The sequence below is a fragment of the Lacrimispora sp. genome (genome assembly GCF_036758025.1).
GTDB lineage: Bacteria > Bacillota > Clostridia > Lachnospirales > Lachnospiraceae > Lacrimispora.
In genome coordinates this window covers 1-57,671 of the sequence record NZ_DAIOXM010000022.1, presented here as the reverse complement: position 1 = coordinate 57,671, position 57,671 = coordinate 1, and the positions used below count along the sequence as shown (strand labels likewise).

Sequence of the window (57,671 nt, the reverse complement as noted above, 5' to 3'; positions counted from 1 at the left end):
CAAGGGCCGTACCTGAGATAAGGATTGCCTTTGCCTGTACGAGATAGGCTTCCTCAATATCCTCCGGTGATAAAGACAGGTCTGCAATGCCGTTGCGGTACATCAGTATGCTGCTTTTCTCATGACTTAAAATTTCCGTAAAAGTAAGCCCCAGACTCTCCCCGTTTTCACATGTCCTGATATGGGATGTGTCGATTCCCTCTTTCCTGAAATAATCCACTGCAAATTCTCCGAAACGGTCATCAGACACCCTTGCAAAAAACCCGCATTGTTTTCCCAGCCTGGAAAGTCCCACTGCAATGTTGGCCGGAGAACCTCCCACGTATTTCCTGTAGGTCTCACTTTCGGCAAGAGTTTTGTAATAATCCAGGGGATTGAAGTCAATGGCGATCCTTCCAAGCAAGATCAAATCATATTTTTTGTCTTGATCAAAATTTATATATCTCATGAAAATGCCTCCAATAATTCCTCATAGGTGGAAGCAGCCTGCAGTTTTGCCATTGTAGCCTCATTTCCAAGCTTGCCCGCCAGCTCCGCAATCAATCGCAGATGGTCTTTTGCTGCCTCGCTGTCAGAGGGCACTGCAAACAGGAAGAACAAGTCCACAGGCTCCTCGTCATAAGACTCCCATTCCACCATCCTTTCTGTTCTCCCCACTGCAATCCCTACCTTATCCACAAAGTCCGACTTTCCATGGGGAATTGCAACATGGCCTCCGATCCCTGTGATTCCTTCTTCTTCCCGTAAATATACATCCTTGATGTAGCCTTCCAGGTCTTCCACGTATCCCGCCTTTTTCAGAAGGCCCGCCAGATGGCGGATCACCTCATCCTTATTGCATGCCTTCATGTTTAAATCAATAACATTTTTATCCAGAATCTCTTTTACTGCCATCTTGTTTCTCCCCTTACTTGATAAAATATTGATAGACCTCCAGAGCTGATTCCATGTGCTTCATTGCCTCCATGTTGTCATCATCCTCTGTCAGCAGCAGAAAATCTTTATAAAACTGCTTGGTCCTTTTTATCTCAAATTTTGATGTCATTTTTACTGCAAGCAGGAATACGGTATCCACCATATCCTCATGCCACTTGACCGGCTTATCTAAAATAGCCACTACAATTCTGGATTCATTCACCTCCATCATCATATTACCATGGGGAATGGCAATCCCTCTTCCTATGCTTGTGGTCGTGGCCCTTTCCCTGTCAAAAACGCTTTTCAGATAATTTGGGGTCACATCTCCCTTTTCTTCCAGTCTCTTCACCATCATGGTGATCAGCTGGTCTTTATCCCGGACCTGAGGCCTGACCAGGATCAAATCCACTTCAAACAACTGGTGGCACAGGCTGCTGAACCGGAAATCCGGCCTGTTCCTCAGCCTGGAAACCTGGACTGCTTTCCGGCGTATCACATCAATTTCCTTTTCGCTTATGCGGTCTTCCACTGTAACCATCCTGGCATCTTCCAGATCCAGGCCGGCCCCGTTAATAATGATATCTGTTTCCGGATAAAGGGACAGCTTAAAATCATGGCGGCTGACCACCTGAATATCCGTGATCTCAGGTATACTGTATTTGATCATCTCAACAGAAAGCTGGCAGGCTGCCATGCCCCTCTGGCTGATCAGCAAAGCCGTAAGGGGCTTCCCCTTCTTTCTGCGGATCATAGCAGCCTGGATGTAAAGTGCGATCCCGGCTAATTCATCTTCCGTCACCTGTACGTCGTAATATTCCTCAAATAAGCTGCTGGTGGACCAGGCCGCCAGAAAGGTCTGCTTATACTCGCTCTTCACATACTTGCTGATGCTGTCTCCTGTGACAGTGGAATATTTCATGCGGAATATGGCCGACCTCATATGGATCAGCAGCCCTTCATACAGCAGCCGGTCTTCAGAAAGATCGGTATCCAGCACAGAATCAATGGTTTCTATCACAAGTTTTACAAAGTCCTTTAAGTTCCTGTCATACTGCATGGCATAATCTTCATGATTGATATCGGTAAAGCTTTTCAGTTTTTTGGCAGAAAGCAGCAGCATTGCCAGAAGGATGGTATCGTCTTCCGATAAATCAACCTGGTATTCCCTGCCGATCCTCTGGTAAATGGATTCGGCAAAGGAATATTCATTGTAGCGCTGTATATCTTCCTCCTGCATATTGCCGGAAAGAAGCTCATGGGCCAGGCTTTTGCGGGCAACGGACAGGCATGTCATGATCCAGACCATTTTAAAGGAATTGTCTGCAAGCTCGATCCTCCAGGCATTTTCCGCTTCCACGATGATGCGCCGGATACGGGCCGCATCCACTCCCGGCGCATAAGTGCCAAACAGGGCTTCCATAACTTCCGGCAGCATTTCCAGCATATAATCCTTAATTGCAATCCGGAAGCTGTACTCTTTGCCTTCCAGGCATATTCCTTTGTTCCTTACGGCTTTTATTCTGATATTCCGTTCCTCAAACCACCCTGATATATTTTTCAGCAGGTTGCTGACGGTAGGAGGGCTTAAGTAAAGACTGTCCGCAAGCTGCTGCAGAGTCGCCACATCCTTTGGCTTCATCTTGAGAAGCTTGCCCATAAGCTGTTTATTCCGGTTATCCAGATCCCCGGCAGGGTCTTCCCTCTGTTCCAGACGGCCTTCCAGAATCTTTTTCTGCCGGTCTCCTATCTCCAGCCAGATCCCTTTCCCCTGCCGCTTTTCTATTTTTCCGATTTCCTCTGCCTCCAGCCATTCATCAAGCTGCTTGATCCGGGTCCTCACAGTTTTCTCAGATAGTCCCACATTATCAGCAAGCTGCAGCATGGTATAAATTTCCCCGCTTATCAGGCACTGCAATATTTTGTTGTTATATAATGCGTTCTTATCATCCTTCAAGTGAACACTCCTATCCTTTAAGAATTATTCATTTCCTACCTGTTTTGTTTCTCCGTAAATATATCTGCCGCTGGAACCGATCACTTTCATGTAATCCTTTACAAACTGTTTGATTCCTGCTTCTGCTGCCATACAAAGATGCATATAATCGGTTTCAGGATTCTTATCCAGCTCTTTTAACATGGCCTGTTTGCCTGCTTCAAAGGCATCAGTGCACACATTGATCTTGTTGATTCCTCCTGCCACAGCCTTTTTTAAATTCTCTTCTCCTGAGCCGGAGCCTCCGTGAAGCACCAAAGGTATGTTTAAAGTCTCCTTTAACTGGTGGAGACGATCAAAATCCAGCTTGGGTATCTTGCCCTTGGGATAAGCTCCGTGGGCCGTACCAATTGCAACAGCCAGGGCATCGATGCCTGTCTTTTCCACAAACTCCATGGCCAGGTCAGGATCCGTATACAAATCCGTATGGGCATCCTCTTCCTGGGCAGCCTGACCCACATGTCCAAGCTCTCCTTCCACAGAGCAGCCCTTGCCGTGAGCCAGGGCAGTGATGATGGCCGTGCGCTTTATGTTTTCCTCATATGGCAGGGAAGAGCCGTCATACATGACATTTGTAAATCCCCGGTTGATGCAGTCTGTAATTATGTAGAAATCAGAACCATGGTCAAGGTTTAAAGCAACCGGTACATGGACTCTTTCTGCAAGCTCCCTTATTACCGGAATCATTTCTTCCGCATGAGCATGATTTTTCATCTGCCCCGGTCCAAACTGTATGATGATGGGGGAATGCTCTTCCTCTGCCGCCATAATTCCTGCTCTGGCCATTTCAATATTAATGCTGTTCATGGCCATAACACCGTAATAATTTCTATTTGCATCATCAAGGATTGCTTTCATTGATACTAACATGTTTTCATTGTCCTTTCTATCATTTACAGCTTTACTGGATTTTAATATCCAGATCCAGATCAAATTCTTCCTCTTCTTTTTCCACCTGTTCATCCAAAGGACGCTTAATGACTGCATAGATAACTCCAGTCACCGCAGAACCGATTACCAGGGCAATTAAGAACCAGATGGGCCTTGTCATCATGGGAACAACGAAAATACCTCCATGACCTGCTACGGATTCACACCCCATGCCTACTGCAATGGCACCGGCCACAGCGGAACCGATCATGCTGCTGGGGATAAATCTTGCAGGATCTGCTGCCGCAAAGGGAAGAACGCCTTCCGTAATAAAGCAAAGTCCCATAGGAAGAGCTGTTTTTGCTGTTTCCACTTCCACCTTTGAAAATTTGTCTCTCTTTAATAAGGTTGCAATAAATATTCCTACAGGAGGAGTCATGCCTCCGATGATTTTTGCCGCCATGGGGCCGTTGATTCCATCGGCTCCCAAAGCATTGGCTGCCATGGATGCCGTTTTGTTGATGGGACCTCCCATATCAAATCCCATGCAGGCACCGATCACACCTCCGATTACTGCTTTTGCTCCTCCGTTTAAGGAAATAATCCACTGCTGGAACACATCCATAATAAAAGCAAGAGGGATTGAGAACACGCAAAGGAAAATCATACCACATACCAGAGTTGATATGACGGGAATAAACATAACCGGCATCAGTCCTACGCCCCACTTGGGAAGTTTCCAGGTCTTCATCCAGTTTACAAAGGAGCCGATGATGAATGCCATCAGAAGTCCCCCAAGGAATCCGGCCTTGGATTGGGACGAACAGTAACCGATTACAATACCCGGCACAATACCCGGACGCCCGGCAATGGAGTAGGCCACTCCGGCTGTCATCACTGCCACTCCAAAATCCATTGCTATAGAACCTAACTTGTTCACACCCCACCAAAAACCGATCCAGGAAAATGGATTTAAATTAGAAAATGGTGTTGCCCCTGCCTCTATGGCACTGCCGATATTATATCCGCCAAACCCCTTGGCCAGTGCACTAAGGATACCTCCGCATACAATAATCGGAATCATATAAGAAATTCCTGTCATAACATGTTTTTTAATATCAAACTTTTGTTTTGCCATTGTATTCCCCTCTTTTTCATAGTCTTTTTATACTGTTTCTGCTACTTTCCCATCTTTTCCTGTATCTTTGAGATCACTCCCTTGGGAGATTTCATTACCATGCTGATAGGAATTTCCACTACCGGCTTTCCTGTAAAACGCTCTTTGTTCACCCGTATGTCTGCAGAAATCACAATCACATCCGCCCCCCGGATTTCCTCAGGCGTGAACTCATTTTCCACGCCAATGGACCCCTGCGTTTCAACTTTAATATCATGCCCCAGTTCTTTTGCAGCATTCTCCAGCTTCTCCTTGGCAATGTAGGTATGTGCAATTCCCGCCGTACATGCCGTGATGGCTAAAATCTTCATATCTTTCCTCCTTGCTTATTTGTTGTTATATTGATTTTACCACCTTAAGCAGATCGGCGGTAAATGAAAAGCGGCATTATATTACGGTAAATTTTTGTTTGTTTCAGAAATGCATCATACAAAAAAAGGCTGCGCATTCATGCGACAGCCTTATACAGCTTATAATTACTATATTTATAAAAACCTCTGGGTAACCGCTGACTGCAATCCTATGACGGCGGTACTGTCTTCATACAAAGAATGAACATAGCCTCTCTCTTTTACAGGTCACAAAAATGCCTTCCTATTGGTATAACATATGGAGACTTTGATACCGTATCTGAAATAATACGTGATTTCATGCCGAAAACTTCCATAATCAGCTTTTCGGTAACAATATCTCCGGGTGCTCCCTGAGCGATCAGTTTTCCATTCTTCATTGCATACAAATGATCTGCGTAGCGGGCCGCAAGATTAATATCGTGCAATACCATTACAATTGTGGTTTGTTTGCGCTGATTTAAATCAGCCATTAAATCAAGAATTTCGATCTGATAATTGATATCCAGAAAGGTTGTGGGTTCATCAAGGAATAAAATATCGGACTGTTGCGCCAATGCGGTAGCGATCCATGCTCTTTGTCTTTGTCCGCCTGACAGTTCATTCATTCCACGATTGGCAAGTTCAATAATATCCATGATTTCCATTGCTTCTGTCACTGCTTCTAAGTCCTGCTTCGTCTGCCCCTGCAAAAACTTCTGATGGGGGTATCTTCCGCGTGCCACCAGGTCACTTACCGTAACCCCCTCCGGGACAACCGGATCTTGAGGTAACAGGCCGCAAATCCTGGCAAGCTCCTTGGGATTCATGGATCGGACTGGTTCTCCATCCAGGGTTACCTGCCCTGACTTTGGTGTAATAATTCTGGTCATAGCCTTGAGTAAGGTAGACTTGCCACAGGCATTAGCACCTATAATAACACTGATTTTACCGTTTGGTATTTCAAGGCTCACATCATGTATTACCGTTTTTTCATCATAACCTACAACCAGATTGTCTACTTTTAAAATATGTTCAGATTTCATTAAAATTCTCCATGTCGATTCATACGTATTAGCAAATAGATTAAATAAGGAGCGCCCAGCAATCCTGTAATTATGCCTACCGGAAATCGAATTGCAAATGCCTGCTGCCCGATCATATCTGCTGCCAGAACTAGAACGACTCCAAATAACCCTGCTATAACAGGTGAGGAGTTACCATATCCTGTAATGCGCTTTGCAATTGGCCCGGACAGAAAGGATACAAATGCAATCGGCCCGGTGGTTGCAGTCGCTACAGCTACAAGAATTACAGATGCAATCAGAAGAACTCCTCTTGCCTGGTTCGTATTTACCCCCATAGTGATTGCCGATTCCTCTCCAAGCTCCAATATCTTTAAGGATTTTGAATAAAATAAAATGAATGGTACACATATCACCATAGCCGCCAATAATAAATAAATTGATGTCATTTGTACCCCATTCAAACTTCCGCTCATCCATCGTAATGCACCTGCAATATCATTCTCATTTCCAATAAGAAGGAAATAACTGATTGCCGAATTCATTAAAGCTTGAAATCCAATTCCTACTAATATCAGACGCCCTGTAGAGTACTTTTTTAATTTGGATAAGAGATAAATCAAAATTGCTGTTATGGCTGCTGCCAGAATAGAGCCTCCAAAAACAATGCTTCCTCCGGCATGAAGAATTAATATGCAAAATACTGCACCAGCACTGGAAGCCGATGTAATTCCAATAATATTTGGATTAGCCAGTGGATTTCTCAGCATAGTCTGAAAAACGCTTCCTGCCAGCCCAAAGGAAAACCCAGTGGCTATTCCGGCAATCATCCTTGGCAATCTCAATGTGAGAATGGTAAAAGTCGCATTTTCAATATCTTTTCCGGTAAGAACCTGCACTACGGTTCCCAATGAATAAAAAGTATTGCCAACAGTCATCATAAGTCCGCAGAGAATAACCGCCAGCAGTAAGAGAATAATTTCTACAATCAAATATCTTTTTTTTCTTTTTTTCTGCCCCTCTTCAATAAAAGCAATATTTTGTACATGATTCCTCATAGCTTCGCCCTCATTGCTGTATAAATTAAAACCGGGGCACCTACAAATGCTGTCACTACTCCGACCTCCAATTCTCCCGGATAACTTAACAGACGGCCAATCACATCTGAAATTGTCAGAATCACTGCACCTGTCAGGGCTGATAATGGAATGGTGTAACGTAAATCTGCACCGACAAACAGGCGGATCAGGTGTGGTGCCAGAAGGCCAATAAATCCTATTGGCCCGGCAAGTGCCGTAGCACTTCCGCACAAAATAACACCTGTCAGTGCAGCACAGATACGTACAATCCCAGTACGCACACCTAAACTTGTGGCAGCCTCATCCCCCAGAGCCATTGCATTTAAAGCCGGTGCCAGGGCCATTGCCATAGCAATTCCAATCAGCATAAACGGTGCCAGCAAAGATACATAGCTCCATGTTCCTGCGCCAATACTTCCCACCTGCCAAAAACGATATTCGTTTATCACATAAGAGCGTGGAATCATAACAGCACTAATCAAAGAGATCAGAGCAGCACTGGTTGCTGCTCCTGCCAGAACAAGCTTCATGGGCGTGGCTCCGCCTTTTCCCATAGAACCAATTCCATAAACCAATACAGAGGTGACCATGGAACCAACCAACGCAAGTATAATATATTCACCAGGAGACGATATATTAAGAAAAGCAATCCCGCATACTACAAAAACGGAAGCCCCTGTATTCACACCTAAAATCGATGGATCAGCAATGGGATTTCTTGTGACAGCCTGCATAAGTACACCGGATACCCCCAGTCCTGCTCCACAGAGTAAGCCGAAAAATGTCCTTGGAATTCTCTTTCTTATGACATTTACCCCATATTCTGAAATCCGGGGATGAAATAATGCATCTATTATTTCGTTTAATGTAACCTGTCTGGATCCCAAAACAAAGGACATTACAACAGTTGCAATTAACAAAACCACAATAACAAATAAAGTTATTAAAAAATGTTTAGGCAGAAACAGTGCTTGCTTTCCGCAACTGTTTCTACCATCTTTTTTATTATTTTTAGCTTTCATTTCTACTGAATATTCCCAATTCCTTCTGCAAGTTTCTCCACATACTCATCAATTGTATAATCAAAAGCAAGTGGTGTAACAGTGAGTGCTGCTGATAATGGTGTGCCGTTTTCAATACTGATGATCGCATTGTTCTTCAAAGCAGGGATTTCTTGAAGTACCTCATCTGCCGCTGCTGCTGCATAGGCTGATTCAGAGCTATAACCAATAAGAAAGTCTGCATCATACAGTAAATCTGCATTTTCTGCACTGAGAGAAAGTGAATAACTCCCCTCCTTAATGTACTGGCTTACACCTTCCGGATATGTGAAACCAAATTTGTAAAGGAATTGACAACGGGTATCCTCAGGTGAATATGCATGAAGACTGGAAAGATCCGCTTCGTTAAAGGTAACCCATACAAATTTCTTCCCTTCAAATTCAGGGTGTTCTGCTATCTTCTCTGTAATTGTATCCTGCATATCTGAAATTAAAGCTTTGCCCTCTTCTTCCAGCCCAAGTGCTTTTGCAGTAATGCTTATCCATTCCTCTGTACTGATGGTCCATGCTGTTTTCGGATATGCTACTACTGGTGCGATTTTGCTCAGCATATCATATTCTTCCTGGGTCATTCCTGAATAAGGTGCAAGAATAATATCCGGATTGCTGTCAGAAACTGCTTCATAATCAATGCCATCGGTGTCATGGAATACATTTGGCTCTGTTACGCCAAGTTCTTTTAACTTTTTCTGCGTCCAAGGCAGCATGCCGCTCTCATCCTCAACACCATAATTTGCTGCTGAAAATCCAACAGGTACTACACCAAGAGCCAGTACAACATCCTGATTACCAAATGCTACTGTAACCACTCTTTCCGGCTGTTTCTCAATCACTGTTTCTCCAAATGCATGTTCAATGGTTACGGGATATGCAGCAGATGTGCTCTCCGCTGCTTCACTTACAGATGTTTCTGTCTCTGGTTCACTCGTTACGCTTGTATTCCCTTCCTGGGTTGTCTTTGCATTTCCGCATCCAGTTAAAGCAACCATCATTGCCAGAACTGTTACCATACGAATCATTTTATTTTTCATGGCTCCTCCTAATAATATTCCTTTTTTACTTTTTAGTTAGACGAAACTAATTGAGGCAATTATACTTATCCTTGTTTGTCTTGTCAACATATTTTTATTAATTAAAATATTTTTAGTTGATAGGATTGAAATTTTCATGAAGCTTTGTTATACTTATTTCACTATAATAAACCTTTACAGAGGAGAAGTAATATGGCAACTATGAAAGACGTGGCCGCCAGAGCAGGAGTGTCCGTCTCCACCGTAAGCTTTGTTTTAAATGGCATCTCCAAACAGCATAAAGTAGCGGATACTACTGCAAAAAGAGTATTAAGAGCAGCCAAAGAATTAGGGTATCATATTAATAACCCTCTTGAGTTATCCCCAGATTCTTCTGTCAGGCCAAAAGTGATTGGAATCTTTTTTCCTCAAGAGAATAACGCAATCGATTTGGGAATAATAACCGAGAATATTTATCAATACACTACTCTGCAGAATTTGGCCTGTAATATTATGATTATCCCCTATCAGCTGGAGCAGCTTAATGTGGTAATTAAAAATATTGATTGGAAAACCGTAGATGCAGCGATTATTGTTATTTCCCAATTAAAAGAATCGCTGAAATTAGATGAGTTTTCAGATGAGCTTCCTCTCGTTTTTTATAACTATTCTGATCCCAGATATAATAGTGTATCCTGCAGCTCCACAGAAGCCAGCAAACTGCTTTGTGATATCATCCATACAAAGGAATATAAGGATATTGCAGTCATCAGAAGTGAAAGTTCACCAAGAATCTGCGATTCTTATTTTACACAATTCCTTGAACTATGTGAGCAGTCCGGCATTCCTGTTTCCACTAAAAACTATATTTCTGTAGAAAATTCTTTTTATGGCGGTGCCATTGCTGCAAGAAAGCTTTTAAATTTCAGCAGCCGTCCTTCTCTGATTTTATCTGCAAATACAGTATTGGCACAAGGTGCCATCCCAGTATTTGCAAGAAACAAATTTTTCATTCCTTACAACACAGAGCTTGCTTCCTTTGGACTGGATCAAGATTTATCCTATCTTCAAAATCATATTCCGTCTTTGACTATGGTTGTTATTCCTTCCATGGAGATGTTTAAAATCGCCACAGACCTGGCTTTTGAATTAATAGATAATCCAGAAAAAAAACCAGTTCACCGAATTTGTCAATGTAAACTGATTATTAATGAAAGTTTATCAATTTAAGATTATTTAGATCAATATGTAAATACTTAAAATCCAAACCTTTAAAAGAAAGTCCAGAGATCTCTCACTTTCCTGTTGAAAAAGGTTTGGATTTTATTTATTTCCCATTGTTCTGTTTTACTTTATAACACCATTCCTCCAACCAGCATGACAGCAGGTATGGTAAGCAGTGATAAAATTGTGGTCACTGCCATTAATTCCGAGGCATACCGGCTGTTTTTATTATACTGAAGGGCAAACATGCTGCTGGTAGCTGCACAGGGACAGGCGGCGGCAATTAAAACCGTAATAGCAATGGCCCGGTCCACCTTCACCGCCATGAGAAGCAGCAGGGTAATAAACGGAACAGCCAGAAGCTTTGCAGCGCTGATCATGTAGGTTCTGGGACTCTTTAAACAGGAAAGCAGATTGCTCTCTGCCAAATTCATTCCTGAAATCAGCATTGCCACGGGGGTGTTCATATCTCCTATCATAGACACAGGATTTCCCACCACCTCCGGCAGATGAAAACCTGTCACAAAAAAAAGAATCCCCGCTCCGATTGAAACTGTGGAGGGATTGATAAAATACTTCATGGTGGAAATAAGATTTCCAGTCCTTCCCCTCATGAGAGTAATTCCATGGGACCAGACCAGAATGTTGAATACTGTAATATAGGCAGTCATAAAGAACACGCCTTCTGCTCCCAGAACTCCGCTGATCAGCGGAATTCCCACAAAACCGCAGTTGGAATAAACCACGGACATCCGTTCCACTGCCATATCCGGATTTCCCTTAGACCGGATTAAGAAACCGGAAAGGATAATGACCAGAAAAAAGCTGATTGCTGACAAGCCTGCAGTCATCATCAAACTGATTAACAATGTATTGTTGAATTCAATCTGATAAGATGTGATGATCATACAGGGGGTAATCACATTGAGCAGGATGGAAGACAGCCTTTTGCTGGTTTCCCCGTCAGCCATTCCTTTTTTCAGGATAAGGGCCCCGATTGCCATGATCAGAAACATTTCCATTATTTTATTAACTGTAATATACGCTAGGCTCATTTTTTATGCTTGCACGATGTCCGGCAAATCTCCTCTATCATTTTAATATGGCTGCCAATGGCTTATCTTGGGAAAAAACCGGAATTGGAAACCGGTTCCCCTTCCGCATATAAATGAGACGTATCTCCGGCTCCCTTACACCGGAAGTAAGCCTCTCCCGGTATCCGCTCCTCTGTCTCCAGGGTGGTCACTGAGGAAGGTGCCAGAAAAAATCCCTGCCACAAAAGCGGGGCCGGAATTCCAAGTAAATGAGACAGCATAACACAGATAACGCCAAAGTGACAGAACAGAACAACGGTATCGCCGCTTCCCGGATCTGCCCGGTACATCCTGCCTTCCCTGTGATAGCCGTGTTTTTTCAGAATTTCGTCAAGACCAGCAGCTACATTATCATATTCGGACTTTACAGGTCCTGTTTTCATCTTTTCATTTTCAAACCATAAATCTCTGTGGTAAAGCTCCTCCTGTTTTGTCCAGTATCCGGGCATAAAATCCCAGGGTATACTCTTAGGTTCACCGGCCCTGTCTTCCACCGGAGCATGGAACTCCCGAAGCCACGGCAGTATCTCCGCTTCAGCGCCCAGAGCTTTCAAGGCTGCCTTTGCAGTATCTTTCGCTCTGCCAAGAGGAGAGCAGTAACATGCAGAAACAGGAAGCTTTCCGATCCGTTTGGAAAGCAGGTCAGCTTCTCTAAAACCTTTCTCTGTAAGAGAATCGATGGAATAATCCGGTTCTCCATGTCTTATCAAAATTAATTTCATATGTATCCTCGCTTTTTCCCTGGTTATAATCTTTTCTTAATAATAGCATTTCTGATAAGTAAAGACAACAACACCTTAAAGGGATTGAAAGAATCCTGGACCTGATCAATCATCAGGTCCAGGATTCTTTCCCCACCTCCGGCCCGCTTTCAATGCCGGAGGAAATTAATATTATGATTTACCAGTAAAGCTGCCAGTCCTTGGAAAGCCTGGTCAATGCCTCCAGGTAGTAATAATCGCCCCAGGTATTGCACTCATCCACACCTCTGTTGGCACAGGGATTGTGTTCTGAAGCATGGGCATAGGTACCGTGAAGGAGAAGGCCGTTGGACTGTTCCGGTGACTGTACAGCGCACTCCTTAGCAGCAGCCAGCAAAAGCCGCTTCGCCATGTCTGTGTAATATTCTGCATCTTCTTTTTCCATATACTTGCTCATTTCCAGCATTCCGCATACGGCTGCAACAGAAGCAGAGGAATCTCTGGACTGATCACTGCCGTCGTCAAAGTCAAAGTCCCAGTAAGGAATTAAGTCTGAGGGCAGATGTGTCAGGAAATAATCCGTCACCTTTTTAAATATATCAATGTATTCCGGGTTCTTTACATAACGGTATGCCATGGCACATCCGTAAATTCCCCACGCCTGGCCTCTTGCCCAGGCAGATCCGTCCCGGTGTCCCTGATGGGTCACTCCCCGTACCGGTTCTCCTGTCTGAGGATCAAAAAAGTAGGTGTGATAGGTGGAATGATCTTCCCGTATCACATAATTCATGGCTGTCTTAATATGTGCCTCAGCCTTTTGGGCATAGTCGGAATTTCCTGTCACTTCTGCCGCCCAAAACAAAAGAGGCATGTTTAAGAGACAATCAATAATTAAACGGTAATTATCCGGTGCTCCCAGCTCACCCCATGCCTGGAAAAACTGTCCCTTTTCCTGGAACCGGGCCATTAAATTATCTGCTGCCAGCAAAGCTGCTTTTTTTGCAGTTTCATTGCCGGTCAGCTTATAAGCTGCCACACAGGAGGGGGTATATAAAAATCCCATGTCGTGATGGTTCACATCCACCTTGTCCACAATTCTCTTTAAAAAGCTGTCTACCTGAACCTCTCCTGCCTTTTTAAAGGCTTCCTTTCCCGTAGCTTCATAGGAAAGCCAGATTTCACCCGTCCAAAATCCTGTTGTCCATTCCACATTTTCCGTCTGGGGATAAAAGTTATTCTGGCTGTTGGAATCGGGGAAATACTCTGTAAAATCCTTTAAATTATGCTCTACCAGGCCTACTGCCAGGTCTAAATATTCCTTCACTTCTTTGCCGCTTATCTTTGGATATGTTAAAAGCTGTTCTACTGTTCTCATATTATTACCTCCTGTATGCCGGAATTGGCCGGTTCTTTACACTCTATTTCTACTTTGCATCTTCCTGATATTCTGTCACATAGCTGTTTCAGCCAGTTAAACCATCAGGCGGCCTTCCAGCCCTTCATAATCAACAGTTATAGTCCGTCCCTCCTTCATCACCAATGTAACCGGCCCATAACCTCCATATTGCTGCTTATCTGTAAATTCAATATTTTCAATAGGGAATAACTCCTCATCGCTCCATGAACTGTCATCGGACTTGCTCAGTACAGCGGAAATCATGACATAAGGTTCATATCCATACGTCTTTTCCCTTCTCAGACTTCCATAAGCCAAAAGGCTGCGGTCTGCATCAGGATTTACGCCGGACCGTTCTTTTATCCCGATTTCTTCCCATGCAGTATAAATTACAAACGCCTGCTGAAGATCTTTTTGTTTCATGATAACGGCCTTTGCATTATGGCAGGCTCTCTCTTCTATGACTGTCTCTATCCCATTCCGCTCTTTTGGAAAGCCGTATGCTCCCATGGTCAGGGTAAAGGGCGGCTCCGGTATCCGCATCTTGTCCACCCGGATATGTCCGTTTGCCACGGAAAAATCAGCCAGATCAATGGAAGCCCTGCCCTGGAAATTATACTGGAAATCAAAGTATTGCTTCCGGTATAAGACTCCGTTCTTTACTCCGCCGTACATGATGATGTTGGGAACCTGGGCGTTTTTCTCTTCATGATACAAAAGGCTGTACTGCATAGCTTCTGCCCCCTGGTAATCAAAATCTTCCCATGGAAAATGACTGTTAAATGCAAGGCGGATATAATACCGGATATACTCATCATCCGGCTTAAAAAGTCCCTTTGCAGTCCGAAACTCGCAGGCTCCGCTGCCTCCCTGATGTGCGGATACAATTCCCGGACCATCCATAACGGTTTCTTTAAATTCATCTTCCTTCAACCGGTCCCAGTCCCCGTTTTCTTCCACATCAGTCCAGAAGGGATGATCCTCCGGATAGGTCAGAATCAGAAACGGGTTGGCAATCCAGAAGGGACTTGAACTGCAGCTATAGTCCTGAAGCATGGGAAGGAACTGTCCGTAAAAACCAAGTGTGGGAACCCCGTTTTCAAATACATCTTCTCTGGTGATGAACTGCAAAAGGGCTCCGGAATTAATCCGTCTGGCAAGTCCCGGGCTGACCCGGGTTTCCCTTAACAGGAAAGCAGAGGCAAAAGGAGAAGAGGCTGCATTACGGTAAAGGCCGCTTCTGGCCCACAAGGTCACCTGTGCCTCCTTATCAAACATGGAAGAAAAGACATCTGCCATTTCATTGGCATACTGCTCAATCTTATTTGCAATCCAGGGTTCTCCCTCATATCCGTACCACACATTCCAGATGGGGCCGTATACGTGGAATGCCCATGGAGTATAGTAATCAAACCGATGTCCGTCCCGGTACCAGCCGTCCCCTGTATAATAGGAAATGATGACCTGGGCATGATCTCTCATCAGTTCTTTGTCGATTTCATAGCCTTCTTTATGCAAAAATCCCAGAATCAGCATATTAAACAAACGCCAGTTATGGGGAGTTGTCTTCCCGCAGCCAAATTCCAATAAGTATGCGGCAATAAGGTCCTTTTCTTCCTTCGTATAGGTATCCCATATAGCTTCTCTGCACTGGTCCAATCCAATGACCAGAGAGGCGCATTCACAGGTGTGCTGAAATGCCTTCTCACCGGGCTTGGCTATGGCAAGAAGCTCTTTTAAGTTTAATAAATAATTGGGATTGCCTGGGGTCATTGCCTGCAGAATATGCTGTTTATAATACTCTCCCACCGAAAAACCTCTGATTACTGATTCCGGGCGGTTGTGGAGGAGGGGCGCTGCAATGAGAAAGCTCCTGGCAAGTCCTTCAAATCTTTCTGCGCTGGCTTTCGTAGGAGAACTGCCTGCGTTTGGGTAGCTTACATGAAATTCCGTCCTGGGGCTTAGAGGCTGGTCATCCATGGAGGATAAATTGGAAAAGATTCCATCCAACAGAAACTCACAGGCCTCCAGCCAATGCTTTCTCGTCATGCTGGTATAGGGACTTTTCCCATAATCAGCATCCTTTATTTCAAACTTCATAAAAAGGGACCTCCTTGCAAGAAATCTTATATTGCTTTTTTCTATCCTTATCATATAATAAATATAGTGCAGGTTCTTTGCTGAATCTTGTCTTTTTATTGCGCAATGTGACTATAGGAAAGAAAAGAGGACTTTATGGACACAATCAACCATTACGACCAGATTAATTTTCCGGAAATGATACGAAGCCATCACATGATGTCTTCCAGACAAGTCACCGATATTTACCACATGCATGATTCCTATGAAATGCTTTTGTTTTTAGGCGGAAATACGGATTATTATATTGAACATCACTGTTATCATTTAAACAGAGGTGATTTGCTGGTCATTAATAACAGGGAAATTCACAGAGTGGTGTCCAGGGACAACAAGCCCTATGAGCGGATTGCCACCCACTTTTACCCGGACCTGGTCCGTGGGTTCTGTACGGAAGACGCAAATTTACTGGCCTGTTTTGAGGAGAGGGGGCATGCGGATAAACATGTAATTTCCTTAAATCCTCCTGCTTTAGAACGTTACCTTGCCTTGGCTGATCAGATGCATACGGCCCTCACTTCAGACACCTTCGGCCATGATATTATGGCTTCCACCTACTTGCTGCAGATGCTGGTGCTGGTCAATACCTGCTTTCACGATTCCACCATCATTCCGGAAAACATTATGCCCCAGCTTTCCTCTCAGATCATGGGATACATCAACAGCCATTTGACCGAGGATATAACGGTTCAGGCCCTGGCCGGACATTTTTATATGAACCGGTCCTATATGAGCCGGAAGTTCCGGGAACAGGCGGGATGTTCCATTCAGGAATACATTATCCTGAAACGGATTTCTTTGGCAAAGACTCTGCTCAGTGAGGGGAAAAGTGTTTCCGAAGCCTGCGAACTGTCGGGATTTCACGATTATTCTAATTTTATCCGCACCTTTAAAAAGTATGCGGGAACAACTCCAGGGCATTATGGGCAGAATATCATAGATACGCCTTGAATCCGCAAAAGCAGTCAGATACAAATATACCTCCAGACTGAGCTTGTCAGTCTGAAGGTATATCATGTTTTAATCCATCTGAAATGTCTTTATTTTTCTCACTACATCAAGGATGGTTCCATCCCTTGCCTCTACTATGGCAACAACCTCATCCTCCCATTCCAGTTTATCAGGAGTCCCTACCAAACTGTAGGCCTTGTCTCTCAGGCTCTCTATGGTTCGGTGGGGAATCTTTGCATCATCCAGGCATTTGATCAGATCCTGGCGCAGAGGGTTGACTGCAATGCCGTAATCAGTTACCACCACATCTACACACTCTCCCGGTGTTGTAACAGTTACCACCTCGTCGCAGACCGTCGCCATTCTTCCCCTTGTAAGAGGCGTTACAATAATACAGCATTTACTTCCTGCCGCAGTATCCGGATGCCCGCCCGGTGCTCCCCTCAAAATCCCGTCAGAACCGGTGATAACATTCACATTGAAATCAAGATCAACCTCCAGAGCCGATAAAACCACGTAATCCAGCTTATTGACATAAGCTCCCTTGTTTGCCGCATTGGCATACTCGCTTAAGCTGATTTCATGATGCTTTGGATTACTGAAAATATGTCCAATGGCCCCTTCATCAAAGTCCTGGGTGTCCAATATATGCTCTACCAAACCCTTGTCCTGCAATTTACAGATAGCGGTACTGGTACCTCCAAGAGTAAAGCCTATTTTGATGGATTTTTCAACCATATGGGTTTCCAGAAAGCGGGTAGCTGCCAGAGACGGGCCTCCAACGCCTGTCTGAAAGGAAAATCCGTCTTTAAAATAAGGAGTTGCAGCAATCACATCTGCCACTTGCTCCGCCATCATAAGCTCTCTGGGATTGTCCGTCATTCTGGCTTCTTTGGTGGCAATTTTTTTCGGATCTCCGATATCCTCCACCACACAGACGCAGTCAACATCAATGGTGGACACGGAAGAAGGCAGATTGGGAAAATCCACCAGGGTGTCTGTAATAATGACGGTGTGGTCTGCATAATGAGACTCATGTGTTCCAAATCCCATGGAACCAAAATTGTTTTTGCCGCCTACTCCCTTTGCATTCCCGCAGCAGTCAGAGGAGGCTGCCGCCAAAAATGCGATATCAATATGCACTTCCCCTGCCTCTACAGCTCTTGGTCTTCCTCCGTGGCTTCGGATAATCGCCGGGGTTTTCAGCTTTCCTGCTGAAATCACTTCGCCGATTCTTCCTCTCACACCGGAAGTCTGAACCCCGATGACCTTTCCCTGTTCAATGTAGTCCGCAATAATATCCTGTGCGCTTCCAAGGGAAGTAGCGGCAACTGTAATATCCTTTAAGCCCATTTCTTCCACAAGAACCCTTGCAACCATGGCAGCCACATAGTCACCATTCCGGAGTTCTGTGTGAAATGAAAATGTCATTCCATCGTGAGCACCGCATTGTTCACAGGCTTCCCGGATGCTGGCGCAGATTTTGCTTTCCAGGGGCTTTACACCCCGCCGGGTTCTTGGAGAATCTTTTTTTATGTATTTTCCATCCATATAGTTCTTTCCCTGGTAAACTTCTTTTCCATTTATAAGAAATTCCTCAGGAATATCTCTTTTTACTGCATTGATCATGTTTCTCTTCCCTCCTACGCTGATTTTACAAATCTCCCTCATATACGCCGCAGGCTTTTGCCAGGGCAATGACCCTTCTGGCATCCTCGAAAAACGGAATGTCCACCATCTTTCCGTCTACCGTATAAACACCCACGCCGGAATCAGCCTGCTCGTCAAAAGACCGGACCAGTTTTTCCGCATATGCAATCTCTTTTTTTGTGGGAGCAAAGGTTTCATGGACGAAACGGATCTGCTTGGGGCTGACAATACTCTTTCCGTCAAATCCCATTTTCCGGTTCTGGATTACTTCTTCCTGAAATCCTTCCATATCATCTATATTGGGATACATGGTATCAAAACACTGGACACCGGCAGCCCGTGCAGCCAGCAGCATCTGCCCCCTTGCAGCCAGCATTTCAATTCCGCCCTTTTCAATCTGTACATGCATGCTTTTCCTGAAATCACCACCTGAAATTGCACATCCGAACATTCTTTCCGATGCCGTTACAATTTCATAAGCATTCATGATTCCCCTGGGGCTCTCCAAAGCTGCCATCAAAAGAGTTCTTCCCACTTCCACACCGAACTCTTTTTCTGCGGCCAAAACATGGGCTTCTATCTGCCTTACATCATCCGCACTTTCACATTTGGCAATCCGTATGCCGTCTGCACCTCCTGCGACTACGCAGCGGATGTCCTCCTGCCAATGGGGCGTATCGAGACCATTGATCCGGACAATGACTTCCGTATCTCCGTAATCAATATTTTTTAAAGCATGGTATAAAGAAAAACGGGCTGCATCCTTTTGATTTTCAGCTACCGCATCTTCCAGATCCAGGATAATGCTGTCTGCTCCGTAGATATAGGCATCTTTCATTAAGCCCGGCTTTTGCGCATTCATAAACATCATGGTCCGGCGCAAGCGGTTTTTTTGAGGAATTGGACGTGAAATCATATTACATCACCTCCCAGGAAACATCTTTTTCAGACTTGCCGCAGCTTCTGTAAACGGCACATTCCACACGGGCAGTTAAGGTGCATTCCAGTGCCCCCTTATCAACCACCGTTATTTTGCAGCTTTCCACATGGAGCTGCTTTAAGGTATTAAGAACTGCTTCCTTAATCTGGCGGCCATATTGATTCATGACCACACTGTCAACAGATAAATCGATTCCATGCTCCAGGGGTTCTACCGTTACCTGTGCATCGCTGGATTCCAAAGTACCGGCCATGGCAGTTTTTAAAATTTTCATACAACGTTCTCCTTCCGACCTAGTGATTTTTGTTTTATATCACTATTTTTAACATAACAGAGGATCAATTGTAAAAGTCCCATTTTTCTTCCTCAACCATTCCAAACAGGAATTTAAAAATCTATTTACAAAAAAGTCAATCGAGTATAATATTGATATATACTTGATAATCAGCCATGTTTTATGAAAGGAAGGGGAACGTGGACGAAAGGGATTTTGAGCTTTTATTAATATTAAAGGAAACGAAAAATATAACCAAAGCTGCAGACCTTCTTTATGTCACCCAATCCTCTCTTTCAAAACGGATTTCAGCTCTGGAAGAAGAGCTGGATACCACCCTGATCCTGCGTTCAAGAAGCGGAATTGTATTCACCCCGGAAGGTGAAATTGTGCTGGAACATACGGCAAGAGCTGCGGAAGAATTAAAAATAATGAGGGAATCTGTCAATGCAAGAAAGGGTTACGTCTGCGGTACCTTAAACGCCGGAATCTCCGTAAATTATGCCCTGTACCGGTTTCCTGATATTTTGACAACCTACCGGAAACAATACCCACATGTAACCACCCACATTACCACCGAACACAGCAGGAAGCTGTATGCACAAATGCTGGATGATGTCATTGATATAGCCATATTGCGGGGAGAATATCCCTGGAAAGGAAACAGGCTTCTGCTGGAGCGGGAAAAAGTCTGTGCTATTTTCCATGAAGAATACAAAGAGAAGTCTTTGGCAGAAATTCCCTATATGGGAAGAAAAACAGATGCCGCATTTGAACGGGAAATCCTTCAATGGCTTCGGGAAAATGACTTGAATCCAGAGCTCCGAGGCATCTATGTGGACAGCATTACCACCTGTGTGGAAATGGTAAACCGGGGCATTGGCTGGGCAATCGTTCCTGAAATATGTCTCCATGATTTTAAAGGAATCATAAAACCATTGGTATTTAAAAATGGAGAGCCTTTTGTACGTTCCACTTATTTGATGTATACAGACAGGGCTGCGCTGCTGCCTCAAGTAAAGGCGTTTATTGATATTGTAAAAGAATATAATAGCAAAGGAGTATGATATGGCAGAATACATTGTATCAAAAGTTTATCCCAGTGATAAAAAGGGCCACCAGCAGATTGATGAACTGCTGCACGCAGAAGGAATCCGGCGGGATGGAAACCTGGACTACACCTGTGCCGTTTACGATGAGGATTTTAATGTCATTGCCACGGGAAGCTGCTATGCAAACACCCTTCGCTGTCTGGCTGTCAGCAGCTCCCATCAGGGAGAAGGGCTGATGAATACCATTGTGTCACATCTGATGGAAATTCAGTGCGACAGGGGAAATACCCATGTATTTTTATATACCAAGTGCGACTCTGCAAAATTTTTTGGAGATTTAGGTTTTTATGAGATCGTGCGGATTGAAGACAGACTTGTATTTATGGAAAACCGCAAAACAGGCTTTTCCCAGTATTTAGATCAGTTAAAAGTTGATACAGGTAAACTTTCTGCTCAGGAAGGTGTTGTATCCGGCCTTGTTATGAATGCAAACCCCTTCACTCTGGGGCACTTATATCTGCTGGAAAAGGCTGCGGCTGAAAGTGATGTGTTACATTTATTTATCGTCAGCGAGGATGCCAGCCTTATCCCGTTTTCTGTGAGAAAGAAACTGATTATCGAGGGAACAAAACATTTAAACAACATTTGTTACCATGACACCGGCCCTTATATTGTCAGCAATTCCACATTTCCCAGCTATTTCCAAAAGGATGGGACCGATATTATTACAGGACATGCCATGCTGGATTTGACCATCTTTTTAAAGATCGCCAAAGCCCTGGGAATCAACAGACGGTATGTGGGTGAAGAACCTAACAGCCAGGTGACGGGAATTTATAATGATATTATGCAGCAGGAGCTTCCAAAGGCCGGAGTGCAGTGCATCGTGATTCCGCGAAAAGAATCCGGCGGCGCACCCATCAGCGCTTCCACAGTCCGCAAGGCAATCAAGGACAATCACATGGAGCTTCTTAAAACCTTAGTTCCTCAAACCACATTGGATTATTTTTTAAGCAGCGAAGCGGAAGAAGTCATAGAAAATATACGTGCAGCTGAAAATGTCATTCACTATTAAACAGGCAAAAGCCGCCAAAAAGAGTTCATTTCCTTTTGGCGGCTTATGTTTCAATAAAAAAATCCTCCCTGCACCCGTATAGTTTCCATGGAAATACAAAAACTACGGGTATACAAGGAGGTGTTATTATGGCAAAAGCAGGCATGAGACGTCCAAGTCCCTACGATCCTGATAATCACGGAACAGAAAACCGTGAAAAAATGAATCGTCCCAAAAATGAGCAGGCACAAGTACCGGAAATACAGGGCGCTGCAAAAAATGGAAATGAAAAAGCCGGCCCAATTAATGCTCCAAACTGGGCCAGAGATGATTATAAAACTGGTAATAAGTACGATGGTGAATAAAACTTAATGCTTCATTTGGGCCCAAATGAAATATATTCAAACTCCTTCTACGAAGCCCCCCCTATTGGCTTTGTAAAATGTACAGGACCTTTGGAACTTCCCTCCTAAGGGCCTGGCAGCCTCCGCTGCATTTTATCAGAAAAACTTTTTGTTTACCGGTAATTCCAATATATACCTAATTCAAACAGATTTCAACCCAAGTGCCAAAATTGTACACTCTAAGCGCCAAAATTTGCACGCCCTTTTTTCTTTTCGGGATTTTCAGGAAGATCAGGGGGATCAAAAGGAATTATAGCCTTTATGGAAATTGAAATATGTGGTATATTTATGTCATAACATCTAACGTGAATTCCATTTACAAAGGAGGACCTTTTTATGAAAATCAGCGCAAGAAACCAGTTAAAGGGAACCATCGTCAGCATCCAGGAAGGTGCTGTAAACGGAATCGTACAAATTGACATCGGCGGAGGAAACATAATCTCTTCCACCATTTCCATGGGCTCCATCAGAGAATTGGGATTGGAAAAAGGAAAAGAAGCCTATGCCATTATCAAAGCCACTTCCGTAATCGTCGGAATTGATGAGTAAACGAATCCCGGAGAGATTAAGATTTCATATCTCTCCGGGATTTTTTCATGCTTTTTGATTCCGGCTACCGCCTCTGCATATTCTTTTCTTCACCCACATCAAAACCCCGGCTGCGCAGCACGTGTTCCGCCACCGCCTTATTGGTATCAATCCACGCTCCGTTGGCAATCATGTAGCCGATCAGATTACTGAGCATATCCACCCGGCTGACCCGGCCCATAAACTGAGGATGCAGCACAAAATTGATCATCCTGCCCTCCTTAGCCAGAGAGTCGAATTCATCCTTCCAGATCTCATACATTTCGCCAGGGGATTTTAATTCATACCGTTCCGGCGGGCTGTCTGTGTAAAAGTCATAGGCAGTATCATCAAAAATGGAATCCTTAGGGAGCTCCACCAGTGGAACCTCTTTCCCGTCAATAGAATGGAGAAATGGCCCGTCCTGGTTTCGCCAGTTGGAGCTGTAAATATATCCATGCTCCAAAAACAGCCGTAAGCTGTAATCGTGAATCACTCCCCCGGGAGCCCGGTGTCCTGCCAGCTTCTGTCCTGTCATATCCAAAAACAGCTTTTCACACCGCTCCATAGTGGCGTGTTCCTGCTCATAGGTGGTTTCCGTGGATTCCTCATGAAAGTATCCATGAAAGCCGATTTCATGTCCTCTGCGGGCGATTTCCTTTACTACCTGAGGATAATCGTCAGCTACAACGCCGGGAATGAAAAAGGTAGCCTTTACCCTGTGAACATCCAGCATATTTAAAATCCGGGGAACCCCCTGCTTAGGGCCGTAAGCCCCTCGTGAAAGATTGGTGATGTGGTCGGCATTGCCGTCGCCTCTGGTGGTCCACATGGTTTCTGCATCCAGATCAAAGGCGAGCATAACTGCAATCCGTTTTCCATCCGGCCATTTTACCATGACTGCACCTCCTTATTCTGTTCCAGCACATAGCGGGCTGCCTGCTCACAGGTGACAATCCATGCCCCCCGCTGCTGCATATAGGCCACCAGCCTGCCGACCATATCGATGCGGCTGGCCCGCCCGATCATCTGAGGGTGGAGCTTAAACACCAGTATCTTATCTCCCTCACGTGCCAGGCCGTCAAATTCCGCCTTCCAGTTGCCGAGAACCTCCCGGTTGGTATACATGGCTCTTACAGCGGGATCAGAAAAAGTGAAGTAATAATAAGTAAAGTCATCCATCATCACATCACCCGGCAGCTCCACCAAAGGAATTTCTTTTCCGGATACCTGATGAAGATATGCCCAGTCACAGTCCTTCATGGAAGAACTGTATAAATATCCTCTCTCATGAAGCAGCTCCGGGGTAAAAGGATGGATGATGCTCTCCGGTCCCCGGTGTCCAACGGGACACTTTCCTGTGATGGCTTTTAAAGCTTCCTCACTCTTTTCTAATATTTCCTCTTCCTCTGCCCTGGAAATCCCCCACTGGGATTCATGCATATAGCCGTGGCAGGCCAGTTCGTGGCCGCGCAGATGTATTTCCTTAACCTGTTCCGGATAGGTTTCCGCCACTATGCCTGGCACGAAAAATGTGGCAGGCACACCGTAGGAATCCAGCATGTCCAGACAGCGGTAAATCCCTTCATGAGGGCCGTACTGCCCCCGGGAATAATCGCTGAATCCGATTTCTTTTCCCTTGCTCTTTGCACGGGAAATCCTTAAAAATTCAGCGTCAAAATCAAAGGTAAGCATGACGGCAATCCGCTTTCCATCCGGCCAGCGGATTCCCTCGCCATTTTGCTTTCCATCAAGCAGCCCGATCATATGCGTCTGCCTCCTCAATGTATAATTTTTTTATTTTCCAAGCCCTATCATTTTATCCGTTCTTTCTTCTCATGTCAACCGCTCCCACCTCTTTGGCGGAAATGACAATGATGAATAAATACTTGAACTGAGTGTATTTTTATGATATTATAATGTATCCCATACCACGTTCAATGAAAGGAAAAAGTATAATTATGAAATTATTTGCGAAAACATGCGCGGCTTTAATGACCTGCGCTGCCATTTTAGGCACCATAACAGGCTGCTCCTCAGGTTCCGGTTCTGCCGCTACCCAGGCACCTGCTACCTCAGCGGCTTCATCAGAAACTTCCAACCAGGCATCTGAATCATCTTCCACCGAAGCAGCAGCTTCCAACGCCTTAGAGGGTGTTACAGTCAAGGTTGGCTGCAGTGCCACCTTCGTTCCATTTGAATCCATTGAAATGGCATCAAATGGAGCCAAGACCAATGTGGGCATGAACGTGGATTTAATACGCGCAATCGTTGAGAAAAACGGAGGACAGGTAGAATTTGTGGACATGCCTTTTAAGAGCCTGATGGCTGGTATGCAGTCCAAGCAGATCGACTTCTCCATCGGCGGCATGGCTCCCACTGAGGAACGTAAGAAAAGCGCTGATTTCTCAGAGATTTACTTCTATCCAAGAAATGCCATTGTTTACCGTTCCCAGGACAATTATCCTGACCTGCCTTCTCTTGACGGAAAGACAGTTGCTTACGCTTTCGGAACCAATTATCAGCAGGTAGCTGAAACCATTCCCAACGTAAAGGGTGTTGGTATTCAGGGAAGCCCGGCTTGTATCGAAGAGGTAAAAAGCGGCAGAGCAGATGCATGCATCATTGACGGCGCAGGCGCTCTGGAATTCTTAAAAGCCAATGAAGGCCTTTCCATGAGCCTTCTGGATAAGACCGATGACTGCTTTGCCATCGCATTCCCCAAAGAGTCTCCATACTACGATACCGTTAACAACACCTTAAAGGAAATGATGGAAAACGGAGAACTGGACGAAATCATCAAGGCTCATTTAAGCGAGCAGTTCATTCTTGACTGATCCCTACTTCATCGGATGCAGGAATTTTATTAAGGGAGCACTACGAAAAAGGAGTTTTCGGCCATGAATTTGGATTTTAGCAACGTATGGCAGTACTGGCCCTTTCTGCTTCAGGGCTTGCTGCTTACATTAAGAATTACAGGCATCTGTGCAGTGGTCGGCCTTATTCTGGGCATCCTGCTGGCACTGATGAAGATCAGCGGATTAAAACCCCTGACTTTGTTCGGACGCTTTTATACCTCGATTTTCCGGGGCACACCCCTGATGGTACAGCTTTGTATTATACATTTTGGCCTGCCCCAGCTGACAGGCCTGCCCACCACTGCCGTGCAGTCGGGTATTCTGGCCTTCAGCTTAAACTCTGCCGCTTACATATCGGAAATCTTCCGCGGCGGCATTCAGGCAGTGGACAAGGGCCAGTATGAGGCAGCCATGTCCCTGGGCATCGGATACCGGGCAATGATGAAGGATATTATTATCCCTCAGGCAATCCGGCACATTCTGCCCAGTCTGGTCAACGAATCCATTGCCCTGCTCAAGGAGTCTTCTATCTTATCGTATATCGGAGCCGTGGAACTGATCCGTGCCGCCGACCAGATTACGGTAATGACCTTCCGGTTCTTTGAGCCTTATCTGGTCATTGCAGCAATTTACTATATTCTCGTTATGATTCTCTCCGGCATCGGAGGACAGGTAGAAAGGTGGGCAAACAAAAGTGATCAAGTTTAATGATGTCCACAAGAATTTCGGAGCGCTCCAGGTTTTAAAGGGCATTGACCTTTCCATTGAAAAAGGCCAGGTTGTCACCCTGATCGGTCCTTCCGGCTCAGGAAAATCCACCATACTGCGGTGTGTAAACTTACTGGAACGCCCTGACAGCGGACAGATTTTCATTCAGGGCAAGGAAATCACCGCTCCCAAAGCGGATATCCAGTCCATCCGCAGAAATATCGGCATGGTGTTCCAGCTCTTTAACCTTTTTCCTCACAAAACAGTGCTGGAAAATATGATTTATGCGCCTATTGCAGTAAACCGGGTTCCAAAGGAACAGGCTGTTGCAAAGGCCATGGAACTGCTGAACCGGGTGGGGCTTAAAGAGAAGGCTGATGTCTATCCAGGCAAGCTTTCAGGCGGTCAGAAGCAGAGGGTTGCCATTGCCAGGGCTCTGGCTATGGAACCGGAAATTATGCTGTTTGACGAACCTACTTCTGCCCTGGATCCGGAGATGGTTAAGGAAGTTTTAGAGGTAATCAAAAGTCTGGCCCACACCGGTATCACCATGATGCTGGTGACCCATGAAATGGGATTTGCCAGAGAAGTTTCCGACCGGATCTGCTTTCTGGACAACGGCGTGATTTTAGAAGATTCTGCTCCGGATGTTTTCTTTAAAAATCCGGCTACAGAACGGGCTAAATCATTTCTTGAAAAGGTTTTGTAATATTGAAAAAATACCGCTGTTCCGGTTAGATGCCGGACAGCGGTATTTTTATGAATTCTTTCCCATTCCGGGAATATTTCTTACGTCAATGTGAGTCAGCTCCAGGCTGTATGATACCTCATGGAGGTATCAATCTCTGATGTGGATATAGAAGACTTGTGACTTTTGAATAAGCAAGTGGACTCGATTTAAATTCAGAGTTGGCAGCAATAGGTATTTTAAGAGTACCACTAATGTGATGTATCATTGATATTTAATTTAAATTACCTTTTTTCTTTCTATCACGCGATAGGGACAATTAATTTCTCAACCTCAGATTTTTCCAATGCATCAATCGGCATGATTCCTACGAGATCGTTGGGTATACCCAACAATGTGGAAATATCACCGCCAAGCCACCTGATATACCACTTATTCTCATATTGTACTGCATCAAAACAGAAACAATACTTATTTCCATTAAATTCAAAGATGACAACGCTGCTTTCTACTTCGTCTGCACCGCAAACTTTTGTCTGCTGTGCTTTGGTATTCAGGAGGCTATCGGCATCATATTCCTCTAAAAGTTCTTCTGGAGGAATATAACCCAGGATTTTCATGGAACTTAAATCTATTTGTTCTGAAGAAATACTTTCATCAGAAGTATCTCCGTCTTTCAAAAAATCAGAATTTCCGAAGTATCCTTCATTTACAATATGAAGAGCAGCATATTGTCCTGCTATATCCCTGGTAATTTGCTCTTTTCTACTTTGGATATTAAAGCTTCTTGAAAAATCATTTACAGCAGGCAGATTGAATTCCTGGTGCATAAATACATAAGCTTGAACATGTTCTAAACTTTCCTGTAAATCATAGTGATCTACATAGCTTTCTATAGAAAATGTACTTATCATCTGATCTGGTTTATACGCTTTAAAGCCATCCAGATAGGCTTTTGCAGCCAATTGGGGGGAATCAAATCCTTCCATTTCAAAAATGACTTCTGTCGGTTTCCCTACATCGGATGCTTCTATTCCGGGCTCAAATAGGTCTTTTGAGGAATCGCTTATAAAATTCTTAAGCATCCGTTCATCTTCTGTATCCAATAACGCAGCTCCGGCCGCACTACTGTCCAAACCTGACATATGAGCAAAAATCCCGCCTAATTGCAGATTAACCCATCGGCTGTCGAATTCTATCACATCAAATGAAAGAATATATTTATTTTCTTCCAGTTCAATGACAGCCACACAACTTTCTATATTGTCACCACCATACTTTTCTGCCTGTTTGATCATATTTTTTTGATGCGTCTCCGTACCATATATATCTAAGAGTGATTCGGGAGGTATAAATCCCAACAATTTCATGCTTCCTAAATCTACTGCCTCCAGCTGAACCTCCAGCTTCTCCAGAAATTGTTTTACCTCATCAGCATCATTCAACTGTATGTAGCTATCAGTGGGTAAATCCAACTGGCTGAGAATTAAGTATTGACGCAAAACATCGTCCAAATAGTTTTCTTCTGCAAAGGAGTCTGATATAAGTTTAAAATTACTGGTCTTAAGCCCCTCCAGATAAGCCTTAACAGCCTGCTCTGGTGAATCGAACCCGGCCGCTCCCGCTGCCTGGACTGTCGATGCATCAGCTAATTTTGACTGCGTTTCAGATATTTCCTGCATTTCTGCCTGAGGGGCAGAAGCGTTTGAGAAGGAGCAGGCGGAAGTATATGCTGAAATTAAAAGAACTACTACCATTACTAAAATATGTTTACATTCTTGTATCTTTTTCATTTTCCCCTCGACATTTCCTGAGTATTTTATATTCATATTTATCAGAAACGGAGATGGCGCTTGAGCTATCTCCGTTTTGGTTCTGATAATCATATGTATTGTTTCTCTTATATTTTCCCTAGCCATGAAAGAATCTGGACTACTAAAATACCTATGCCAACTACTAAAATAATTCCCCCAACAATCTTTGCTGCAGTTGTCGATGGCATTTGGGGAAACTTCTGTGCCAATCGATCCGCTGGCGTTATCAGCAACGTTGCCCCTATCACAATCATTACAATCCATATAATAAAATCAAACATTTCTTTTCCTCTCTTTCTTGTTAAACAACAGGATACATGCTGTAAATAACATTCCTAATTCTAAAATTTTAATGTAATATGTAAAGCTTTTTAATTGGATATAGTTCAATATATTTACTTCTGCTGCAATTTCATCTTCATTTATAGTCTACATCTTTCCCAGCTACATAAAAATCTGAATCGCTAAAATACAAATTCCAACAACGAATATAATTCCACCTATAATTTTTGCTGCTTTTGTGGACGGCATTTTGGGATATTGCTGTTTTAGCTTCTCGGCTGGTGTAATAAGTAACAGGAAACCTACCCCAATCATAATAATCCATAAAATAAAATCAAACATTTCTTTTCCTCTTTTCTGTGATGTATTTAGGTTATTAAATGAGTAAACCTATAAACTGCTTATTAATGGTATCAAGATGATCGGTAATAAGCAATATAAGTCTATAATCATCTTTACTATCTATGGCAATCCGATCTATCTTATCTCTCATCAATTGTACCACCACGTGGCATGTCCCAAACTTCACCCGAACCCTCATTTGATTCATTAACCTCCTTAACCATCTTATCCTGGTCATCACAAACTCCATTATTTCCACTGAGATCGTAATAAACCACCGGATTATGTTGCTGACCTGTATAAAAAATGCGGTTACAGATATCTTCCGTCTTATTGCGGGTAACTCCAAAGGCATTTTATTCATAACTGTTTTCTATCTTCTGGGCCGAACCAGTAATAAAAGCCATACTGTTTTTTTCATCCAGATGTTAGGCATGGTAACCCGAGGAATTTCCCAACTCGCATGCTGCGAAACTATATCCTAGATGGTATAACGGGTAGACAAATTACTGAATTCATTTTAAGGCTACAATTTTAAAGAAATTACAAAAGAACGTTCTTATATGAGGTAATCAGAATATGATAAAATTGGCCAGATGTGCCTTGAATCTCCACCTATCATGACTATTGTTCATTTCTGCTGTTTTTGGGGCTTATTGTTGGTAGATACTGGTATAGACTCTTGATGGATATTCCAGTAATGTACGTTGGTAAGGAGGTGAATCTCATGAATGAGCAGGAATTACTGAATATGGTTGTTTTTGAGCACATTTCTGCTTACTGGTAACACTGTAAAAATCAGAAGGAGAAAAGCAAGGGGAAATGAAGCTGATTTCCCAAACCGAAACTCTCATACAAAAGCCGCCAAAAACAGACAGCCCGATATTATCTCAATACATTAATCTTATAACTGCACAGTTAGCTTTTGAAGAAGCGTTTTTCTACTGAAGCGGCTTTACTGGCAGTATACGGGTAGGTAAATTACTAAATTCTCTCTAGAACTGTGATTTTAATGGAGTGACTTTTCACCAGGGAATTCTATCCATTAAATATTTCATGCAAGCCTCTATATCTACACTGCGTTCCGATATTATACATTCGCAGGAATCATAATTGCGGAATATCTGAAAACCTTCAGGATTGACAATCTTTAGCCTATTTCCACTTTTATCATATATCTCCAAACCGAATAATTTAATATCAGTTTGGAGATATTTTCCTTAATTCTGCCTAAATATTACATTTCCTTTACAATAATTCTATTGTACCAGTAATAATTAATTCAAAAAAGTCTTCAATATTATTAGCTATTTTTTCAACTTCTTCGAATTCAGGCTCAAATCCTTGTACAATAGAGCCTATATTATCGTTTAAATCAATTGCATAGAAAGAATATCCTTCATCGACTGACATAACTATGGGCAAATGTTTATCCCACCAGGAAACTATTTCTGTCTTCCATTCTTTATCATTTTCTGCGGCCTCCAGACTTAATAATTCAAATTCATTCCATTTAAATGCAATATTTGAGTTATTATTATACTCATCCTCGCATATAAACCAAGTTTTCTCACTAGGTGCTATACATTGCTTAATTCCTTTTAAAAATTCTACATAACTTTGGGGAATTTCTTTATACCTTGATATTATATTATCAGCCAATTCTAATCCCGATTCAGATTTGAAAGTTATATCCCAACCATTATCTTTGGCCCAACTAATAAATTCACTATATTTTTTATTCATAATACCTCCTTGCATTCGTTAATTCTTTATTCGATTTATAACACGTCTTTGTAATCCGGTTACTTGGCTATGTATTGGATTTTTAACCTTTACTGATTCACCTGTTGGTGTGAGTTTTTGTCCTTCTGGCCCTCCTAATGCTAATCCGTGTGGATGATGTCCCCCGCTTTCTCCTGCCTTTTTCCTTATTTCCTTCACTTCTTGTGGTGTTCTATAATATACATCTGTATTTTCTGGATCAATTCCCCACCACTCTGGTTTTTCATTATACCATTCTGTAACTTCATCTAGTAATTCTTTATCATCAGCTAGCCATTCATTTAACTTTTTGGTTTTTTTGTCTCCCCCCAAATCCTCATTTGATTCATTAACATCCTTAACCGTCTTATCCTGGTCATCGCAAACCCCATTATACCCACTAGGATCATAATAAACCACTGGATTATTATCACAATAAGCATACAGATTCAATCCATCTCCACGATACTCATCTTCCTGAAGGAATCGGCCTACCACTGGATTATAAAATCTCGATCTCAGATAATATTGGCTCGTCACCTGATCATACTGCTGGCCTGTATAAAAAATGCGGTTATAAATATCTTCCGTCTTATTACGGATAACTCCAAAGGCATCATAATCATAACGGTTTTCTATCTTCTGGGCCGAATCAGTAATAAAAGCCGTACTGTTCTTTTCATCTAGATGGTATGCATGGTAGCCTGATGAATGTCCCAGTTCGCTTACTGCAACACCGTATCCTAAAACCAGACGGTCAGTCTCATCGCCCCGTTCTTCCGCTAGAAGTTCCCCATTATAATACAGAAACGTGGATTTCTTTCCATTCTGGATGGTTCCGGCCCGTAATCCCTCCCCATCATACAGGCTTTCCAGTGTCTGGCCATCCGCTGTCTTTACATATGACTGGTGGTTAAACAGACTGTAGCCATAGCTGATAGTTCCCTCCTCTCCTCTTTCCTCCACTACATTACTCTGGAGATTATAGGTATAGGAAACAGACCCCTCTGCTGTACTCCGGCTGATTAACTGGTTTCTATTATTATAACGGTAGCTTTCCTCATAGTCAAACGTCTGATATGATAATCGGTTTCCACTTTGATCATACTGGTAATGTTCCGCTTTTCCGTCGTATTCCTCCTCCAGAAGCCGGTCCATACTGTCATAACGGTAACGGACCACCACATCCCGAAGACTTCCCTCTCCCTGCATCAGCTGACTTCCTGCTTTGGATATCCGGTTCCCATTTAAGTCGTATTCATACTGTAGATCACAAAGAATCGATCCATTTTCTGCAAGTGTGGCAAGCCGAGTGATATTCCCGTCCGTATCATACTCATAAGAGGTCTTTATCCCATTGAAATGCCTGATTTCCCTCAGCCTTCCATCAGCACTATGGCTATACCGGACAATATTCACTCCTACCTCATCTGTAATGCTCTGAAGTTTCCCCCTCCAGTCATAACTATAGAACACCGTCTTTCCTGTCACATCCGTCAGGCTCTTTAAACTCCCATCTGCATGATAGGTACAGGAGATCAGCCTCCTTCCAGACGAAGTCTTCTCCAGAAGTTTCCCATCTGCTCGATACCGGTACTGATAAACAAACCCTCCAGCGATGGACCTTCTCAGATTTCCAATACTGTCATATTCATAGCTCCGGGTCTCCCTTCTTTCCCCGCTGCTATCAACAGCCACCTCCATAACCAAATTTCCATCGATATCATAAGTACTCTTCCGCCTGGTTCCCATACGGTCAATATACAGAGATAAACGCCCCTCACGGTCATAATAAAACTTATCAGCATTCCCATTCTGATCTACAATTTCACATACTTTCCCCTGACTGTTATACCGATAGCGGATGGTATTCCCATTGGCATCCACCGTACTGGTAATATTCCCTGCGTAATCATAAGTATAACCTTCTTTTCCTCCATCCGGGTTTTTCGTCCTGGTGACACGCCCCCAACTGTCTGTATCATACCCTACATACTGCTGGTTTCCATTGATCACACCAGTAATCCTTCCCCTGGAATCATAAACAAACGTCTGGGCTGCCACTCCAGCCTTTCTACTCCGGCTGCTGGCAATCTCCTTTTCTTTCCCTAAATCATCATAGGTAAAGGATAACACATTCCCATCTGCCAGCGTCTTCGTCTCGACCCGTCCATCAGAATAAAAAGTATTCCTCTCCTGTTCTGTGGCAGACCCATCCCTGCGGCTTAAAACATCTCCCCGGTAATTATAGGCATACTGATACGCATGCTCCATATCCTGCTGCTCATTCTCCGCCTGAGGAAGTACCTCTTTCACCACCCGGTCATTCTTATCATACTCATACTGAAATACCGGTCCAAGGCAGTCTCCAACATGAATAATCCGATCCTTCAAGTCATAATCATACTGAATCTCCCAAGGCTCCCCATCTTTTCCCTGTCTCACCGCCTTTGTTATATTTCCAGCAACATCATAGGAAATGGAAACTGTCCGATCTATGCCGTTTTCCCTATCCACACTTCGTTCCGATATCAAACGGTTACAAGAATCATACTCACGGAATATCTCATATCCTTCAGGAGTGACAATCTTTGTCCTGTTTCCATTTTCATCATATTCAAATCTGGTTACAGCGAATTTTGATTCACCCGGAACCGGCTCAAGGCCACTGTTTAGCTCTTCCTTCCGCTCTTTTAAATATCCGTTCGGGAAATAGGAACAGCGGATGACCTGCTTCACCTCATCACTGATCTTCCTCTCTTCATAAATCCTGTTTCCCCGTCCATCATAACGGTAGCATACCACGGCTCCCAGCCCATCTTCCACACGGATCAGGCGATTTCTTTCATCGTAGGAGAAACTTAATGTAAGACTACTGCCGCCCTCTCGAATCAGTTCTCCGTTTAAGTTCCAGCATCCTCCGAAACGCTGCTCCCTGATCTTATTCTGATTGGCATCATAAGCAAAGGAAGTCCTCTGGTAGAATACCTTTCCCTGTTCTTCCCTGGCAGGCCTTAAAATCTCCGTCACATCTCCACGAAGATCATAACGGTAATAAGTAGTACGCCACAGCGCATCAGTCTCTGTCAGCACATTACCACTCAAACTATAGGTATAAGCCGCTTCTACATATCCTTCCGGATTCTGCACTTGCAGCAAACGGCCTGTCGGGTCATATTCGTACCGATAGCCCTCCCCATCGTCCAGTTCACTCTGATAATATTCCGGCAGAACATGCTTAATCCTGTTTCCTTCTGCATCATAAAAGAATCGCTCACAGCCTCCATCCGGATAGTGAATCCTGATCTGATTTCCGTCTGCATCGTAATCGTAGGAAATTCCAATTCCGTCATCCGTTTCCTGCTGATAGGCATTTGGATGCACTTTCTTAAGGATGTTTCCTTCCCCATCCCTGTATTGCCGTTCATGACTTCCATCAGGCCGTACCGTATCGATCAGACGATTCAAGAAATCATATCTGTAACTGTATTCTCCCTTTTTCTCCCTCCAGGCCTTTGGAAAATACATAGCCTGCATACGTCCGGCTCCATCATACATCCAGTGGGTTTCATGTCCCAGGGGATTGCGAACCATCGTTCGGTAATTGCCTGGATTGTAGCCAAACTCGGTACGCCCATAGCTGTCTTCTTCCGCCATCTTGCGGCCTATGGAGTCATATTCACGGGAAATTTCTTCCCCATCTGCCTGACGGATCAGGTATGGACTTCCCTGTCCATCCTTGTAACTGTACAGCTTTTCGTTTCCAAGAGCATCCACTTCTGAAATCAAACGGCCCTTCCGGTCATAACAGAAGCTTTTCTTTGCCCAGCCATTTCCGTCTCCGGTCTTTTCACGTTCCTCTGTCCGGTTATGATTGCCATCATATTCATAACGCCATTCACGGCCTGAATTATCATAGACAGCAATTAAGTTATTTTCCCCATCATAAGAATAGCTGGTCTTTAAACCACCCGTCTTATGCTCTTCAATCTTCCGTCCTGCTTCGTCATAAATCCAGCGTGTTTCATGTCCCAGCCGGCTGATTTTCCCGGTGCGGTATCCTCCATCCTCACTGTACTCATAAGTGGTTGCTGTCCCATCAGCATAAGACATTTGGGTGATCTGTCCCTTTTTTCCGTAAGTATAAACCACAGTTTTGTCACCAACACTGGTATAAACCTTATTTTTCCTCTCATCTTCCAGATACTCTGCCCTGTATATATCACCGTTGGCAAGAGTCTGCAAGATAACCCGTCCTTTGTAATCATACTGGTTCTCCAAATAAGTAATACCCGACTGATCTGTGGCTTTTATCAGATAACCATTCCCGTCATAATCATAGTGGGTGACTCCCTGAGACGTATGAACAACATCAGCCAGAAGTCCATCTTTATAACGGTACTGTATGGTTCTCCCAATATTATCCATAATCTGAATCAGGCGACCTTCCCGGTAAGAAAGATTTAAGTGATATCCAAGAGCTGTGGTGATTCCTTCCAGGTTCTCATTGCAGTAATCAAACGTAATGGCCTGTCCATTCCGATCCTTAATGAATAACAAGTAACCCCTTTTATCATAATGATACTCTTTGTGGTTCTTTCGGTCATATAGATGAAGTTCTTCCTCCTCTGACCGTAGCACAAACCAACCACATCCCGCTGTAACATTCTGATAGGTTTCTCCATTCCACTCAAAAATCAGGCTATGACCTGTTTCCAATGTCACATGGACGCAGTTTCCATCTTTGCAGAATCTTCCTTCATAAGGAAATACCCAGCCTTTTCCCAGTATTCCTTCCGTCTGATTGCTGGAATTGTATTTTCTGGCAATTCGTATAGACTCCCGATAATTACTGATAATGAAATCTGTAGCTGCAATCAGAAAACCACCAGTCACAGCATCAATGGGTTCACCAAAATATTCCGCCAATCCATTTGCCACAAGATTTTGAGAAAATGACTGCATCAGGTTTGTTTCTCTTCCCATAAAGCTGTCAACGCTGATATCAAGTCCTGTATCAATTCCGGCACCTATAAAGGTTCCTGCAATCTTTTGAGCCACTCTGGAATTAAGGCCCAGATTGCTGACAACATTTCCTTTCAGCCATGAACCAAGGGTTCCTTTTGTCATACCTATGGCCATATTCGTCAATGTGTTTACAGGATTGATCTTCCCCGTTACCATGTAGTCTTCAATCATTCCACTTACAACCTGGACACCTGTTTTGGCGACCATATTGGCGACCTTTCCTGATTTGCAGAAAAGATCCTCCATCTTCTTTAATGCACCGGCTCCTTTTAATGCTTTTCCGGAAACCACATCAAAGATAATATCCGTACCCATAGAAGCCAGATCATAAAGGGCCTGATTCCCCCCGAACACGCTGTCCCGCAAAAAGTTCGCAGGCTGGGACGTATCCAGGGCATTTACTTGGCTGTGTCCGCTTACTCCCTCTGCCATATCTGCCACTGCAAACACTGTTTTTGCTCCTGCTGCCAGAACAAATGGTAGAGTAACGGCCGCTGCTCCTCCGGTACACACCACTAATGCAGTAACCGCCACTACAGTCACAATACTCTTTAAACCCTTTATAAATTTCTGCTTGCTGGATTGCTTTTTTGCAACCAAATCATTTTTAACCGCATCATTCATGGCATTGCGGTTATTTTCATCATCAGCAGTGATTTCTGCCTCTATAGACTCTGCCGATGGCTGAGGCGCCGGTTTTAAATCTGCGGACTGTTTGATAAAAGCGGATACAATATTGGCTTCTGTATTCAAGGTTATCATGTCAGCTCCGCCGTCACCAATACTTAACGTAACCTTATTTCCGCCGCAAATCATCAGATTTTCAGTTGGACTCTCACCACCCTCTCCTGCCATCATTCCTTTCTGGGTGGTTATATTAATATCCTTACCGTTCATGGTCACAGAACCGCTGCCGCTGATAAACAGAACAGAAGAACCTCCTGAGTCAGAAGTAAAGCTAAAATCCTGAGGAGTCATGTCCATAGCGCTGCCGCTTGGGTCGGAAAACCTCTTATTATCAGGTTTTTTCCCGCCTCCGCCACCTCCTCCGCCGCTGCCAATGGCATGAACCGCAATGGCACTCTGTTCGTCATGATCCGGAAAATATATATGTACTCTGCTGTTTTCCTCTGGCATACAGTAAAAACTGCTGCTCTCTATGGCGTATGTGAAGTATTTTTCCTTTGCTCCTCCTTCATACACCGGATCAATATCAAAATGAACCCGAATGCGGTTCCCGCTGCGCTCCTTAACAGTAGCCGGAATGCTCATTCCATAAATCCTGGGATTCTTTTCTTTATCCCGTTTCATTCCGTCCCTTCTTGAAAGCTTATACCGGTAAATCAGTTCCCCATATTCCGTTGCAATGTCTACATCTGTTACCACTACAGGAATCTGGTTAAACAGAACCTCTTCTCCCATCCACAAAAACTCACGGCCGCGAATCTCCCACTGAGCCGCTTCCTGCGGGAGAATTTCCTTTGGACGCAATACTTTGGCATAATGAGCCATGTCCTTCAAAATCACATAATCTTCACTGTTCAGAGTCTTTCCATAATTAATTTGTGGTACGCCAAAGTAGACCTTTCCGCAGTCAGCAGAAACATCCGGAATGAGATATGTACCAAAATGACTGGCTAAACGCCGCAGAAATACCCAGTCGCTTTCTTCATACTGCAAAAGCATCTCAGGAATGACCGCTCCACTGGTCACTTCATCTTTGATATCAGTATTGCCATAATCCAAAAGGACCTTTTTGGCCACTTCTATGTAGGTTTTGGAGCCATCTAAAAAGCTTCGGCTTTTCTCCACCCGCTCCCAGTCCTTTGTAAAGGAATACGCTTCCAGGTATAAATAAGGCAGACCATGTTCCACCTCCAGCCGGACGGTCTCTATCTTTCCCTGGAAGATAATCCTCCCGCCTGTTCGCTCTGTTTCAGTAATGACAATAGGCTCTGCAGAAGCCATCGCAACAATCTGTTCCGTATCCTCTTCAACAGCCAGGAGCTTCATGGAAAGAAATGCATGACGGTTTAAGCCTTCCTTCAGATGAAAGGACTCAACCCCAATGATACCTTCCAATGCCAGCTCTATTTTCAGCTCTTTATATCTTAGGTTCATGGCTACCCCCTTTTCCTTTGTTCACAGCCTGTTTTTCATACTGCTGCCTCATTCTCAACCTCCGGCTTCTGGCTGTCCTGCGTTTTCCAATTTGATTTCGCCTCCATACATGCAGAAAATCTTCGCTTCTCCCAAAAGTGAATGGGCTGAATCAGTTTCCACATCTTCTTTCCCGTTATCCCACTCCTGGCCTCCCACAATCTTGGGCTCACACTTTCCCACTACCTGAGGCATGCCTTCAAAAGCTGCCGAAGGATCATTCTGTTTTGCCTGTTTACTCTTCCCTCCCCCAAAACGGTTCATAACCTTATCGATAAACGTATCCGGGGCTTCTTCCTCTATCTGTCTCTTTACTTCCTCTGCCGCTGCAATGGTGGAGGGATTTTCCATGCTGAAGCACCCTCCAAAGCAAATGATGTTAACCTCTGGCTGGCAGTCTTTTACCGTCATCAATGCCTGCCCCCGCATGAATACACCGTGGGACTGGCGTAATACAACGTAAGAAGGACGCATTCCCATGGTACAGGTAGCACTGGAGCAGTGAACCACATAGGTATCCTTTAAATCCGGCATTTAAATCACCTCTACTTCCTTCAAAATGATTCCAACCACATGTCTGCGAAGCAGGCTTTCTGCCACTTCCAGGCTGATAAACGGATGGGGAAACCTCTTATCTTCCAGCATAAATGCCTTGTGTTCTCCTATTTTCTTTTCATCCAGAGCCAGCCGTTTTATGCTGCCATTGGAATAAAACTCTGTCTGGTCAGATAACATATCCAACCGTTCCAAAAGCAGCTGATGGTAAAGTACCATGGTCTCTTCCTCTTTGTTTGCAAAAACCACAATCTTAAACACCATGTCATCTTCATACATATCTAAAACCCTTTTGACTTTATCTGATACCAGAGCAATAGGACTTTGAATAAAGTCCGGAATCGTCTCCCCTCCCTCTTTTAAATACATCACGGTGGAGTCATTTAAATCAGCTTCATCCTCTTTATAAAAAATATGTCTTGGACCACAGATATCAAACTCTCTAAACTGAATCACATCAGGCAATGTGATATCTTGCTGCATCGTAAAAAATCTCATTGGGCTGCCACCTCCTGCCAGGTTATAATGACTTCAGCCTGTTCCGGGCTGATATCAATTTCCAACACCTCTTTTTCTGTGAAGGATGCATGAGTCATATCTGCACCGTCAAAATTGTTATCTTTTAATATACAGCCCTCAAAATCCGCCTGCCGCAAAACCGCACCTTTAAAGCTGCATTCTTCTAACAGACAGTTCTTAAAGCGGACTCCGGTTAAATTGGAGCCGTCAAAAACCACATGTTTCAAGCTGCAATCTTCAAAAACCGTAAAATACAAACACTGGTTTTGGCATATGGAATCCTTTAAATTGGTTTTGTACCAATAGCCGGAAACCATCTCATCTTCCTGGCTGGCTGCTTTCTGAACAGAGCGCTCCCACTCCTTCTGATCCTTAGGTATCCGGTCAACGCTGGCAATCACCTCGCTGTTATCCCGATATTCTCCCCAGCGGATGCTCCAGGATTCTTCCTTGGGTATTTCTGAAAAATCCTTATTTTGTTCCACATCCCGAAACATAAAGCGAAGCTGGGCCGACAGCATGGAATTGCACTCCATAACCAGATCCTGATATAAGTTTTCTACATCATACTGATTCACTTTTCCCATGTATTTTCTGATATTTTCCCTGCACTGATCCCTAAAAGGCTGAAGAACCCGGAAAAGAAAATCAAGGGAAAAAGTAAGGCAGACCGGCTCTGTATCCATATACCATCTGGCATCAAAAGCCTGGACCAGGACGTGATAACTTTGATTCAGTACGTCTGTCCTCAGCAGAGAAAAGTACATAAACATGATCTTTTCCTTTTCTGATTCCTCTGCTGCTTTCCTGACCCCGCGAAATACCTGCTTTAAAACGGCGGAAAGAGTCTCTGCCTGTTCCTGGGTATGATTCCAGAATTCTGCTTTTATTTGATCCATTGCCTTTTTTTCGTTTTCTCTGAACTGCTCCAATGCCTCATTTCTGGTCATCTGCATCCTCCTAATCTATCTTTACCTCAGTCCCCTTGATATACAGGTTTCCATCTTCTGCCGCCTGAATCTGACCGCCCTGGGAGCACATGATGGATACACATTTACTGCCATGAAGCACCACATCTGTTTCCGCCGTAATGTCTATATTATTCTGGGCTCCGACCATGACTTCGCTTTGGGCAGAAAGTGATACCTTGCCATCCTTTCCAATTTTCAGACTGGCGGCACCTCCGGCACATGTTAAATTAACTCCGTCTTCCCCCAGACTCATTTCCTGCCCGTGGACGTTGCTTAAATATTTGGTGGACGGAGATCCCATCCGGTCTCCCCCCGATCCGCCGCCACCGGTTCCGTCATAGTCACTGACTGAACTGACGGCAATTACATCTTTCGTATGCTTTGACGGAAAATAAATTCTGACGTGGTCTCCCCGTTCCGGCATATAATACCAGCCGCTTCCATCGGGGGAAGCAGATAAGGTAGAGTATGAAAACCAATATACAGAACCCTGACTGTTTTCCCCGTCAATCATCAACTGGGCTTTTACCTTTTCTCCCGCCACATCCAGAATTTTTCCTTCAAGAGCTGCTCCGATTAAATGCATGGGATACTGCTTGGCCTCCAAAATACCTGTCTGTTTCTGAAGCTCACATCGGCAGTGCAGCAAGCCCTGTTCCAGCGTATAGTTAAATCCTCGAATCCTGAGTGACTCTCCCTGGTAATTAATCTGTTCAAAGAGCTCTGGGGTATGATCAGTCTCTACTGTATAAATCAGAAAATCCACATCCCCTACAGCCGCTCCCTGCTGCTGCCAGTAATTGCAGACCCCCATCTCTTTTTCCGCTCTGACCCGTTTATATCCCCAGGCCCCCTGCGCCATGGAGGGAATTCCGCCGTAAAGCTTAATTTGCTCCATACCAGGGTAACAGGCCAGAGGCGCATTCAGCTGTGATAACATCCTCTTTAAAAATACCCAGTCTGTTTCTCTGTATTGGACGGATATCTCCCCCAAGGGTTTGTCCTCAATTGTAAGATTGATGTCACTGCCCGGATAATCTGCTAAAACAGCATGAATTAATTGTCCATAGGTCATGGCTGTATTCTGAAATGATCTGGATTTCTTTTTTAAATCCATGAATAAGCTGTAAGTTCTTGCCTTTACTTCTATGTGGTGAAAGGCTCCAGAGCCCTGGACCACTGCCTCTGTCACTACTCCTGCAAAGATTGTCTGCTTTTTACCTTTCACCTGCACAGAAACCGATATGGGAGCGTATTCATTCATTTCAAACAATGTATTCTTTCCTTTGTCTTCCGACAGGAAACCGCTGATATACAGACTCCCATGCTCTCCGGGGCGGCATTCAATCTTCAGTTCTTCCAGTTTTTCAAATGTCAATCCCTCTATGCAAATCTGATCCAATGCATATGCCATAAGACCGCCTCCTAATTCTCCTGAATCAATTTACCGTGCAGTTCAATCTTTCCGGCTGTCATTTCAAAGTCTGCACCTGCATCATTGATCATCTTAATTGATGTCTGAGCCGTAATAGTGAGCTCATTCTGGGCTATAAACTGTAATTTTTCGGCTGCAGAAATGCAAATATCATTCATGGCGTTCAGCACCACACTTCCGTCTTTCTTAAGGCACACACTGCCCTGATCTCCTGCCGATATTACAACCCCTGTCTCTGTAAACTGAACCTGATTGCCCTGGGCTGTGGAAATGCTCCTGACATTTGGATTGCCCATTGGATCCGGTGCTGCCCCGCCCATGCTGCTCCCCGACTGGGATTGGGGTTCATGAGGCTTAATATTGGTAATAACATATCCTTCTTTTTCATCATCCACCGGAAAATACACACGGATGCTTTCCCCCTGTTCCGGCATACAGTACCAGCCGCTGCCGTCAGGAGATGAAGCTACTGTTGAAAATGGAAACCAGTAGTTATTGGCCCCTCCGCTGCCTGCGTCAATTTCCATATTTACCTGAACCTTATCGCGGTTAATTCCCGATATGATGCCATCAATGGAAATTCCGGTAAGGCGCTGGTTGAAATAAGGCATGACCAGCAGTCCATCCTTTTGCTTTAACAAACACCTGTTTATCAAAATTCCATGATCTAACATCCTCTCAACGGAAGCGATATACCACGAAGCTCCTTTATATGTAATCTGACTGCCCATGATGGCAATGTCATAAGTATCCACCTGATAAGTAACTGCCTGTGCCTTTGTCAGACCTTCAAATCCATTTTCCTTCATAGATTTCAGCCAGTTAAAATCCTGTCTCACAGTATAAGGCAGATCATCCCAGTCCCAGTTTTCAGGACTTGGATTTACATCCACCTGAAACCGAATAGCAGAAAATGATGTGTCCGGGTAAATGGCCGCATGGTACTTTGAGAAGAAACGTTTTAAAAATTCCCAGTCAGTCTCTTCGTATTGAATCAAAACCTGGGCAATGGGAACATCAGGTACATTGATCATGTAGTCCGCATTCTCATAGGTATTCATGACCTCATCCACCAGCTGCTTAACGGTCATCTGAGGATTTTGAAATGCCCGGCTCCTGCGTTCGATATCCATATACCTGGTGGAATCCCAGGCCTCCAGGCAAAGGATGCGTTCATCGCCATCTTTTCTCATGGAAATGTAATCGACAATCCCTTTAAATAAGATTCCTTTTTCACTTCCTCTTTGATAAGTTAAAAACACCTCGTCTGATATTGCGTGGAATTCATTTTCATCTATTTCGCTGTCTAAAACAGCCTCTGCATATAATTTGGCATGCTCACCTGGAATCTGGCTGATTTGGATAAGCTTCACATATACAGCTCCTGCAACAGACAGGAACATGTCTTTATAGGTAATAGCCCACTGACTCTCTCCTCTATAGTTCTCCAATGACTCCTCCCCCTTTACCGTGTTCCAAACCACTGATCCATGTGCCAGACCATGGCTTCCAGAACAATGCCATAAGTGTCCTTTTCTTTCTTCATACAGTTAAAAGTACCTGTAAAGCGTTTATCTTTTCCTTTCATGCGAAACATCACATTATAAATCCAGCCTTTTCCGCTGGGAACTTCATAACAGAGGTATTCCATATTTTCCAACTGCTTCTTTTTTAAAACTCTGGCAAATAAATTATTTCTTGCCATTCCATTTACCAGCAGATTGGCCCACTGGTCCATGGTAATTGTACGGATATTTTCTCTCAGCCATAAAACAGTCTGGCTTAGCTCATGGTCATGGTTGACAAATACTGCCGATTCCTCTCCTTCTTCTGATGCCTGATAAAAGTTTTTAAGAATAGGCACCGGGATGTTTTCTTCAAAGTAAACTCTATTCTCAAACTCCAAGGTTTCACCTGCATGAAGCCTCAATACTCCCTTTTCAATCCCTGCAATTGCTTCTTCCAGGGTCAAAAGCTCTTCCCGGGCATCCAAAGCCGCCTCTTCACGTTCCGCTTCCTCTGCACGCAAAGTCTGTCTTCTATACCGCTCAAGCATTGCTATTTTTTCATCTGAATACATACGATCGGTCCCCTCCTTGTTTATGGCTGTCCTGCCCATACTCTCCGTCCAACATCATCTTCAAATATTGCAGAACAGCTAATTATTACAACGGCGCACAAGAACTCACTATTTCTTCCAGTATCGGTTTATATTCCTCAAGATTGTCAGGAAGGCAAACCTGTAACACAACTGCAAACCTTTCATACTCTTTTAATTCTACTAAAGAAAAAATATAGTAATTTTCCATACCGGACAATTCGCCAAAATACATAACCGTTTTTATTCTCTTATCTCCAATTTCTTCATCTTTCATATCTTCAATAAATTCGAAATTATCCCTCACTATCCGGGCATCGTTAATGTGTTTTTCCAAAATATCTTCAGGGCTTACACCTATCCCAAAATCCGCTATTTCATAAGCAAAAACTCCTGTTGTTGAATCTCCTGAAGCCGGGATACACTGCAAATCAAAAGGATGTTCTTCCTCATACATTACCCAGTCATCGGGAAAACTAAAGGATAAATTTTCTGCCGTGAAAGTTTTAGACTGCCCCTCCTGTGAATAAGTTTCTCTCTCTGCTGTCAAAAGGAATACTGCTCCGCCTATAACAGCAGCAGCCAGAAGAACTACAATGAAAACGGCAATAATAACGCCTGATGTACTTGTTCCGCCGCGCTTGCTTATATACTGCTTTGCGTCACTCTCTGTCATGTTAGAAGTTTCTGCAATGACCTTTATACCCTTTTTACGGTAATGAGATTCTGCATATATTCCCAGAAATATATGAAACAGCACTCCTGCCCCTGGAATAATCATTAAACAAACAGAAATTATTCCACTTAACAGGGCTTCTAAATACATCTTCCTGTATACCAGCCAGTAAACCGGAAAAAGAAACACGGTCCAATTCCAACTGGAAAAATTTTGATTTTCAGGGCGGCCATCCCATTTGTTTTTATAGTATCTGTAATTATTTCCTACAAATAATTCCATTCCCCAGTCTTTCAATATCTGCTGCCCTTCCTCCATTGTTAATCCTCCATCTTCTGTTTTACTAAATGTATTTTAAATCTGTATTTTTTCTCATCTAAAGCAGCATAACACTCCTTCTCCCCTGAAACTCCTTATCCTGCCTACCACCACCCTGTTCCTGTTCCCTCAACACCTTCAAAAGCCCCCGGTACATTCCATAGGTGCTCTGATCCCGCACTTCCCCGTCCAGCTTCACCTTCAAATACTCCATTATACACTCCGCCTCTATAACCCCTTTATTGGCAAGAACATTCATGGAAAAACTCACATCATAAGGATCCTTCGTTCTATTTTGAAAAGTCTCCCTTGCAAACTGCTTTAATATCACAGGGTTCAGCGTACTCATTCCCCCACCGGCATACGGTGCATAAATGAGATTAATGGTATCAAATTCCGTAGAAAAGTCTTCAAAGTTTTCATGCTTATCCCGAAGTCTGGCCCCTTCCTGAAGGCAGAAGCGGCACAGTTCCATTTCACAGGCCGGGTCCGGCGCTTCGTGAGCCAGAACAATCCGGGTATTTCCGCTTACCTGTCTCAGCTCCTTCATCTCTGTCAGAAACTGGAGCTTCAAATACCTTCTCCGGTTGTCCGGCTCACACTCCAGGGAATATGGCTCCTTCATAAAATACAGATGTCCCCCGCGGTATACCATCCCAGGCCCAACAGTCAGTTTCCCGTTATCCCAGGACAGTTCGCAGCCGCTGACAACCCCTTCAGCAAACCCTGAAAAAGAAAGCTGGAGATAATATTTAGGGTAATCTCTCAACTGTTCTAACATCTCCCCCCGAAGCAGTGATTTAAACTGAAACTGGGGATATACATACTGAAACATAAGGTTCACCTCTTAACATAAAATAGTCTCGCCAATTACCATGGCCTCTTCCATTCCAATGATGCCAAAATGATGCTCATAAAACAGCTCCACATGATAGGGAATATCCACAAACATCCGGATCAGAAAATCCATCTTTAATTCCAGCGTTTCTCCCTTTTTCTGGCCGATAAAAACCAGAAGTTCAAGTGAATTATAATTATTCTGATAGACAATATTGTTTTTTATCAATGACTGCATCATATCCAGAAAAATATCCAAAGAACTGCCTGTCTCATACTGACGCAAAAGGCCGCTTAAGATGATTTCCCTCTCCTCCCGGCAAAACAGCTTGAAATTTTCTTTTACCGTTCCACCAAATGATCCGTTCTGAATATCCTGATACAGCATCTTTTTATAGTATTCTTCTTTGGTCATACCGGACCGCAGATCATTTTCCGCCAGCTGATGCAAAATCAGATTTGTCAGGTTTTCCCGCAGCTTTGGAAACTCTCCGGGGTCCGGTGGAAATAAATCTTTAAAAATATCAAAAAAACGGTAATAGGGATTTATTTCAACAGCAGCCCCCGGCTCCAAATACTCCTGATTTAAACAGGACCCGGACACTTCCATATATGCGCTGTAACGTTCAGCCAGTTCATAGCGGATTTCACTGCCCTTTAATCCCTGATTCTTTGCCTGAAGCAGAGTTTCCCACAGATAATTCATACCAGCTTTCCTCCGCACCAATATTCCGGGTAAAGCTCCTGCACTTCCGAGGCAATAAAACTGGCAAGATCCCGGAGAATCCAGCTTTCACTTCCTTTTGCCTTAAAGAGCAGAACCAGCGCCTTGCCTTTACTGCCATCCCGAATTTCATCTTTCATGAAAAAGTTCATGGAGTAAGTCTCAATCCGGCTCTCTCCAATCTCCTTCAAATGGCAGTCCTGGTATTCAATCATGTGATCCAGCCCAAATCCCCGTATAAAGCGCTCCAGCTCTGCCTTGGTCTTTACTCCCTGATTTGTCCGCTGGCGGAACCGTTCTGAAAAACTGTCTTTTCTCAAGTTTTCCATAATCGGATAGGTATGCCGGTCCAGCTTACTGCCGTTTCCTCCTCTTATGACGAAGACATCCCATTTCTTCACACTGGAAACCTCTCCCGTTACCAGCAGCTTTTCCCCGCTCTGCCGGACGTGGCGGATACCGGCCTGCTCATCCACCAGATAAACGTGTTCTGTTCCATAATTTTTAATGGACATGATATGTTCATAATTTTTATGATCTCCGCAGGGTATGGGAAAGCCAATGCTGTCCAGCTTTAAATGGCCTACATTCCAGATTGGAATCATGTCATAATGCACCAGCTCATTATATTCTCCGAAATCCGTCCTCAAATCAGTGACCGTAGCCCCTGACACCGCTTCCTGAGGCAGTCCGGTAATACAAACATCTGCCATTTTAAATAAATACGGAGCATTTACTGTTTTCCAGGGAATACCGTTTTTCATGAACAAATGATACAAATGCTCTATTTTATCTAAATACCGGGTACATTTTTTCAGACTTACAGATACCGGATACTCCTCCTCTGCCTTTAAAATGCCAGAAAACGTCTCCTGCCGGTCAAATATCCTTTGAATTTCCATTGCATCACACTGCAAAAGTACTGTGGCAATCCGAAATTCCCCATTTGTCTTGATTGCCTCTTTTATTTCCGATATTTTATAAGAATGCTCCTGTAAATCCTCCGGACACATGGCGCTCATCAGCCGGTCTGACTGGTCCAGATAGGCTTTTTCCACCAGTCCGGTCCGGATCAGATACAGATTTATGTCATAAGCCAGATCATCCATAACCCGCTGCTCCAGTTCCTGGTACATCTTTTCATTGGCTTCATAAAGGGATAAGAACACCCCCTCCATCAAATCCTTAAAAGCAACCCGCTCTTGCAGGCTGGTGATGGAACGGATTTCTTCCCGTATCATGTCTTTCATCTCTTCACTGCCAGCCATCCTGCCTACTTCCTCCCATTAAAAAAGTTTTCTTCCCAGGTATCATCTTCAAAGGCAAAGAAGGTTTCTTTCCCTTTGTAAAGCAGTTCTTTTTCTCTCATAACAGGAAGTACCACAAATCCCCAGTGCTTTCTGGATACCCAAACGAAAAACTTCATTTCTCCTTCCTGAATGATATCCGTCTCCTCCTGAATTACCGTTCCTGCGTACTGGGTATTGATTTCCTGCTGAGTGGTCCGTTCAAAGTCCTTCATATCACAGGTAAAATAAGAGGTTTTTAATTCTTTTCCCGACACATCAAGCAAATGAATATCCAGCTGCTTTCCAATCATAAACCGGGAAATATAACCGATATGTCCCTCTCTGTCCAGACTGCGTACCAGGGTCTTCGCTTTTCCTTCATGGGTATAAGACATGATTTCATAAGGCAATGCTCCCACCTGATAACTCTGGCTCACATTCATATACCCCAGTTTACGGTTAAAGAAGTAGGAAAGAGCCCCTTCCAGGCAGCACATCTTAAGCTCTGTTTCCCTGGCTTCGCTGCTGCTTCTCTGAATCAGCACTCCAGGCACGTATTCTTTTAAGGCCTCTTCAAACAGCCTGGACTTACAGGATTGTCCCGTCAGCTTGATCATCTCATAATTGGAAAGCTCTCCGGTCTGAAACTTATGCTTTAAAAACCGCTCCATGACCTGGTATATATCAGGCCTTAGAATTTCCTCTATCTGGTGCAGATAAAGGGGGAAAGATATGTTTTTCTCCAGCCGTTTTAAATGCCCGCCTTCCATTACCGACAGTTTCCATTTATCTAAAAACAAATGCTGCTTTCTTTCCTCTTCAGCCATTTTTTCCGTGCTGATACAAAGCTCATACTGAAAACCCGACTGGAAAAATGATTTCTTAATCTGCTCTGCAAGCTGAAATAAGTAATAATAGTTATTTTTCACATAAAAATAAATTTCTCTTCCACGGTCCGCATACTCTTTAAATCTGGTAGGAAAAACCTTTTCTGCAAGCCGGTACTGCTCCTCCAGCCGTTCATAAGGATTTTTGCTGCCCACATCCTCCACCAGCACGCCCGGGCCGGACAGCTCTGCCTCTGTCTGCCCAGGGAACTGAATCTGCCTGCTGATGCATATTTTCAAAAGCTGCATAATCCGGTAGGTCAGGTTGTTGCCGCCAAAGTTGGTATCCCCATTTTCATAACTGGTTTCTAAATCCACATTGTAGGAAATCCGGCTGCTGTGAATACGGAACCTTCCGGAGGTCAAATCCGTTGTTCCGCCTCCGCAGTCAATGATCAGGGCATGATACCAGTGATCCTGCTCATAATTTCCACTGGAGATCAAATGATCGATACTGGAAAATAATACGGCCACTCCTTCATCCAGGGTACAGTCCACCTCTGCCTCAGGCAGCAGTTCCTGAAACAGCTCCCTGAATCGCTCCTTTTGACGGATAGGCGCCAGAATCTGAATATTCTGGAAGGAGCATTTAAACTGCTTTCTCGCCATGTCAATTAAATATAAAAAGAAAGCCTTCAGCATATCTTTTCTGCATACTAAGACCTTGGCTCCATTTTCCAGGATGACGCTTTCCTTCCGCTCCGGATCGCTGATCCACCGTTTGATATCGTAAAATACCGGCACATCCTGATCCAGATAATTGCTGCTGCTAAGAGCCATGGCATCATATCCAAACACATATTCCACTGTTTCCCCATGAATTCCCGATACCCCTATCATGCTTGGAATCACATGGCCGTTTCCGCACCTGGCCACGTTTATACTTCCGTCAGGCAGGCAGATTCCCATGGTGGTATTACAGCTTCCAAAGTCAATTACCAGAGGGAGCTGGCTCTTCTCCGCCTGACGAAGCTCCAGATCCAGAAGAGGAATCTGAATACAGAACAGGCTGCCCGGCAGTCCCCTGTCTTGTCCGTAATACCGGTCATAAAGCAGTTCAGAAATCCTCTCTGCGGGAAAATAAAGGATGGAATACTGATGCTTCTGGGGCTCTGCAATGGGAACATCTTTTCCTTTGCAGATCCAATAGTCTCCCTGATTCTCCTTTAAGTAAAGGCAGGTGTGAATCTGATAATTCTCATCCACCAGAAGTAAGTTGCCCTCGTAGAGAGAGGTTCCTATTCCCTGGGCCTGGTAACCATCCACCTCATCTACAGCCATATCCATGTACAAAACCAGACTTGCCGGTATCTGTATTTCCTCTCCGGTCTTTACATCCATGGGAGTGGAATCCAGCAGGATCTGGAGCCTTTCCAGTCCCCCTTCACAGAATTCTGTAATGTGGCGGTAATCCTTCTGCCCTCTGAAACGCATAATCAGACGGATAAAGCCCTCTTTATCAAGGGGAGAAATATCTGATGATACCAGCCGTTCTTTTCTGCATATTTCACGCAGCTGAAATGTAGTCATCTTCTCCAGCTGACTTCTTCTGTATGTATTTTTCTCTGCCGGATCTTTTGCTCCCGGGTTTAAGGTATAAGTATATTGGCTCATAAGTGATCTCCTGGTTCTGCCTGGCGTTGGTTTAAAGCGGCTTCTTCCTCCGTTTTCTTTTGTCTGGCTGCGGTAATGCCGGCATTAGCCGCTCGAATCTTGTCGTTTAACCCATCTGCCAGTTCGTAAAGCTCCAGCCTGGTGTAAATGGACTGGGCCGTCCTGTAATAAGTAATGGCGCTTTCATACTGCCCGTCTGCCAGCAGTTCATTTCCCTTGTTTTCCAAATCAATGGCATTTTTCTGATCATTCAGTTTCTGCTGGTTTTCAAGCTCCAGCTGGGCCTCCTCAGACTCCTTTATCGCCGCCGCTTCTTTCTCCTGAGCCTCCTGGGCCTCTTTCTTTGCCGCCGCCTCGGCTGCCTTCTCCTTTTGATCAGCTGTTTCTGCCTTCTGTTCGGCAGATGCCTGTTTGCTTAAGGCTTCATCTTTTCCTGCTGCATAATAAAGAGCCGCCGCCTTATCTCTGGCCTGACGGTAAGAAGCAATTGCTCCCTCCATGTCGCCGTAGGCTTCTTTTTCTTCTCCCAGCCTGATTAAATCATACACATCTATATATGCCCTGGTCTGTTCCAGCTGCTGGTCAATGTACTTTTTCCCCACATTTCCTGCCTGCACCGACAGTTCCCTGGCTCCTAAATAAAGCTCCTGCGCTTTCTTATATTCTCCTGCCGTCATTGCTTCATCTGCCAGTAATATCTGATCTGACAGCTTCAAATACTGGTCCGCCTCTGAAAGTTCCTTCTTTTTCTTCAGGCTGTTAGCCAGTTTTTTGGCCTCTGTATAATCTTCAGCCGCCTTTTTGTAATTGTCATACCGAAGATAGGTCTCTCCGCTGTCCATATGCTGGGAAAGATTCTGCTCCTTGTTCTTCACACTGCGGTGCCTTAAATAAAATCCCAGGCTGATACCGCCCGCCACCAGAAGAACAGGTATGGCAATCATCAGAATCTGTTTTAATGAAAGCCGTTTCTTTGGATTCTGATAAACCTTTTGAATAAAGGTCACTGCCAGAGAGTAGTTATCAATGCTCCCCCAGGTTTTCTCCTCCTGCTGGCCCAGAATGACATCTTCCACTCTGTCCAGAATATCCCCAGGCTCCTTTGCATCCTTGACAGCGTTCATCAGCTCTTCATCACTGCACCGCTCCCAAAGCCCCCGGGTGAGCTGGGCTAAAATATCGCCGTCTTCCACCTTGATTTTAGGGGATATCTGAATATCCGGCTGTCCCCGTTCTCCCAGATAAGAGTACAGATTGTTCCGCTCTTCGTGGACGGCTGCCTGATCAAGGGGAATCTTTTCTTCTCTCACCATGTTCTGAGTCAAAGACTGATCTGCGGTCTGAACCAGATACCGGTTGTTGCGGATCAAATAAAACCGGCTGTTTCCCACATAGCAGTACCGGATCTTTTTATAGTCCGTCACAATCATGTTGACGGAGGCCTTTAAACGCATCCCCTTGTGTTCTTTTAAAAGCTCTTTATGAGCCGTCTGCATGAAACGGAGGAGATTTCTTTTCCCCATGGAGGGATGTTCCGTAAAGCTTCGAATCAGGCTTTCCACAGCAAATCTGGCGCTGTTTGCCTCCAGATCCCCATCCAGACTGTCCGCCAACACATAACAGGCGAAATCATCCATTTCCACATATCCGAAATAATCACGGTTAGATAACTTCTGCCCTTCTTCCGACATATAACGTGTCTGGAACTCAGAATTGATCCTTCTCATTTAAAACCTCCGCTTTCAAAAGCAGCACGCTTCCATTATCTTTATCCTGGCCCGGCTTTTGGTCAGCCGCCATTACCAGGCAGTCTGCTTTTTCCTGTAATGTCATTTCTCTTGTAAGAACATCCTCAATTTCTGCCCAGGACAGCTCTTCGAAAATGCCGCAGCTGGCCAGAAAGATCACATCTCCTGCCTTTAACCGGACCGGCTGCTCACACAGCTCTATTTCCCGAAAACCGTCTTTTCCCAGGTAATTCCATATTCTGGTTTCCTCCAGACTCCAAATGGTCTCTTTTTTCGTCAAACGCCCCTCTTCATAGGCATTGACTGCCAGCACATCCATGGTCTGACCTTTGCTTAATGGAATTAATTCATCCCGCCGGAACAAGGCAATCCGGATATTTCCTGCCAATCCGTAATGAAGCATGGCACCGTCGGTGTAAACAGCTCCCAGACAGGCACCTCCCCGCCGGTTTCCTATGGTCTTCTGAATGCGGCTGTTGGCTTCCAGAAAGGCAGTACGAAACAGATACGGGGGATTGCTTACGGTATGGTATGGCTCAAAACCGTCTAAAAGGGCATCAGCAGCCATCTGGGCACAGAGTTTTCCCGTATTCTCTTTTCCGATTCCATCTGCCAGAACGCCCATAATACCTGCGTGGTTTTTATATACATCCACAAAATCAGCCTGGATTTCCTGATTACCGGTTGTCTGGCTGACGGCCCATTCCCCTGATCTGCCTCCGGCACTTTCCCCGGGAAGAGAAGAACCGTACTGCATCCGTTTCAAAACAAGGAAGATCAGAGCGATAAACAATATTCCCAAAATCCATGCTGCTCTCATATCAGACATCATCATGTTTTATCATTCCATTCAAAGTTATCTCCGCAAAGAGGAATAAACAAAAACCGGCTCTTTCCCAGTTCTATGGTATCGTAAGGCTTGATATCAGTAGGAATATAGACAGCTTCTTCATTCAGATAAACCAGACCTTCGGAATCTCCCGGCAAAAGCACTGTACTGCGTTTTTTGGGATCGTATACCACAATGGCGTGATTGCGGCGGTTGATCTCATTGTCACCGATGATCTGAATGTCCATATCATCACCCCGGCCCACAAAATTTTTCCCGCTGTGGATTTTGTAATCCATTCCCACTCTGGCTCCGGCAATGCAGACCAGCCAGCCGCATACCGGTTTCACTTCCTCCTGTAAAAGCTCAACAGGCGGTTCAAATCCAATGGGTTTACCGCTTTCCTCATTCTCCTGGCTTTTCATCTTACAGTAAGGGCATGTATTTCCATAACGAATGGAATTATAAACATGTCCTGACGGGCACCTTGTCAAACTCATGGCTTTTGTCTCCTATCTCTTCTTTCTTATTCTTCCGGTACTGCTAATACTATGTAAACAAAAGTTTGGTATTGGCAATATAGATCACATCTCCCGGACTGATCCTGCACGGACGGCTCTGAACCAGACGGTAGCAGACTCCGTCTTCTATTTTTCTCACCTTCACTCCATTGTGGGAATCCAGGTCTTCCAAATACCATGAATTGAGGCAAAAATTCAGAGTGGCATGCTGAACATCAATCATGGCACTGTATTCACATTCTCCAAGATCTACATCCACATCCTCATCTTTACTTTTCCGCCCGATAATTACCGATACTTCTCCAGTTAAATCCCAGGATTTTACCGGCTTTTCCTCTTCATTAAGCAAAATCAGCTCACAGGCTCCATACTGGCTGCCTCTGCCTCCGGCCGCCGTTTCCCTTTCATAATCCTTCTGCCCATTTAATCTGTACAGATCAGCAGCCGCTGCTGCACACAGAACCAGTGACAGAATCACCGCCATATAAAAGAGGCTTGGGGGAACCTGAAGCACATAGGCCGATGCTGCAAAAATACAGGAAATGATTAAAATAGTGATATCCAGCCTGATCTTCTTTTCTCTGTTATTTTTCATTTTATTATCTGCTCCTGTCACTTTCCTTTTCCGGTCCCAAAGAATGCAGCAAACATTTCCTCCGGCTTAATAGGTCCTTCCGCCCTGCCTGCCGTCTGTCTTTTATCCCGGTAGGTCTCCATCCCTTTCCCCGGCTGAAAACCAAAGAACCGTTCAAACTGGCTCATATCAGGAGCCGCCTCCCGTTCCCCTTCCCGGGACTTTGGCTTTTCTTTATTTCCCGTCCCCTTTAAGGCGGCGTCATATTTCTTTCTCTTATCTTCATCTCCCAGAACCCCGTAGGCTTCCTGGATCTCATACATTTTTTTATTTCCTGCCGGATCGTCTTTGATCACATCCGGGTGGTATTTCTTAGCCAGCTTCCGGTAGGCTGCCTTAATGTCTTTATCTGGTGCCTGAGGACTTACTCCAAGGATCTTATAATAATCAAGCATGTGTTTTCTTCCCTTATCAAAAGGAGGCCACCGTTTCGGCAGCCTCCGCATGTTTACACGCTGTATCCGCCTTCCACAGCGATCTGCGCCATCTTGTCTTTTTTCTGCTTGACAATAAGCCTGAATGTTCCAACACCTTCTGTATCACCGTAGTCTTCTTTGTAATCCACTACAAATGCATTGGGATATGTATATTTCCTCACTACCTGAGAAGCTGCAATGACTTCAATGGTCACCTTCCGGTAGCAGTCTGACTTTTCTGCCGGTACTAAAGACCAAAGGCCCAGCTGTCTTGTAGAGTCAAAAGGATCTCCGTCAACTGCTGTTAATATCTTTCCTGAAATCTCTACTGTACTCCCCAGGTCAGTGGAACGTGCATTGGAATCATGGGGAATATCTGTTCTGAATTTTACTCCTGTAATGCTGATGGTTCCTAAATCAATGGTAGACGGTCCTTCCACTTTTAATGTAAATCCCATAATTTGTCCCTTCCTTTCTCTTATTCCTCCTGATTATTCTCCGCTGAATCCGCCTTCGAATTTCAGGGAAGCCATCTTGTCTTTTTTCTGTTTCACAAGAAGCTTGAATACGCCGGTTCCTGTTTCATCTGTGAAGTCTTCTGTGTAGTCAACCACAAATGCATTGGGAACTGTGATCTGGCGCACTACCTGGGAGGCACTTACCACATCGATCTGCACATTCCGGTAGCAGTCTGAGTTTTCCGCCGGAACCAGAGACCATCTGGCCAGCTTGCTGGTATCGTCAGCAGCCTCTCCGTTTACTGCAGCCAGGATCTTTCCTTCCACCAGTACCGTTGAGCCAAGGTCTGTGGACCTGGCATTGGAATCATGGGGAATGTCCGCTCCAAACACTACATTGGTGATACTTGTCTCACGCAGCTCTACGGATTCGCTGCCTGTGATTTTCATTCTGAGTCCCATATTACGTCCTCCATTCTTAATAAATAATTTTTTATAATCCATAAGCCTGTACCGCCGGCTTTCGGATACAGTGGTTTTTCAATGCCTTATTGGGCATATCTATGCGGTCTGGCCCTTTCTGGTCAGCTCCACCTTTAAGTTTCTTGTGGTATTGCTGAAGGTCAGCTGAATATTGCAGATACCGTTCTTATCATCAATGCTGTAATCCAGTTCATCTCCATCCTGAAGCAGGGAGTTGACATACTGGCGGCTTGCATCCCATTTGCTCTTCTGGCTGTTGGGATTGTTGCTGAAGAACTGCAGTATCTTATCTTTCTTAAAGTCTCCGCTGTAGAACCGGAGCATTCTCTCAATATAGGTGACCAGAAGGGTCTTGTAAATCGGTTCAAATTCCGTTCCGTCACTCAGTAAGTTCCTGGCCTTATAGACCATAACATTTTTAATTTCCCTTCCCTTGTGCTGGGCATTGTCTGAGGTGAAAACAAATCCAAAACCGGTATTGTTAATGGAATTTTTAATGGCATTGGTAAATCCTGATATTTCCTTTGTCATGCTGGTGGTGACCAGAAGGGCATTATCACCTGTCTCTATGTCATAACGCACACCCGGATACTCCATACTGGTGTTGGGGAATCTCTGCTTTAAGTATTCCGGGCACTGCCATGAGGCAGAAATTCCGGCAGCTCCGTAAGCAGCTCCCACATATACGCCTTCAATCCACATCTTCATCACATCCTCTTTCTCCTGGGAAAGAGCCACGTTTCCGTTGTCATCAATGACCATACGCTTGTCCAGAATCAGCCCGGACTTATCTTTCGGTATGATGGTGATGTTGGGAATGCAGGGAACTACGAACTCGCTGTACTCCTTCTTCATCAGAGGAGTACACTTGTCCTTAAACATGCCGATTCCTTCTGTTGCCACATAATTAAATGTGCTCTCTTCTCCGGTGGAAAAGCTGAAAAATGTGGTTATCTTATATGGGTTGATGGCATTCATCAGGGTTGCAAGGCTTTCCATGGAATTGGTTCCGGGTTTTTTCACCTTCTGGTTTCCGGCAAACCTCATTCTCTGCAGCTTTCCGTCTCCGGACTGGTTCAGTTCCACATCAGGAATGATTCCAAACCAAATGGTATTTTCAAATTCATTTTTATCATTGGTGGTATTTAAATAAGTCAGAAGTCTTGGCAGGTTGCTTGACTTTACCATCATTTCCAAAGGAGTGTTGGTAATCAGAAGCTTAGGCTGCATTCCTTTTTCCTTTACCTGGTACTGGTCAAAGAATGCCTTCACCCCTAAAATTTTTTCAATAAGCGGTTTAACTGCCTTTACAAAATCATCCTTGCTCTTTTTATAAAATTCCAGGTAGGTATTGTAGTTGTTTACCTCCGCTTCCCGGTCTACAGAGCTTTCTACTGTGGAACCCAGAGGACAGAAGGTCCTGACTACCAGTTCTCTCACATAATCGGACTGGTTCTCATTGAGGGCATCGTAATCATCCCGGAAAGTCTGGATCAGACTGGTGTTGATCTGGTCATCGACGATAGCCAGCTGAGTTCCCTCCTCCTGCTTCATCTCCAGAATCTTTAATTCCCCGTCATCTCCCATGCTTAAAAGTCCTGCTTTAAATTCCTGGCCGCTCTGGGCTGCTTCTCCGTCTCCCAAAAGCAATCGGGTTTTTATATCCTCAATGGCAAGGGGGAGCATGGCAAGCACATTGTTATAATTATGGCTGGCCTGCTCGAACTGGTAATTCAGCTTATCGCCCAGATCAAGGCGTTTGGGATCTTCTTCATCCAGCTCCATGTACTGTCCGTAGGTGTATTGAACCTCTTTCCGCACCTGACGGATGTCTTCCATAATCTTTTTCGGAGATATCATGTCCAGAACATTGCTGAACTTAAAGTCCACATTTGCCACTCCCAGGGAGCCTTTTGCATCCTGTAAAGTAATCAGCATGTTAAGCAGATCATTCATTTCATTAAGCGGTATTTCTGTAATGCAGTTATCCGGTATATTTTCCGGGTTTACCAGACTGTACTGAATGCTCCCTGTGTTGGCATCGCACCAGGATGTGAATGGCATAATAAAAGTACCCACTTTTGGCGGAGAAAATTCCCCACCTTGT

The 57,671-nt window shown here is 44.2% G+C and carries 52 protein-coding genes (1 of these 52 running past the window's edge); 9 read left to right on the top strand and 43 right to left on the bottom strand.

What is annotated here, in order from left to right; all coding sequences use genetic code 11:
• The 10 genes from iolC to V7M78_RS16840 all read right to left on the bottom strand — a co-directional run.
• Positions 1-448 carry the beginning of a 5-dehydro-2-deoxygluconokinase gene (gene iolC, locus V7M78_RS16885; RefSeq protein WP_333651537.1) on the bottom strand. Its footprint begins 575 nt before the window's first position, so the window shows 448 of its 1,023 coding nt (coding positions 1-448); it begins with the start codon at positions 446-448; the stop codon falls past the left edge of the window.
• On the bottom strand, positions 445-894 hold the full coding sequence (locus V7M78_RS16880; RefSeq protein WP_333651536.1) for a PTS sugar transporter subunit IIA: 450 nt from the start codon (positions 892-894) through the stop codon (positions 445-447). Before V7M78_RS16880 ends, iolC begins: the two co-directional genes overlap by 4 nt.
• 13 nt (positions 895-907) lie before the next feature.
• The gene (locus tag V7M78_RS16875; RefSeq protein WP_333651535.1) at positions 908-2,872 is read right to left on the bottom strand and encodes a BglG family transcription antiterminator; all 1,965 of its coding nucleotides are present in this window, start codon (positions 2,870-2,872) and stop codon (positions 908-910) included.
• 24 nt (positions 2,873-2,896) lie between these two features.
• On the bottom strand, positions 2,897-3,781 hold the full coding sequence (locus V7M78_RS16870; RefSeq protein WP_333651534.1) for a class II fructose-bisphosphate aldolase: 885 nt from the start codon (positions 3,779-3,781) through the stop codon (positions 2,897-2,899).
• A 31-nt stretch (positions 3,782-3,812) separates the two neighbouring features.
• Positions 3,813-4,919, bottom strand: a complete 1,107-nt coding sequence (locus V7M78_RS16865; protein WP_333651533.1) for a PTS fructose transporter subunit IIC — start codon at positions 4,917-4,919, stop codon at positions 3,813-3,815.
• A 41-nt stretch (positions 4,920-4,960) separates the two neighbouring features.
• Positions 4,961-5,269, bottom strand: a complete 309-nt coding sequence (locus V7M78_RS16860; RefSeq protein ID WP_333651532.1) for a PTS fructose transporter subunit IIB — start codon at positions 5,267-5,269, stop codon at positions 4,961-4,963.
• 260 nt (positions 5,270-5,529) lie between these two features.
• Positions 5,530-6,333, bottom strand: coding sequence for an ABC transporter ATP-binding protein (locus V7M78_RS16855; protein ID WP_333651531.1), 804 nt, complete (start codon positions 6,331-6,333; stop codon positions 5,530-5,532).
• On the bottom strand, positions 6,333-7,370 hold the full coding sequence (locus tag V7M78_RS16850; RefSeq protein ID WP_333651530.1) for a FecCD family ABC transporter permease: 1,038 nt from the start codon (positions 7,368-7,370) through the stop codon (positions 6,333-6,335). Before V7M78_RS16850 ends, V7M78_RS16855 begins: the two co-directional genes overlap by 1 nt.
• Positions 7,367-8,413 carry a FecCD family ABC transporter permease gene (locus V7M78_RS16845; protein ID WP_333651529.1) on the bottom strand — a complete coding sequence of 349 codons (1,047 nt, stop codon included), beginning with the start codon at positions 8,411-8,413 and terminating at the stop codon, positions 7,367-7,369. The genes V7M78_RS16850 and V7M78_RS16845 overlap by 4 nt, the downstream gene beginning before the upstream one ends.
• A gap of 2 nt (positions 8,414-8,415) precedes the next feature.
• Complete coding sequence (locus V7M78_RS16840; RefSeq protein ID WP_333651528.1) at positions 8,416-9,462, bottom strand: ABC transporter substrate-binding protein; 1,047 nt, start codon at positions 9,460-9,462, stop codon at positions 8,416-8,418.
• 213 nt (positions 9,463-9,675) lie between these two features.
• Between V7M78_RS16840 and V7M78_RS16835 the strand changes: the two genes are divergently transcribed.
• Complete coding sequence (locus V7M78_RS16835; RefSeq protein WP_333651527.1) at positions 9,676-10,692, top strand: LacI family DNA-binding transcriptional regulator; 1,017 nt, start codon at positions 9,676-9,678, stop codon at positions 10,690-10,692.
• Between the two features lie 122 nt (positions 10,693-10,814).
• Here the strand turns inward: V7M78_RS16835 and V7M78_RS16830 are convergent, their stop codons facing one another.
• The 4 genes from V7M78_RS16830 to V7M78_RS16815 all read right to left on the bottom strand — a co-directional run bounded on the left by V7M78_RS16830 (position 10,815) and on the right by V7M78_RS16815 (position 15,977).
• The gene (locus V7M78_RS16830) at positions 10,815-11,741 is read right to left on the bottom strand and encodes an AEC family transporter (RefSeq protein ID WP_333651526.1); all 927 of its coding nucleotides are present in this window, start codon (positions 11,739-11,741) and stop codon (positions 10,815-10,817) included.
• Positions 11,742-11,803: 62 nt separating this feature from the next.
• On the bottom strand, positions 11,804-12,502 hold the full coding sequence (locus V7M78_RS16825; RefSeq protein ID WP_333651525.1) for a histidine phosphatase family protein: 699 nt from the start codon (positions 12,500-12,502) through the stop codon (positions 11,804-11,806).
• Positions 12,503-12,680: 178 nt separating this feature from the next.
• Positions 12,681-13,856, bottom strand: a complete 1,176-nt coding sequence (locus V7M78_RS16820; protein ID WP_333651524.1) for a glycoside hydrolase family 88 protein — start codon at positions 13,854-13,856, stop codon at positions 12,681-12,683.
• Positions 13,857-13,952: 96 nt separating this feature from the next.
• Complete coding sequence (locus tag V7M78_RS16815; protein ID WP_333651523.1) at positions 13,953-15,977, bottom strand: DUF2264 domain-containing protein; 2,025 nt, start codon at positions 15,975-15,977, stop codon at positions 13,953-13,955.
• Positions 15,978-16,112: 135 nt separating this feature from the next.
• Here V7M78_RS16815 and V7M78_RS16810 point away from each other — a divergent pair, with 135 nt between their 5' ends.
• A complete protein-coding gene (locus tag V7M78_RS16810; protein WP_333651522.1) occupies positions 16,113-16,967 on the top strand; it encodes a helix-turn-helix transcriptional regulator in 855 nt (284 codons plus the stop codon).
• Positions 16,968-17,036: 69 nt separating this feature from the next.
• Here V7M78_RS16810 and citF read toward each other — a convergent pair whose 3' ends face one another.
• The 3 genes from citF to citD are packed head-to-tail and all read right to left on the bottom strand — an operon-like array spanning position 17,037 to position 19,831.
• Complete coding sequence (gene citF, locus V7M78_RS16805; protein WP_333651521.1) at positions 17,037-18,596, bottom strand: citrate lyase subunit alpha; 1,560 nt, start codon at positions 18,594-18,596, stop codon at positions 17,037-17,039.
• A 25-nt stretch (positions 18,597-18,621) separates the two neighbouring features.
• The gene (locus tag V7M78_RS16800; protein WP_333651520.1) at positions 18,622-19,533 is read right to left on the bottom strand and encodes an aldolase/citrate lyase family protein; all 912 of its coding nucleotides are present in this window, start codon (positions 19,531-19,533) and stop codon (positions 18,622-18,624) included.
• 1 nt (position 19,534) lies between these two features.
• Positions 19,535-19,831: a citrate lyase acyl carrier protein gene (citD, locus tag V7M78_RS16795; RefSeq protein ID WP_333651519.1), complete on the bottom strand. Its 297-nt coding sequence runs from the start codon at positions 19,829-19,831 to the stop codon at positions 19,535-19,537.
• A 200-nt stretch (positions 19,832-20,031) separates the two neighbouring features.
• On the opposite strand from citD, the gene V7M78_RS16790 reads away from it, so the two are divergent.
• The 4 genes from V7M78_RS16790 (at position 20,032) to V7M78_RS16775 (ending at position 22,890) form a co-directional block, all read left to right on the top strand.
• Positions 20,032-20,898, top strand: coding sequence for a LysR family transcriptional regulator (locus V7M78_RS16790; RefSeq protein ID WP_333651518.1), 867 nt, complete (start codon positions 20,032-20,034; stop codon positions 20,896-20,898).
• A gap of 1 nt (position 20,899) precedes the next feature.
• Positions 20,900-21,958: a [citrate (pro-3S)-lyase] ligase gene (gene citC / locus V7M78_RS16785; protein WP_333651517.1), complete on the top strand. Its 1,059-nt coding sequence runs from the start codon at positions 20,900-20,902 to the stop codon at positions 21,956-21,958.
• A 128-nt stretch (positions 21,959-22,086) separates the two neighbouring features.
• Positions 22,087-22,302 (top strand): hypothetical protein, encoded by a 216-nt coding sequence (locus V7M78_RS16780; RefSeq protein ID WP_333651516.1) that lies wholly within the window; start codon positions 22,087-22,089, stop codon positions 22,300-22,302.
• A gap of 375 nt (positions 22,303-22,677) precedes the next feature.
• Positions 22,678-22,890: a TOBE domain-containing protein gene (locus V7M78_RS16775; RefSeq protein ID WP_333651515.1), complete on the top strand. Its 213-nt coding sequence runs from the start codon at positions 22,678-22,680 to the stop codon at positions 22,888-22,890.
• Positions 22,891-22,954: 64 nt separating this feature from the next.
• Here the strand turns inward: V7M78_RS16775 and V7M78_RS16770 are convergent, their stop codons facing one another.
• Together V7M78_RS16770 and V7M78_RS16765 are read right to left on the bottom strand one after the other, a co-directional pair.
• Complete coding sequence (locus V7M78_RS16770) at positions 22,955-23,806, bottom strand: polysaccharide deacetylase family protein (protein ID WP_333651514.1); 852 nt, start codon at positions 23,804-23,806, stop codon at positions 22,955-22,957.
• Entirely contained in the window at positions 23,800-24,675 is an 876-nt protein-coding gene (locus V7M78_RS16765; RefSeq protein ID WP_333651513.1) for a polysaccharide deacetylase family protein, read from the bottom strand. Before V7M78_RS16765 ends, V7M78_RS16770 begins: the two co-directional genes overlap by 7 nt.
• 194 nt (positions 24,676-24,869) lie before the next feature.
• Between V7M78_RS16765 and V7M78_RS16760 the strand changes: the two genes are divergently transcribed.
• The 3 genes from V7M78_RS16760 (at position 24,870) to V7M78_RS16750 (ending at position 27,183) form a co-directional block, all read left to right on the top strand.
• Positions 24,870-25,745: an ABC transporter substrate-binding protein gene (locus V7M78_RS16760; RefSeq protein WP_333651512.1), complete on the top strand. Its 876-nt coding sequence runs from the start codon at positions 24,870-24,872 to the stop codon at positions 25,743-25,745.
• A gap of 63 nt (positions 25,746-25,808) precedes the next feature.
• The gene (locus V7M78_RS16755; protein ID WP_333651511.1) at positions 25,809-26,474 is read left to right on the top strand and encodes an amino acid ABC transporter permease; all 666 of its coding nucleotides are present in this window, start codon (positions 25,809-25,811) and stop codon (positions 26,472-26,474) included.
• Positions 26,461-27,183, top strand: a complete 723-nt coding sequence (locus V7M78_RS16750; RefSeq protein ID WP_333651510.1) for an amino acid ABC transporter ATP-binding protein — start codon at positions 26,461-26,463, stop codon at positions 27,181-27,183. The genes V7M78_RS16755 and V7M78_RS16750 overlap by 14 nt, the downstream gene beginning before the upstream one ends.
• Positions 27,184-27,464: 281 nt before the next feature.
• Here V7M78_RS16750 and V7M78_RS16745 read toward each other — a convergent pair whose 3' ends face one another.
• The 24 genes from V7M78_RS16745 to V7M78_RS16630 all read right to left on the bottom strand — a co-directional run.
• Positions 27,465-29,048 carry a hypothetical protein gene (locus V7M78_RS16745; protein ID WP_333651509.1) on the bottom strand — a complete coding sequence of 528 codons (1,584 nt, stop codon included), beginning with the start codon at positions 29,046-29,048 and terminating at the stop codon, positions 27,465-27,467.
• A gap of 14 nt (positions 29,049-29,062) precedes the next feature.
• Positions 29,063-29,257 carry a hypothetical protein gene (locus tag V7M78_RS16740; protein ID WP_333651508.1) on the bottom strand — a complete coding sequence of 65 codons (195 nt, stop codon included), beginning with the start codon at positions 29,255-29,257 and terminating at the stop codon, positions 29,063-29,065.
• A gap of 163 nt (positions 29,258-29,420) precedes the next feature.
• Positions 29,421-29,600: a hypothetical protein gene (locus V7M78_RS16735; RefSeq protein WP_333651507.1), complete on the bottom strand. Its 180-nt coding sequence runs from the start codon at positions 29,598-29,600 to the stop codon at positions 29,421-29,423.
• A gap of 1,248 nt (positions 29,601-30,848) precedes the next feature.
• Positions 30,849-31,346: an SMI1/KNR4 family protein gene (locus V7M78_RS16730; RefSeq protein ID WP_333651506.1), complete on the bottom strand. Its 498-nt coding sequence runs from the start codon at positions 31,344-31,346 to the stop codon at positions 30,849-30,851.
• Between the two features lie 18 nt (positions 31,347-31,364).
• Entirely contained in the window at positions 31,365-38,513 is a 7,149-nt protein-coding gene (locus V7M78_RS16725; RefSeq protein WP_333651505.1) for an RHS repeat-associated core domain-containing protein, read from the bottom strand.
• A 54-nt stretch (positions 38,514-38,567) separates the two neighbouring features.
• Positions 38,568-39,086 (bottom strand): DUF4280 domain-containing protein, encoded by a 519-nt coding sequence (locus V7M78_RS16720; RefSeq protein WP_333651504.1) that lies wholly within the window; start codon positions 39,084-39,086, stop codon positions 38,568-38,570.
• Complete coding sequence (locus V7M78_RS16715; protein WP_333651503.1) at positions 39,087-39,605, bottom strand: hypothetical protein; 519 nt, start codon at positions 39,603-39,605, stop codon at positions 39,087-39,089.
• The gene (locus V7M78_RS16710; RefSeq protein WP_333651502.1) at positions 39,602-40,576 is read right to left on the bottom strand and encodes a pentapeptide repeat-containing protein; all 975 of its coding nucleotides are present in this window, start codon (positions 40,574-40,576) and stop codon (positions 39,602-39,604) included. The genes V7M78_RS16715 and V7M78_RS16710 overlap by 4 nt, the downstream gene beginning before the upstream one ends.
• A 10-nt stretch (positions 40,577-40,586) precedes the next feature.
• The gene (locus V7M78_RS16705; RefSeq protein WP_333651501.1) at positions 40,587-42,011 is read right to left on the bottom strand and encodes a phage late control D family protein; all 1,425 of its coding nucleotides are present in this window, start codon (positions 42,009-42,011) and stop codon (positions 40,587-40,589) included.
• An 11-nt stretch (positions 42,012-42,022) separates the two neighbouring features.
• Positions 42,023-43,483: a contractile injection system protein, VgrG/Pvc8 family gene (locus V7M78_RS16700; RefSeq protein ID WP_333651500.1), complete on the bottom strand. Its 1,461-nt coding sequence runs from the start codon at positions 43,481-43,483 to the stop codon at positions 42,023-42,025.
• A gap of 14 nt (positions 43,484-43,497) precedes the next feature.
• A complete protein-coding gene (locus tag V7M78_RS16695; protein WP_333651499.1) occupies positions 43,498-44,112 on the bottom strand; it encodes a hypothetical protein in 615 nt (204 codons plus the stop codon).
• Positions 44,113-44,197: 85 nt separating this feature from the next.
• On the bottom strand, positions 44,198-45,124 hold the full coding sequence (locus tag V7M78_RS16690) for a hypothetical protein (protein ID WP_333651498.1): 927 nt from the start codon (positions 45,122-45,124) through the stop codon (positions 44,198-44,200).
• Positions 45,125-45,182: 58 nt separating this feature from the next.
• A complete protein-coding gene (locus V7M78_RS16685; protein ID WP_333651497.1) occupies positions 45,183-45,959 on the bottom strand; it encodes a hypothetical protein in 777 nt (258 codons plus the stop codon).
• Between the two features lie 12 nt (positions 45,960-45,971).
• Positions 45,972-46,667: a hypothetical protein gene (locus V7M78_RS16680; protein WP_333651496.1), complete on the bottom strand. Its 696-nt coding sequence runs from the start codon at positions 46,665-46,667 to the stop codon at positions 45,972-45,974.
• Positions 46,664-47,953 carry a hypothetical protein gene (locus V7M78_RS16675; RefSeq protein ID WP_333651495.1) on the bottom strand — a complete coding sequence of 430 codons (1,290 nt, stop codon included), beginning with the start codon at positions 47,951-47,953 and terminating at the stop codon, positions 46,664-46,666. The genes V7M78_RS16680 and V7M78_RS16675 overlap by 4 nt, the downstream gene beginning before the upstream one ends.
• 5 nt (positions 47,954-47,958) lie before the next feature.
• Positions 47,959-50,475 carry a hypothetical protein gene (locus tag V7M78_RS16670; protein WP_333651494.1) on the bottom strand — a complete coding sequence of 839 codons (2,517 nt, stop codon included), beginning with the start codon at positions 50,473-50,475 and terminating at the stop codon, positions 47,959-47,961.
• Positions 50,472-52,202, bottom strand: coding sequence for a PP2C family protein-serine/threonine phosphatase (locus tag V7M78_RS16665; protein ID WP_333651493.1), 1,731 nt, complete (start codon positions 52,200-52,202; stop codon positions 50,472-50,474). Before V7M78_RS16665 ends, V7M78_RS16670 begins: the two co-directional genes overlap by 4 nt.
• Complete coding sequence (locus V7M78_RS16660) at positions 52,183-53,043, bottom strand: PP2C family protein-serine/threonine phosphatase (protein WP_333651492.1); 861 nt, start codon at positions 53,041-53,043, stop codon at positions 52,183-52,185. The genes V7M78_RS16665 and V7M78_RS16660 overlap by 20 nt, the downstream gene beginning before the upstream one ends.
• Positions 53,044-53,054: 11 nt before the next feature.
• Positions 53,055-53,552, bottom strand: a complete 498-nt coding sequence (locus tag V7M78_RS16655; protein ID WP_333651491.1) for an FHA domain-containing protein — start codon at positions 53,550-53,552, stop codon at positions 53,055-53,057.
• Positions 53,553-53,601: 49 nt separating this feature from the next.
• A complete protein-coding gene (locus tag V7M78_RS16650; RefSeq protein ID WP_333651490.1) occupies positions 53,602-54,168 on the bottom strand; it encodes an FHA domain-containing protein in 567 nt (188 codons plus the stop codon).
• 17 nt (positions 54,169-54,185) lie between these two features.
• The gene (locus tag V7M78_RS16645) at positions 54,186-54,602 is read right to left on the bottom strand and encodes a J domain-containing protein (RefSeq protein WP_333651489.1); all 417 of its coding nucleotides are present in this window, start codon (positions 54,600-54,602) and stop codon (positions 54,186-54,188) included.
• 53 nt (positions 54,603-54,655) lie between these two features.
• Positions 54,656-55,081 (bottom strand): membrane-associated protease 1, encoded by a 426-nt coding sequence (locus V7M78_RS16640; RefSeq protein ID WP_333651488.1) that lies wholly within the window; start codon positions 55,079-55,081, stop codon positions 54,656-54,658.
• A gap of 33 nt (positions 55,082-55,114) precedes the next feature.
• Complete coding sequence (locus V7M78_RS16635) at positions 55,115-55,543, bottom strand: membrane-associated protease 1 (protein WP_333651487.1); 429 nt, start codon at positions 55,541-55,543, stop codon at positions 55,115-55,117.
• A gap of 99 nt (positions 55,544-55,642) precedes the next feature.
• Positions 55,643-57,671 (bottom strand): transcriptional regulator (locus tag V7M78_RS16630; RefSeq protein ID WP_333651486.1); only part of this gene is annotated, 2,029 nt, incomplete at its 5' end.

What these genes read in the sequence shown, in the direction of transcription:
- V7M78_RS16675 (WP_333651495.1), bottom strand. Translation starts at nt 47,953, where the DNA reads ATGGCTGGCAGTGAAGAGATGAAAGACATGATACGGGAAGAAATCCGT.
- V7M78_RS16720 (WP_333651504.1), bottom strand. Translation starts at nt 39,086, where the DNA reads ATGCCGGATTTAAAGGATACCTATGTGGTTCACTGCTCCAGTGCTACC.
- V7M78_RS16710 (WP_333651502.1), bottom strand. Translation starts at nt 40,576, where the DNA reads ATGACCAGAAATGAGGCATTGGAGCAGTTCAGAGAAAACGAAAAAAAG.
- V7M78_RS16745 (WP_333651509.1), bottom strand. Translation starts at nt 29,048, where the DNA reads ATGATTATCAGAACCAAAACGGAGATAGCTCAAGCGCCATCTCCGTTT.
- V7M78_RS16680 (WP_333651496.1), bottom strand. Translation starts at nt 46,667, where the DNA reads ATGAATTATCTGTGGGAAACTCTGCTTCAGGCAAAGAATCAGGGATTA.
- V7M78_RS16800 (WP_333651520.1), bottom strand. Translation starts at nt 19,533, where the DNA reads ATGATTTCACGTCCAATTCCTCAAAAAAACCGCTTGCGCCGGACCATG.
- V7M78_RS16840 (WP_333651528.1), bottom strand. Translation starts at nt 9,462, where the DNA reads ATGGTAACAGTTCTGGCAATGATGGTTGCTTTAACTGGATGCGGAAAT.
- V7M78_RS16665 (WP_333651493.1), bottom strand. Translation starts at nt 52,202, where the DNA reads ATGAGAAGGATCAATTCTGAGTTCCAGACACGTTATATGTCGGAAGAA.
- V7M78_RS16640 (WP_333651488.1), bottom strand. Translation starts at nt 55,081, where the DNA reads ATGGGATTTACATTAAAAGTGGAAGGACCGTCTACCATTGATTTAGGA.
- V7M78_RS16845 (WP_333651529.1), bottom strand. Translation starts at nt 8,413, where the DNA reads ATGAAAGCTAAAAATAATAAAAAAGATGGTAGAAACAGTTGCGGAAAG.
- V7M78_RS16670 (WP_333651494.1), bottom strand. Translation starts at nt 50,475, where the DNA reads ATGAGCCAATATACTTATACCTTAAACCCGGGAGCAAAAGATCCGGCA.
- V7M78_RS16655 (WP_333651491.1), bottom strand. Translation starts at nt 53,552, where the DNA reads ATGAGTTTGACAAGGTGCCCGTCAGGACATGTTTATAATTCCATTCGT.
- V7M78_RS16705 (WP_333651501.1), bottom strand. Translation starts at nt 42,011, where the DNA reads ATGGCATATGCATTGGATCAGATTTGCATAGAGGGATTGACATTTGAA.
- citC (WP_333651517.1), top strand. Translation starts at nt 20,900, where the DNA reads ATGGCAGAATACATTGTATCAAAAGTTTATCCCAGTGATAAAAAGGGC.
- V7M78_RS16660 (WP_333651492.1), bottom strand. Translation starts at nt 53,043, where the DNA reads ATGAGAGCAGCATGGATTTTGGGAATATTGTTTATCGCTCTGATCTTC.
- V7M78_RS16855 (WP_333651531.1), bottom strand. Translation starts at nt 6,333, where the DNA reads ATGAAATCTGAACATATTTTAAAAGTAGACAATCTGGTTGTAGGTTAT.
- V7M78_RS16860 (WP_333651532.1), bottom strand. Translation starts at nt 5,269, where the DNA reads ATGAAGATTTTAGCCATCACGGCATGTACGGCGGGAATTGCACATACC.
- V7M78_RS16765 (WP_333651513.1), bottom strand. Translation starts at nt 24,675, where the DNA reads ATGATCGGGCTGCTTGATGGAAAGCAAAATGGCGAGGGAATCCGCTGG.
- V7M78_RS16725 (WP_333651505.1), bottom strand. Translation starts at nt 38,513, where the DNA reads ATGAACCTAAGATATAAAGAGCTGAAAATAGAGCTGGCATTGGAAGGT.
- V7M78_RS16635 (WP_333651487.1), bottom strand. Translation starts at nt 55,543, where the DNA reads ATGGGACTCAGAATGAAAATCACAGGCAGCGAATCCGTAGAGCTGCGT.
- V7M78_RS16830 (WP_333651526.1), bottom strand. Translation starts at nt 11,741, where the DNA reads ATGAGCCTAGCGTATATTACAGTTAATAAAATAATGGAAATGTTTCTG.
- V7M78_RS16880 (WP_333651536.1), bottom strand. Translation starts at nt 894, where the DNA reads ATGGCAGTAAAAGAGATTCTGGATAAAAATGTTATTGATTTAAACATG.
- citF (WP_333651521.1), bottom strand. Translation starts at nt 18,596, where the DNA reads ATGATCAATGCAGTAAAAAGAGATATTCCTGAGGAATTTCTTATAAAT.
- V7M78_RS16850 (WP_333651530.1), bottom strand. Translation starts at nt 7,370, where the DNA reads ATGAGGAATCATGTACAAAATATTGCTTTTATTGAAGAGGGGCAGAAA.
- V7M78_RS16735 (WP_333651507.1), bottom strand. Translation starts at nt 29,600, where the DNA reads ATGTTTGATTTTATTTTATGGATTATTATGATTGGGGTAGGTTTCCTG.
- V7M78_RS16760 (WP_333651512.1), top strand. Translation starts at nt 24,870, where the DNA reads ATGAAATTATTTGCGAAAACATGCGCGGCTTTAATGACCTGCGCTGCC.
- V7M78_RS16825 (WP_333651525.1), bottom strand. Translation starts at nt 12,502, where the DNA reads ATGAAATTAATTTTGATAAGACATGGAGAACCGGATTATTCCATCGAT.
- V7M78_RS16695 (WP_333651499.1), bottom strand. Translation starts at nt 44,112, where the DNA reads ATGTATTCAGATGAAAAAATAGCAATGCTTGAGCGGTATAGAAGACAG.
- V7M78_RS16780 (WP_333651516.1), top strand. Translation starts at nt 22,087, where the DNA reads ATGGCAAAAGCAGGCATGAGACGTCCAAGTCCCTACGATCCTGATAAT.
- V7M78_RS16650 (WP_333651490.1), bottom strand. Translation starts at nt 54,168, where the DNA reads ATGAAAAATAACAGAGAAAAGAAGATCAGGCTGGATATCACTATTTTA.
- V7M78_RS16810 (WP_333651522.1), top strand. Translation starts at nt 16,113, where the DNA reads ATGGACACAATCAACCATTACGACCAGATTAATTTTCCGGAAATGATA.
- V7M78_RS16755 (WP_333651511.1), top strand. Translation starts at nt 25,809, where the DNA reads ATGAATTTGGATTTTAGCAACGTATGGCAGTACTGGCCCTTTCTGCTT.
- V7M78_RS16770 (WP_333651514.1), bottom strand. Translation starts at nt 23,806, where the DNA reads ATGGTAAAATGGCCGGATGGAAAACGGATTGCAGTTATGCTCGCCTTT.
- V7M78_RS16715 (WP_333651503.1), bottom strand. Translation starts at nt 39,605, where the DNA reads ATGAGATTTTTTACGATGCAGCAAGATATCACATTGCCTGATGTGATT.
- V7M78_RS16730 (WP_333651506.1), bottom strand. Translation starts at nt 31,346, where the DNA reads ATGAATAAAAAATATAGTGAATTTATTAGTTGGGCCAAAGATAATGGT.
- V7M78_RS16835 (WP_333651527.1), top strand. Translation starts at nt 9,676, where the DNA reads ATGGCAACTATGAAAGACGTGGCCGCCAGAGCAGGAGTGTCCGTCTCC.
- V7M78_RS16645 (WP_333651489.1), bottom strand. Translation starts at nt 54,602, where the DNA reads ATGCTTGATTATTATAAGATCCTTGGAGTAAGTCCTCAGGCACCAGAT.
- V7M78_RS16815 (WP_333651523.1), bottom strand. Translation starts at nt 15,977, where the DNA reads ATGAAGTTTGAAATAAAGGATGCTGATTATGGGAAAAGTCCCTATACC.
- V7M78_RS16775 (WP_333651515.1), top strand. Translation starts at nt 22,678, where the DNA reads ATGAAAATCAGCGCAAGAAACCAGTTAAAGGGAACCATCGTCAGCATC.
- citD (WP_333651519.1), bottom strand. Translation starts at nt 19,831, where the DNA reads ATGAAAATTTTAAAAACTGCCATGGCCGGTACTTTGGAATCCAGCGAT.
- V7M78_RS16740 (WP_333651508.1), bottom strand. Translation starts at nt 29,257, where the DNA reads ATGTTTGATTTTATTATATGGATTGTAATGATTGTGATAGGGGCAACG.
- V7M78_RS16865 (WP_333651533.1), bottom strand. Translation starts at nt 4,919, where the DNA reads ATGGCAAAACAAAAGTTTGATATTAAAAAACATGTTATGACAGGAATT.
- V7M78_RS16820 (WP_333651524.1), bottom strand. Translation starts at nt 13,856, where the DNA reads ATGAGAACAGTAGAACAGCTTTTAACATATCCAAAGATAAGCGGCAAA.
- V7M78_RS16690 (WP_333651498.1), bottom strand. Translation starts at nt 45,124, where the DNA reads ATGGAGGAAGGGCAGCAGATATTGAAAGACTGGGGAATGGAATTATTT.
- V7M78_RS16870 (WP_333651534.1), bottom strand. Translation starts at nt 3,781, where the DNA reads ATGTTAGTATCAATGAAAGCAATCCTTGATGATGCAAATAGAAATTAT.
- V7M78_RS16685 (WP_333651497.1), bottom strand. Translation starts at nt 45,959, where the DNA reads ATGTTTCAGTATGTATATCCCCAGTTTCAGTTTAAATCACTGCTTCGG.